The sequence below is a fragment of the Paenibacillus lacisediminis genome (assembly GCF_046567315.2).
Map to the genome: position 1 here is coordinate 1 of NZ_JBKIAX020000027.1, position 55,535 is coordinate 55,535.

71 protein-coding genes and 1 other annotated feature (1 of these 72 running past the window's edge) are annotated in these 55,535 nt (G+C 51.8%); of the genes, 2 read left to right on the forward strand and 69 right to left on the reverse strand.

The genetic code is table 11. The annotated features are described in order from the left end of the window. Nucleotides 1–290: 290 nt before the first annotated feature. Complete coding sequence (locus ACLD72_RS30255; protein WP_128630016.1) at nt 291–521, reverse strand: hypothetical protein; 231 nt, start codon at nt 519–521, stop codon at nt 291–293. A gap of 111 nt (nt 522–632) precedes the next feature. Further along, nucleotides 633–1,250 (reverse strand): stage II sporulation protein M, encoded by a 618-nt coding sequence (locus tag ACLD72_RS30260; RefSeq protein ID WP_411002991.1) that lies wholly within the window; start codon nt 1,248–1,250, stop codon nt 633–635. Between the two features lie 120 nt (nt 1,251–1,370). On the opposite strand from ACLD72_RS30260, the gene pdaB reads away from it, so the two are divergent. Beyond that, nucleotides 1,371–2,180: a polysaccharide deacetylase family sporulation protein PdaB gene (gene pdaB / locus ACLD72_RS30265; RefSeq protein ID WP_411003030.1), complete on the forward strand. Its 810-nt coding sequence runs from the start codon at nt 1,371–1,373 to the stop codon at nt 2,178–2,180. A 63-nt stretch (nt 2,181–2,243) separates the two neighbouring features. Here the strand turns inward: pdaB and ACLD72_RS30270 are convergent, their stop codons facing one another. After that, a complete protein-coding gene (locus ACLD72_RS30270) occupies nt 2,244–2,828 on the reverse strand; it encodes a KinB-signaling pathway activation protein (protein ID WP_411002992.1) in 585 nt (194 codons plus the stop codon). A 140-nt stretch (nt 2,829–2,968) separates the two neighbouring features. On the opposite strand from ACLD72_RS30270, the gene gerD reads away from it, so the two are divergent. Next, nucleotides 2,969–3,745, forward strand: a complete 777-nt coding sequence (gene gerD, locus ACLD72_RS30275; RefSeq protein ID WP_411002993.1) for a spore germination lipoprotein GerD — start codon at nt 2,969–2,971, stop codon at nt 3,743–3,745. A 36-nt stretch (nt 3,746–3,781) separates the two neighbouring features. Here gerD and ACLD72_RS30280 read toward each other — a convergent pair whose 3' ends face one another. The 66 genes from ACLD72_RS30280 to cysS all read right to left on the reverse strand — a co-directional run. Beyond that, nucleotides 3,782–4,897: a P-loop NTPase gene (locus ACLD72_RS30280; RefSeq protein WP_411002994.1), complete on the reverse strand. Its 1,116-nt coding sequence runs from the start codon at nt 4,895–4,897 to the stop codon at nt 3,782–3,784. Nucleotides 4,898–4,956: 59 nt separating this feature from the next. Further along, nucleotides 4,957–5,727, reverse strand: coding sequence for an N-acetylmuramoyl-L-alanine amidase CwlD (gene cwlD, locus ACLD72_RS30285; protein ID WP_411002996.1), 771 nt, complete (start codon nt 5,725–5,727; stop codon nt 4,957–4,959). Between the two features lie 72 nt (nt 5,728–5,799). Next, on the reverse strand, nt 5,800–6,969 hold the full coding sequence (gene sat / locus ACLD72_RS30290; protein WP_411002997.1) for a sulfate adenylyltransferase: 1,170 nt from the start codon (nt 6,967–6,969) through the stop codon (nt 5,800–5,802). A 47-nt stretch (nt 6,970–7,016) separates the two neighbouring features. Then, nucleotides 7,017–7,709 (reverse strand): phosphoadenylyl-sulfate reductase, encoded by a 693-nt coding sequence (locus ACLD72_RS30295; RefSeq protein WP_411002998.1) that lies wholly within the window; start codon nt 7,707–7,709, stop codon nt 7,017–7,019. Between the two features lie 205 nt (nt 7,710–7,914). Further along, complete coding sequence (gene rpsI / locus ACLD72_RS30300; protein WP_128630025.1) at nt 7,915–8,307, reverse strand: 30S ribosomal protein S9; 393 nt, start codon at nt 8,305–8,307, stop codon at nt 7,915–7,917. Between the two features lie 20 nt (nt 8,308–8,327). Next, nucleotides 8,328–8,765, reverse strand: coding sequence for a 50S ribosomal protein L13 (gene rplM, locus ACLD72_RS30305; protein WP_128630026.1), 438 nt, complete (start codon nt 8,763–8,765; stop codon nt 8,328–8,330). 258 nt (nt 8,766–9,023) lie between these two features. Then, nucleotides 9,024–9,359: a zf-TFIIB domain-containing protein gene (locus ACLD72_RS30310; protein ID WP_411002999.1), complete on the reverse strand. Its 336-nt coding sequence runs from the start codon at nt 9,357–9,359 to the stop codon at nt 9,024–9,026. Between the two features lie 72 nt (nt 9,360–9,431). Further along, the gene (gene truA, locus ACLD72_RS30315; protein WP_411003001.1) at nt 9,432–10,217 is read right to left on the reverse strand and encodes a tRNA pseudouridine(38-40) synthase TruA; all 786 of its coding nucleotides are present in this window, start codon (nt 10,215–10,217) and stop codon (nt 9,432–9,434) included. Between the two features lie 112 nt (nt 10,218–10,329). Then, nucleotides 10,330–10,695, reverse strand: coding sequence for a 50S ribosomal protein L17 (gene rplQ / locus ACLD72_RS30320; RefSeq protein ID WP_128630029.1), 366 nt, complete (start codon nt 10,693–10,695; stop codon nt 10,330–10,332). A gap of 38 nt (nt 10,696–10,733) precedes the next feature. Continuing rightward, the gene (locus tag ACLD72_RS30325; RefSeq protein ID WP_128630030.1) at nt 10,734–11,678 is read right to left on the reverse strand and encodes a DNA-directed RNA polymerase subunit alpha; all 945 of its coding nucleotides are present in this window, start codon (nt 11,676–11,678) and stop codon (nt 10,734–10,736) included. Nucleotides 11,679–11,807: 129 nt separating this feature from the next. Next, complete coding sequence (rpsK, locus tag ACLD72_RS30330) at nt 11,808–12,203, reverse strand: 30S ribosomal protein S11 (protein ID WP_036619547.1); 396 nt, start codon at nt 12,201–12,203, stop codon at nt 11,808–11,810. A gap of 19 nt (nt 12,204–12,222) precedes the next feature. Next, entirely contained in the window at nt 12,223–12,591 is a 369-nt protein-coding gene (gene rpsM, locus ACLD72_RS30335) for a 30S ribosomal protein S13 (RefSeq protein ID WP_016310723.1), read from the reverse strand. 21 nt (nt 12,592–12,612) lie between these two features. Further along, complete coding sequence (gene rpmJ / locus ACLD72_RS30340) at nt 12,613–12,726, reverse strand: 50S ribosomal protein L36 (RefSeq protein ID WP_003333770.1); 114 nt, start codon at nt 12,724–12,726, stop codon at nt 12,613–12,615. Between the two features lie 192 nt (nt 12,727–12,918). Next, nucleotides 12,919–13,134, reverse strand: a complete 216-nt coding sequence (infA, locus tag ACLD72_RS30345; RefSeq protein ID WP_006212898.1) for a translation initiation factor IF-1 — start codon at nt 13,132–13,134, stop codon at nt 12,919–12,921. Between the two features lie 2 nt (nt 13,135–13,136). After that, on the reverse strand, nt 13,137–13,451 hold the full coding sequence (locus ACLD72_RS30350; RefSeq protein WP_411003004.1) for a hypothetical protein: 315 nt from the start codon (nt 13,449–13,451) through the stop codon (nt 13,137–13,139). Nucleotides 13,452–13,454: 3 nt separating this feature from the next. Beyond that, nucleotides 13,455–14,207 carry a type I methionyl aminopeptidase gene (gene map / locus ACLD72_RS30355; protein WP_251596193.1) on the reverse strand — a complete coding sequence of 251 codons (753 nt, stop codon included), beginning with the start codon at nt 14,205–14,207 and terminating at the stop codon, nt 13,455–13,457. Between the two features lie 5 nt (nt 14,208–14,212). Beyond that, nucleotides 14,213–14,857 carry an adenylate kinase gene (locus ACLD72_RS30360; protein WP_411003031.1) on the reverse strand — a complete coding sequence of 215 codons (645 nt, stop codon included), beginning with the start codon at nt 14,855–14,857 and terminating at the stop codon, nt 14,213–14,215. Nucleotides 14,858–14,952: 95 nt separating this feature from the next. After that, the gene (gene secY / locus ACLD72_RS30365; RefSeq protein WP_411003005.1) at nt 14,953–16,251 is read right to left on the reverse strand and encodes a preprotein translocase subunit SecY; all 1,299 of its coding nucleotides are present in this window, start codon (nt 16,249–16,251) and stop codon (nt 14,953–14,955) included. Then, nucleotides 16,251–16,691 (reverse strand): 50S ribosomal protein L15, encoded by a 441-nt coding sequence (gene rplO / locus ACLD72_RS30370; RefSeq protein WP_036619537.1) that lies wholly within the window; start codon nt 16,689–16,691, stop codon nt 16,251–16,253. Before rplO ends, secY begins: the two co-directional genes overlap by 1 nt. A gap of 53 nt (nt 16,692–16,744) precedes the next feature. Further along, nucleotides 16,745–16,930 (reverse strand): 50S ribosomal protein L30, encoded by a 186-nt coding sequence (gene rpmD, locus ACLD72_RS30375; RefSeq protein ID WP_036619536.1) that lies wholly within the window; start codon nt 16,928–16,930, stop codon nt 16,745–16,747. Between the two features lie 12 nt (nt 16,931–16,942). Further along, nucleotides 16,943–17,440 (reverse strand): 30S ribosomal protein S5, encoded by a 498-nt coding sequence (rpsE, locus tag ACLD72_RS30380; RefSeq protein ID WP_128630035.1) that lies wholly within the window; start codon nt 17,438–17,440, stop codon nt 16,943–16,945. A 27-nt stretch (nt 17,441–17,467) separates the two neighbouring features. Then, nucleotides 17,468–17,836 carry a 50S ribosomal protein L18 gene (rplR, locus tag ACLD72_RS30385; RefSeq protein ID WP_251596187.1) on the reverse strand — a complete coding sequence of 123 codons (369 nt, stop codon included), beginning with the start codon at nt 17,834–17,836 and terminating at the stop codon, nt 17,468–17,470. Nucleotides 17,837–17,903: 67 nt separating this feature from the next. Further along, on the reverse strand, nt 17,904–18,446 hold the full coding sequence (rplF, locus tag ACLD72_RS30390; RefSeq protein WP_128630037.1) for a 50S ribosomal protein L6: 543 nt from the start codon (nt 18,444–18,446) through the stop codon (nt 17,904–17,906). Between the two features lie 31 nt (nt 18,447–18,477). Further along, a complete protein-coding gene (rpsH, locus tag ACLD72_RS30395; RefSeq protein WP_128630038.1) occupies nt 18,478–18,876 on the reverse strand; it encodes a 30S ribosomal protein S8 in 399 nt (132 codons plus the stop codon). Between the two features lie 31 nt (nt 18,877–18,907). After that, complete coding sequence (locus ACLD72_RS30400) at nt 18,908–19,093, reverse strand: type Z 30S ribosomal protein S14 (protein WP_010348808.1); 186 nt, start codon at nt 19,091–19,093, stop codon at nt 18,908–18,910. 45 nt (nt 19,094–19,138) lie between these two features. Next, nucleotides 19,139–19,681, reverse strand: a complete 543-nt coding sequence (gene rplE / locus ACLD72_RS30405; RefSeq protein ID WP_251596184.1) for a 50S ribosomal protein L5 — start codon at nt 19,679–19,681, stop codon at nt 19,139–19,141. Nucleotides 19,682–19,713: 32 nt separating this feature from the next. Then, complete coding sequence (gene rplX, locus ACLD72_RS30410) at nt 19,714–20,067, reverse strand: 50S ribosomal protein L24 (RefSeq protein WP_251596182.1); 354 nt, start codon at nt 20,065–20,067, stop codon at nt 19,714–19,716. A 38-nt stretch (nt 20,068–20,105) separates the two neighbouring features. Further along, entirely contained in the window at nt 20,106–20,474 is a 369-nt protein-coding gene (gene rplN, locus ACLD72_RS30415; protein WP_036619525.1) for a 50S ribosomal protein L14, read from the reverse strand. A 36-nt stretch (nt 20,475–20,510) separates the two neighbouring features. Next, entirely contained in the window at nt 20,511–20,774 is a 264-nt protein-coding gene (gene rpsQ / locus ACLD72_RS30420; RefSeq protein ID WP_036619522.1) for a 30S ribosomal protein S17, read from the reverse strand. A 50-nt stretch (nt 20,775–20,824) separates the two neighbouring features. Then, a complete protein-coding gene (rpmC, locus tag ACLD72_RS30425) occupies nt 20,825–21,025 on the reverse strand; it encodes a 50S ribosomal protein L29 (protein ID WP_018759704.1) in 201 nt (66 codons plus the stop codon). After that, on the reverse strand, nt 21,015–21,449 hold the full coding sequence (gene rplP / locus ACLD72_RS30430) for a 50S ribosomal protein L16 (protein WP_036619518.1): 435 nt from the start codon (nt 21,447–21,449) through the stop codon (nt 21,015–21,017). The genes rpmC and rplP overlap by 11 nt, the downstream gene beginning before the upstream one ends. 2 nt (nt 21,450–21,451) lie before the next feature. After that, complete coding sequence (rpsC, locus tag ACLD72_RS30435; RefSeq protein WP_036619517.1) at nt 21,452–22,120, reverse strand: 30S ribosomal protein S3; 669 nt, start codon at nt 22,118–22,120, stop codon at nt 21,452–21,454. A gap of 13 nt (nt 22,121–22,133) precedes the next feature. Then, complete coding sequence (gene rplV / locus ACLD72_RS30440; protein ID WP_251596180.1) at nt 22,134–22,466, reverse strand: 50S ribosomal protein L22; 333 nt, start codon at nt 22,464–22,466, stop codon at nt 22,134–22,136. A 38-nt stretch (nt 22,467–22,504) separates the two neighbouring features. Beyond that, the gene (rpsS, locus tag ACLD72_RS30445; RefSeq protein ID WP_128630040.1) at nt 22,505–22,783 is read right to left on the reverse strand and encodes a 30S ribosomal protein S19; all 279 of its coding nucleotides are present in this window, start codon (nt 22,781–22,783) and stop codon (nt 22,505–22,507) included. 77 nt (nt 22,784–22,860) lie between these two features. After that, the gene (gene rplB / locus ACLD72_RS30450; RefSeq protein WP_251596178.1) at nt 22,861–23,691 is read right to left on the reverse strand and encodes a 50S ribosomal protein L2; all 831 of its coding nucleotides are present in this window, start codon (nt 23,689–23,691) and stop codon (nt 22,861–22,863) included. Nucleotides 23,692–23,719: 28 nt separating this feature from the next. Continuing rightward, entirely contained in the window at nt 23,720–24,010 is a 291-nt protein-coding gene (gene rplW, locus ACLD72_RS30455; protein ID WP_251596176.1) for a 50S ribosomal protein L23, read from the reverse strand. After that, nucleotides 24,010–24,633 carry a 50S ribosomal protein L4 gene (gene rplD, locus ACLD72_RS30460; protein WP_411003009.1) on the reverse strand — a complete coding sequence of 208 codons (624 nt, stop codon included), beginning with the start codon at nt 24,631–24,633 and terminating at the stop codon, nt 24,010–24,012. The genes rplW and rplD overlap by 1 nt, the downstream gene beginning before the upstream one ends. A 27-nt stretch (nt 24,634–24,660) precedes the next feature. Next, a complete protein-coding gene (rplC, locus tag ACLD72_RS30465) occupies nt 24,661–25,284 on the reverse strand; it encodes a 50S ribosomal protein L3 (protein WP_411003010.1) in 624 nt (207 codons plus the stop codon). Between the two features lie 47 nt (nt 25,285–25,331). Next, entirely contained in the window at nt 25,332–25,640 is a 309-nt protein-coding gene (rpsJ, locus tag ACLD72_RS30470) for a 30S ribosomal protein S10 (RefSeq protein WP_006676490.1), read from the reverse strand. A gap of 774 nt (nt 25,641–26,414) precedes the next feature. Continuing rightward, nucleotides 26,415–28,004, reverse strand: a complete 1,590-nt coding sequence (locus ACLD72_RS30475) for an FAD-dependent oxidoreductase (protein ID WP_411003011.1) — start codon at nt 28,002–28,004, stop codon at nt 26,415–26,417. Nucleotides 28,005–28,025: 21 nt separating this feature from the next. Further along, nucleotides 28,026–28,904: a MurR/RpiR family transcriptional regulator gene (locus tag ACLD72_RS30480; RefSeq protein WP_458476488.1), complete on the reverse strand. Its 879-nt coding sequence runs from the start codon at nt 28,902–28,904 to the stop codon at nt 28,026–28,028. A 37-nt stretch (nt 28,905–28,941) separates the two neighbouring features. Next, complete coding sequence (locus ACLD72_RS30485) at nt 28,942–30,462, reverse strand: DUF4127 family protein (protein ID WP_411003013.1); 1,521 nt, start codon at nt 30,460–30,462, stop codon at nt 28,942–28,944. Between the two features lie 45 nt (nt 30,463–30,507). Then, the gene (locus ACLD72_RS30490; protein WP_411003014.1) at nt 30,508–31,362 is read right to left on the reverse strand and encodes a carbohydrate ABC transporter permease; all 855 of its coding nucleotides are present in this window, start codon (nt 31,360–31,362) and stop codon (nt 30,508–30,510) included. Next, nucleotides 31,362–32,243, reverse strand: a complete 882-nt coding sequence (locus tag ACLD72_RS30495) for a carbohydrate ABC transporter permease (RefSeq protein WP_411003015.1) — start codon at nt 32,241–32,243, stop codon at nt 31,362–31,364. Before ACLD72_RS30495 ends, ACLD72_RS30490 begins: the two co-directional genes overlap by 1 nt. A 35-nt stretch (nt 32,244–32,278) precedes the next feature. After that, nucleotides 32,279–33,595, reverse strand: coding sequence for an ABC transporter substrate-binding protein (locus ACLD72_RS30500; protein WP_458476489.1), 1,317 nt, complete (start codon nt 33,593–33,595; stop codon nt 32,279–32,281). 729 nt (nt 33,596–34,324) lie between these two features. After that, entirely contained in the window at nt 34,325–35,515 is a 1,191-nt protein-coding gene (gene tuf, locus ACLD72_RS30505) for an elongation factor Tu (RefSeq protein ID WP_251596158.1), read from the reverse strand. An 83-nt stretch (nt 35,516–35,598) separates the two neighbouring features. Further along, nucleotides 35,599–37,677, reverse strand: coding sequence for an elongation factor G (fusA, locus tag ACLD72_RS30510; RefSeq protein WP_411003017.1), 2,079 nt, complete (start codon nt 37,675–37,677; stop codon nt 35,599–35,601). 47 nt (nt 37,678–37,724) lie between these two features. Continuing rightward, nucleotides 37,725–38,195, reverse strand: coding sequence for a 30S ribosomal protein S7 (rpsG, locus tag ACLD72_RS30515; RefSeq protein ID WP_128630049.1), 471 nt, complete (start codon nt 38,193–38,195; stop codon nt 37,725–37,727). Nucleotides 38,196–38,463: 268 nt separating this feature from the next. After that, nucleotides 38,464–38,886 (reverse strand): 30S ribosomal protein S12, encoded by a 423-nt coding sequence (gene rpsL, locus ACLD72_RS30520; RefSeq protein WP_036619497.1) that lies wholly within the window; start codon nt 38,884–38,886, stop codon nt 38,464–38,466. Nucleotides 38,887–39,027: 141 nt separating this feature from the next. After that, nucleotides 39,028–39,279 (reverse strand): ribosomal L7Ae/L30e/S12e/Gadd45 family protein, encoded by a 252-nt coding sequence (locus ACLD72_RS30525; RefSeq protein ID WP_411003032.1) that lies wholly within the window; start codon nt 39,277–39,279, stop codon nt 39,028–39,030. A gap of 184 nt (nt 39,280–39,463) precedes the next feature. Further along, nucleotides 39,464–43,078, reverse strand: a complete 3,615-nt coding sequence (rpoC, locus tag ACLD72_RS30530) for a DNA-directed RNA polymerase subunit beta' (RefSeq protein WP_411003018.1) — start codon at nt 43,076–43,078, stop codon at nt 39,464–39,466. Between the two features lie 45 nt (nt 43,079–43,123). Beyond that, nucleotides 43,124–46,669, reverse strand: coding sequence for a DNA-directed RNA polymerase subunit beta (rpoB, locus tag ACLD72_RS30535; RefSeq protein WP_411003019.1), 3,546 nt, complete (start codon nt 46,667–46,669; stop codon nt 43,124–43,126). 361 nt (nt 46,670–47,030) lie between these two features. Next, complete coding sequence (locus tag ACLD72_RS30540) at nt 47,031–47,630, reverse strand: class I SAM-dependent methyltransferase (RefSeq protein WP_411003020.1); 600 nt, start codon at nt 47,628–47,630, stop codon at nt 47,031–47,033. Between the two features lie 526 nt (nt 47,631–48,156). After that, complete coding sequence (rplL, locus tag ACLD72_RS30545) at nt 48,157–48,522, reverse strand: 50S ribosomal protein L7/L12 (RefSeq protein ID WP_251596148.1); 366 nt, start codon at nt 48,520–48,522, stop codon at nt 48,157–48,159. A 68-nt stretch (nt 48,523–48,590) separates the two neighbouring features. Continuing rightward, entirely contained in the window at nt 48,591–49,100 is a 510-nt protein-coding gene (gene rplJ / locus ACLD72_RS30550) for a 50S ribosomal protein L10 (RefSeq protein ID WP_036619489.1), read from the reverse strand. Between the two features lie 35 nt (nt 49,101–49,135). Beyond that, nucleotides 49,136–49,286, reverse strand: a sequence feature (ribosomal protein L10 leader region). Nucleotides 49,287–49,368: 82 nt separating this feature from the next. Then, complete coding sequence (gene rplA / locus ACLD72_RS30555) at nt 49,369–50,061, reverse strand: 50S ribosomal protein L1 (RefSeq protein ID WP_251596144.1); 693 nt, start codon at nt 50,059–50,061, stop codon at nt 49,369–49,371. Nucleotides 50,062–50,257: 196 nt separating this feature from the next. Further along, complete coding sequence (gene rplK / locus ACLD72_RS30560) at nt 50,258–50,683, reverse strand: 50S ribosomal protein L11 (RefSeq protein ID WP_016310704.1); 426 nt, start codon at nt 50,681–50,683, stop codon at nt 50,258–50,260. A gap of 110 nt (nt 50,684–50,793) precedes the next feature. After that, nucleotides 50,794–51,327: a transcription termination/antitermination protein NusG gene (nusG, locus tag ACLD72_RS30565; protein WP_251596142.1), complete on the reverse strand. Its 534-nt coding sequence runs from the start codon at nt 51,325–51,327 to the stop codon at nt 50,794–50,796. A gap of 23 nt (nt 51,328–51,350) precedes the next feature. After that, nucleotides 51,351–51,542, reverse strand: a complete 192-nt coding sequence (gene secE, locus ACLD72_RS30570) for a preprotein translocase subunit SecE (protein WP_036619486.1) — start codon at nt 51,540–51,542, stop codon at nt 51,351–51,353. Between the two features lie 21 nt (nt 51,543–51,563). Then, nucleotides 51,564–51,713: a 50S ribosomal protein L33 gene (gene rpmG, locus ACLD72_RS30575; protein ID WP_128630056.1), complete on the reverse strand. Its 150-nt coding sequence runs from the start codon at nt 51,711–51,713 to the stop codon at nt 51,564–51,566. 388 nt (nt 51,714–52,101) lie between these two features. Continuing rightward, nucleotides 52,102–52,755, reverse strand: a complete 654-nt coding sequence (gene sigH / locus ACLD72_RS30580; protein ID WP_397334190.1) for an RNA polymerase sporulation sigma factor SigH — start codon at nt 52,753–52,755, stop codon at nt 52,102–52,104. A 158-nt stretch (nt 52,756–52,913) separates the two neighbouring features. Continuing rightward, the gene (locus ACLD72_RS30585) at nt 52,914–53,435 is read right to left on the reverse strand and encodes an NYN domain-containing protein (protein ID WP_128630058.1); all 522 of its coding nucleotides are present in this window, start codon (nt 53,433–53,435) and stop codon (nt 52,914–52,916) included. Nucleotides 53,436–53,440: 5 nt separating this feature from the next. Beyond that, entirely contained in the window at nt 53,441–54,193 is a 753-nt protein-coding gene (rlmB, locus tag ACLD72_RS30590; RefSeq protein ID WP_411003021.1) for a 23S rRNA (guanosine(2251)-2'-O)-methyltransferase RlmB, read from the reverse strand. Between the two features lie 57 nt (nt 54,194–54,250). After that, entirely contained in the window at nt 54,251–54,664 is a 414-nt protein-coding gene (locus tag ACLD72_RS30595; RefSeq protein ID WP_251596225.1) for a Mini-ribonuclease 3, read from the reverse strand. After that, entirely contained in the window at nt 54,559–54,798 is a 240-nt protein-coding gene (locus ACLD72_RS30600; RefSeq protein WP_458476491.1) for a hypothetical protein, read from the reverse strand. Before ACLD72_RS30600 ends, ACLD72_RS30595 begins: the two co-directional genes overlap by 106 nt. Before the next feature lie 63 nt (nt 54,799–54,861). Next, a protein-coding gene (gene cysS / locus ACLD72_RS30605) for a cysteine--tRNA ligase (RefSeq protein WP_411003022.1) crosses the window boundary here: on the reverse strand, nt 54,862–55,535 show its end. It continues 736 nt past the right edge of the window; only the last 674 of its 1,410 coding nucleotides appear in the window; the start codon falls outside the window, past its right edge — the gene reads right to left on this strand; its stop codon occupies nt 54,862–54,864.

The window sequence follows — 55,535 nt, forward strand, 5'->3', positions numbered from 1 at the left end:
AAAGAGCGATTAGCTCAATCAGTTACTGACGAGAATTTTAATTCTCATTTAATACTCACTCGTTGTTCAGTTTTCAAAGATCAACTTCGCTTTCGTTCATCGCCGTTGTTTCAGCGGCGACTTTTATAATATATCACAGTGCGTTGGGTTTTTGCAAGAGGTTTTGTAGTTTTTTTTGTTTCCACTTTAACCCAGTCATTCAAACCCGAGTCGCTGCAACACATCCCTTAATAACGGGACGAATGATAATTTAACATAATTCGCCCCCTATCGTCAACTCCAACTTTCTCTTATTGTTTCACTTGCGGAAAACGGGCCCGGCGGGCGTATTTGGACAGTTCCTTGGAAGGCGCAAAGCGGGCGTACATTCTAAATATCGTTTTATACCGATTGGCGATCGCGTGCCGGATATCCTGATCAAGCCGATGGTCACTCATATCCAGCAGCATTTCATCCAGCTCTTTTCGCAGTACATAATCAAGTTCCTTGCATTCTTTTTCACTGAATAACATTCCCAGCATGACAGAACAACTCCTCTTTCGTCATAGATATTCAAAGGCTGAATTAGGGGATGCACCGTTCACGTAAGCTCGCCAACGGCGCTTTAATGTTATGCACAATTTTTGGGAAAATTATGATCCAACCAAATAAAAAGTCAACGTGCTTTCGATAACGGCCGCAATGACCAAAAGCAGGACAACCCAGCACGCTCCACGGCATAAAGCCTTAAAAAATCCCCGCCAATCGACCGTTCTTTCCCCCGGATCCCTCGCGCCCAGCTCGCCCAGGCTTTTGATCACCAAATAGCCGAACTGCAGGCCAAATCCCGAGGCGATCAGAATCGCCGGGATTTCAATAATGCCGTGGGGAAGCAGCCCGCGAACGATCAAATCCAGCACATGTTCCCCCCGGCTGCCGGCCGCCGCCACCACATACCCTAGCGCGACTCCATTCATCAGCAGAAATATACCTGGCAGCAGCCCCAGCAGCCCGCCTAAAACCATGATCGCTACACTTTTTAAAGCATTATTCAAGAAAATAAATATGAAAAAATGCAGCTCCGGCGTCTCGGTTTGCGATAACTGCCGGCTGTATTCTCCCAATTTCTCAAGGTCCGACAGAATCAACCGCGTCAGCGCATCGGCGTTAGCGGCCCCAAGCGCAACTCCCGCAGCAAAAATCAAAAAGGAAATCAGCATCGCCTTGCGGTAATGCATCAAATCCATCACAAATCTTTTAAAGGAAAACATAGGTAACCTCCTTAAATTTCAGGGACAAGGGCGTCATAAAGCAGCGGGAAAAGCATACATTGGTACAAGCGGATCAGTTCTGATCATTTCATTCTGATGACGAGAGGGGCTAAATTGCTCATGAACAATTTCTTCTATGTCCTGAACGGGAAGAAAATCAAACGTTTTTTCTTTGTTTTCGCTGCGGCCCTGTTTGCCGCCGGCGTCATTTACGTGGAACGGGGCCAAGTTACCGTGTTTTCCGAAGAAAGCACGCCTTCGGCCATATATAGTGTCTCCACGAGCAAAAAAGTCATCGCCCTGACCTTCGATATCAGTTGGGGAGATAAACGCACCGAACCGATCCTCAAAGTGCTGAAGGATAAAAACGTGCAAAAAGCGACTTTTTTCCTTTCCGCCCCCTGGAGCAAAACCCATCCGGAGCTCGTAAAGGCGATTCAGCAGCAGGGCTACGAAATCGGCAGCCACGGGTATAAACATGTCAACTACAGCGGCCTTACCGATGAAGAGATATCACAGCAAATTACGACTGCCCATACCATTCTTACCGAGGTAACCGGACAACCGCCAAAACTGCTCAGACTGCCTAACGGCGATTTCGATAAAAGGGTGTTGAAAATCGCTGCCAGCCAAGGCTATCAAGTCATCCAATGGGATACGGACTCTCAGGATTGGATGAACAAGGGCGTACAGACGATCGTCGATCGCGTTGTCAACAAAGCCCACCCCGGAGATATCGTCCTTCTTCATGCCAGCGATTCGGTCAAGCAAACGCATGAAGCGCTGCCGGCCATCATCGATGAGCTGCGTAAAAAAGGCTACGAATTCGTTACGGTCACTGATCTGCTCCAGGAAGCAAATGTGAAGGGCAATGAGGTGCGTGATCAAGCCTGGTTGCAAGAGCAGTTGGACTTCGCTGCCGGCTTTTGAAGCCATATACGATATAAAAAAAAGCCCAGTGCATTGCTGGGCCTTTTTTTGTATATCCTCCCCTTAACGCTCCGACTTCAGAACTTTGTGCAAAATCAGGATCTGATATGCATTGCAGGCGATGAGCGGAGCAACGATCCAGGCCGTCGCCTCGGCCACTCCAATTTTCAGCACTCCTACGGTTTCCACGATCGTTACCGCCACCATAAAAAACAAGGTCGGAATCCAGGCCGTTCCATTCGTGAACTTGGCCTTAAAATAGGCGGTTACGATGGCCACTGCGAGTATAATGACGCCGAGAACGATGTCGGAAACCCCGCTTTTGTCCCCGCCCACGAATATCCGGAAGAACATCAGCTCCAGCAACGCCAATGCCGTAAGCACCAGCTGTACATACTGCCACGATCTTCTGGAAAATACGCCGGTCCCCATGTAATTGATCATCAGGTATGCAAAAAAACCCATTTGCGAGTAAACGCTAACCATAATGCCAACGCCGAGCAAAATGCCAATATTCACGAAAATATCGGCAATGCCGTTATATTTTACCGTATCGGTCCACTGCAGCAGCAAGCCGACGACCAGCGATACGGCCGCGCCTACGCCCAAAGAAGTCGAGAACAGATAAAGCCACTTTTTCAGGTTCAAGCCCCTACACCCCCACTATCGAAATATTTTACCAACGTTCCCGGCAAAAAACCATTCTTTTCAGCCTTTTCATTGGGATAATTCCGTTTTGAAGCTGCATACTAAAACCAGCAATAATGATGATAAGGAGGAAGGGAACCATGAAATTGCGGGGTACCCGTTGGTTTTTATGTTTATTATGCTCATTTGCTCTTCCGCTGGCGGCCTGCGGTTCTGAACAAAGCTCCTCCTCTTCCCAGGGTGGTGGAGGTTATAAAGAAACGAAATCGATGGTGATCGATATCCTGAAAACGGACGAAGGCAAAAAGGCAATATATGAAGCGCTGAGTTCCCCAAGCAGCGGCGCCGGAGGCGACGGATCGAGCTCCGATTCCGAATCGGGCTCCGGTTCAGGCGGAGGAAGCGGCGCCGGAGGCGGGAGCGGAACGTTTGGCGTCAAAATGATCCTCCCGTCACAAACCTCCAACGATGTGCGGATGGCTGTTAAAGAAACGATCACTTCTCCGGAATATAAAAAGGAAATCGAGAAGATCATGACCGATCCTCAATTTGCCGGGGATTTTGCCAAAGCCATCAGTTCGCAAAACAAAGAGCTCCATATGAAGTTAATCAAAGATCCGACGTATCAGAAATCGATGACCGACATGCTGAAATCGCCGGAAGTCACGAAGATGTTTTTCGATCTGACGAAAACTCCGGATTACCGCAAGCAAACGATGACCATTATGCAGGAATCGATGCAAAGTCCGCTGTTCCGCATGGAAGTCCGGGAACTGCTGAAAACGGTCGTTCAGGAAGAACTGCAGCCGAAGGTTGAAAAAGCGACGCAGAAGAAAGGTGAAGGCGGTCAAGATCAAGGGGGCGGCGAAGGCGGACAAAGCAACGAAGGCGGCGGCGGTGGCGGCGGTACGTCATAAACTCCGCGCATAATACGAAAAAAGACTGGCCAGAGGTCAGTCTTTTTCGCATTTATCGGCGATTCGGCCAGCCAGCTCATCATACAATTTGCCGACCGGAGTGTCCGTTTTATATACGGAAGGGGAGAAGTCAGGCTCGGACGGGTGATTGTCCGGCGCGCCCAGCGGAATTTGCGCCAAAAGCTCGGTATGAAGCGATTCGGCCAGCCGGGCGCCGCCGCCTTTGCCGAAGATGTATTCCTTTTCCCCGCATTTTGAGCATTCGTAATACGCCATGTTCTCGACGACACCCAGCACCTCGTGTTCGGTTCTTAACGCCATTGACCCCGCTCTGGCCGCGACGAAGGCCGCCGTGGCATGCGGTGTCGTTACGATGATCTCCCGGCTCTGCGGGATCATTTGGTGCACGTCGAGCGCAATATCGCCCGTCCCCGGCGGAAAATCAAGGAGCAGATAATCCAGTTCGCCCCAATGAACATCGTTAAAAAATTGGCGCAGCATCTTGCCGAGCATCGGCCCCCGCCAAATCACGGGATTGTTGTCTTGAATGAAAAAGCCCATCGACATGACTTTTACACCAAACCGTTCAACCGGGACGATCACCCCGTCTTCCACGCTAGGCGCCTCTTCAATACCCATCATATCGGGTACGCTGAACCCGTAAATGTCCGCGTCGATCAAGCCGACCCGTTTGCCTTGGCGCGCAAGCGCGACCGCCAGATTGACCGTGACGGTCGATTTGCCGACTCCGCCCTTCCCGCTGGCCACGGCAATAAAATGCACACCGGACGCGGGATCAAGAATCGGCAGGCGCTCCAATCCGGCGCCGTGGCCCTTCAGTTCCCTGCCGCCCTCCGCCGGCTCGGATGCACCGCCGCCGGAGCCGCCGCGGGCTTCTTCCCGCTCCCGCTCGGACGCTTCGCGGAAACGAATATGTACGTCGGGCACGCCCGCCTCGGCCAGACGGTAGCGGATTTCCCGCTCCACTTCCGCCTGCGCCTCGCTCTCCTTGTCCATGCATACTACGGTTAAAGCGACCCGATCCTCTTTAATCATCATATCGCGAATCCATTGCATCTCCACCAGACTTCGCTTTGTCGCCGGTTCGGCAACGGGACGCAATGCAGCCTGGAGTTCATCCTTCGTTAACAATGAAAGCACCTCGACTTCATCAGATAGTTGGCTGGTTCATTATGATGTTTATTATAGCATTACCTGACGCCGTCTGCCGGGCTTTTGAGTTTTTCGCCGGAATAATAGCGCAATATACCTTGATAAACCGACGCGGCCACTTTACGTTGATAAGCTTCACTGCCGAGCAGGGAGGCTTCCTCGGGATTGGACAAAAAACCAACCTCCACGAGCACCGAAGGAATCCGCACCGTCTCCAGCAAATAGACGGTTTTATCCGACGGCTTGGCGACCCGGTCCGTATTTTCCAGGTTGCGTTTCAGCTCTTCCTGAACAAGTGCCGCCAAATTAGCGCTGTCCGCATGATTGGGGTAGTAAAACGACTGCGCCCCGCGCCAGCGCGGCGACGGAATGCTGTTCATATGAATGCTCACCAGCAGATCTGCCTGATTTTCCTCGACAAATCGTACGCGGCGCTTCAAATCCTCCGTTTTGCGTTTACTGAACCCACGCGTCCCTTCATTCGCGAGATCCTTATCCTCTTCCCGCGTCATAACGACAACCGCCCCGGCCTGCTGCAAATAATCGCGCAAATACAGCGATACGGCCAGATTAATGTCCTTTTCGATCTGCCCTTGCCGGCTCACCGCCCCCCCATCCGGACCACCATGCCCCGCATCAAGCGCAATCACCCGTCCCGCAAGCGGAAGGCTCCAGTATTTCCACACCTTTTGCGCAGGGGCTTGATATAACGCTATGCCGATGAGCAGAGCAACAAGGCAGACGCCGATCAGCGCCTTTTTAATATGGTTCAAGGATATCCATAGCGTTACCTTATCTTTTTCGCCCATAAAAAAGCCACCTTTCTCCCCTTCATGACATTAACCATGATATGGGACAAGGTGGACAAATATGACTGGCTGTTAACTTGTCACTTGCGATTTCATCCCTTCGATCAGCACCTGGGCCACCTCGGGGCGGGTAAATTCCGGCGGCGGGCAGACGCCCTCGCGCAGCAGCCCCCTAACTTTAGTGCCGGACAAAGTTAAATGATCCTCCTTCGGATGCGGGCAGGTTTTGCTGGAAGCCATGTTGCCGCACTTCGTGCAAAAGAAGCTGTGCTCAAAAAACAGCGGCGATATGCCAAGCTCCTCGGCGGTAAAGTTCGCAAAAATCTCCTGCGCCTCGTACGTTCCGTAGTAATCGCCGACCCCGGCATGATCACGGCCGACGATGAAATGCGTACAGCCGTAGTTTTTCCGCACCATCGCATGGAAAATCGCTTCACGCGGCCCTGCATAGCGCATCGCCGCCGGGAATACGCCCAGGAATGTGCGGCTTTGGGGATAATAATTTTCGAGCAGCGTCAAATAGCTCTTCATCCGCACATCTGCCGGAACATCGTCGGACTTAGTCTCACCGACTAGCGGGTTCAGAAACAGGCCATCGACGATCTCCAGCGCGCTCTTTTGGATGTACTCATGCGCCCGGTGCACCGGGTTGCGGGTCTGAAAGCCAACGACCGTCCTCCAGCCTTTCTCGGCAAATATACGGCGCGTGTCCGCCGGATCGAAGTAAAACTCCGCGAAGCGGGCCGGCTGCGGCCGATTCAGCACCTGTACCGAACCGCCGACATAATACGGCGAACGCTCAAACAGTTTTCTTACGCCCGGATGCTCGATATCGTCGGTTTTGAAGACATTTGTGGCTTCGTTCGCATGGTCGACCTCGTAGATGCTGCCAATTTCGAGCAACCCGTAAATGACGCCGTCCTGTTCCCCGGTCAGTGCGACCTTTTCCCCGACAGCCAGTTGCTTCGCCTGTTCCTTGCTGACGGAAAGGGTAATCGGGATGCTCCATACAGTACCGTCAGCCAACCGCATTCGCTGCACCACGGAACGGTAATCCGCTTCATTCATAAAGCCGGTTAGCGGCGAAAAAGCGCCGACCCCAATCAGGTCCAAATCGGATATCGTCCAGGCATTGATGGAAATCGCCTGAAGTTCCCGCGCCAATCCCAACAATTCATTACGTTCCTCGCCAGTCACGAGCCTGTTTACCAGACTGCCTCCATGCGGTAAAATCGCCGTCATTTGATCTCCCCCAATTCCAATTCGGTTGTAGCTTTTGCCTTAGCGTTTTATTTGTGCAAACCGCATTCCGTCTTTTCCGTGCCGGCCCAACGTCCTGCCCGGGGATCTTCCCCAGGCATAACCTGCCGCGTGCAGTGCTCACAGCCGATGCTTGGGTAATTCCGATCATGCAGCGGGTTGTAAATGAGATGATTGTCCCGGATGTAATTCCATACGTCGTCCGACGTCCAATCTGCCAACGGATTGAATTTGACCAAGCCGAATTTAACGTCGTACTCGACCTTCTTGGCATTGGCCCGGGTTGGCGCCTGATCGCGGCGTATGCCCGTAATCCAAGCCTCGTAACCGCCAAGCACGCGGGTTAAGGGCTCCACTTTGCGAATATTGCAGCAGGCGTTCGGATCGGATTTCCACAATTCATCTCCGTGCTTCTCCGCTTGCTCCTCGGGGGCTAGCAGCGGAGAGACACGTACGAACTCCAAATTATATTGGGCCGCAATCGCATCGCGCGTCTCATACGTTTCTTTAAAGTGAAAATCAGTGTCTAAATAAAAAATGTCAGTGGATGGACTGATTTTCTGCAGCATGTCAACGATCACGACATCTTCCGCACCGAAGCTGCAGGCGAAAGTGATGTTCGGAAACGCCTCAACCGCCCAGGCAATGATCTCCTGCGGGGTGGAAGTTTCAAACTCCTCCGCCTTCGTGTGAATCAGCTGTTCTTTTTCCAATAAATTCAATGATTTCAACCTCCCAATTAGGAATGCCTATGGATGGAATAAAACCGACTAATCAGATTAGAATTATATTTTTAAGTATAAAACATAAATATGATAAGTCAACATAAAAAATCCATTTTGAAAAAAAGCTTTGGCCTTATAAGTTATGTACGAAAAAGCAAAAAGCCCTTCTCCGGAGGCCGGAAAAGGGCTTAGCTTGCAAATATTAACGTTTCGAGAACTGAGGCGCGCGACGAGCGGCTTTGAGACCGTATTTCTTACGTTCTTTCATCCGTGGGTCACGAGTCAGGAAGCCTGCTTTTTTCAGCGCAGGACGGAATTCCGGATCTGCTTTGAGCAGAGCGCGGGAGATCCCGTGGCGGATTGCGCCGGCCTGACCGGAAATACCGCCGCCATGAGCGATGACGATCACGTCGTAGTTACCGATCGTTTCCGTCAAAGCCAGAGGTTGTTTTACGATCAGTTTCAGCGTTTCCAGACCGAAATAATCGTTGATATCGCGTTTATTGATGACAATGCGTCCTTCACCCGGTACAAGGCGAACACGAGCTACCGAATGTTTACGACGACCTGTCCCATAGTATTGTACTTGTGCCATGAAACTGTCCTCCCTTTTAATTATCCGCGAAGTTCGTAAACTTCAGGTTTTTGTGCCGCATGTGGATGCTCAGTGCCAGCGTAAGCTTTCAATCTCAGCTTCATTTTCTCGCCTTGGCGAGTTTTTGGCAGCATGCCATGAACGGCGGACTCGATTACACGTTCAGGTTTCGTTCTCAGCAAATCCTTGGCTGTAGTCACTTTCAAACCGCCCGGATGCAGGGAATGACGATAGTACTTTTTGTTATCCATTTTTTTGCCGGTCAGGGCGATTTTCTCCGCATTGATGACGACAACAAAGTCACCGCAGTCAACGTGTGGAGTGAATTGTGGTTTATGTTTACCGCGGATGAGAGCGGCAGCTTCGCTTGCCAGACGGCCCAGCGTTTTGCCTTCGGCATCGATGATATGCCATTTGCGCTCAACTTCGCCCGGCTTCGCCATATAAGTGGTACGCATGTAATGATCCTCCTTCAAATTCGTCCGTTTCAATCCTGCTGAAAACGATCCTGCTCTTCAGGTCGCCTGACCTTTTCCAGCACATTTATCTTCGATCGTTTCATTCATAGTTAGTAAATCTCAAATGCTTGTTTGGTCGGCTTTCTTGACTGGGGGCTGTGGGAGAGCCATCAAGAAAACACAACTTTTATTTTACAGGAAGGGCAAATAATACGCAAGCTTTTTTTAAAGCTTTCTCGCTAAAATACCGCTTCCCGGTTAATCAAACAGATCGCCAAACACATCAAGCACTGATTTCTTCTTTTTATGCTTATAGTGTTTGTCATAACCATGCTGCGAGTAGCGCGGATCGTGATCGTACTCCTTCCGGGGATAGCTGTCATGCCCTTCGTTTTTGGACTTCGGCTTTGGCCGGTCATAATCCCGCTCGTACCACTCGTTAAAAGCAGGCCGGATTTCCCGCACTTCGCTCATCAGCTTCTCCAGCTCTCCGCGGTCCAGCCAAACCCCTTTGCAATCCGGACAAACATCGATCAAGACGCCATCCTTCTCCACTTCTCTCATACGCACATCATTGCATACCGGACATTTCATACGAAAAACCTCCTTGGGCTCATGTTATTAATCACATTTTTAAATATGTTACGTATGAGTCCAAACGGGGTTTCACAACAACAAATTATTTTCTTCGTATTCGACGCTCCACAGTATCAACCCTTTGCTTTCGGCCGTAGGGCCAGCCGCTGCGCGGTTACGTGCTTCGAGAATAAGCGGAATCTCCTCCGGCTTGCGTTTGCCCTCGCCGATCTCCAGGACCGTGCCCACAATGATGCGAACCATATGCTGCAAAAAGCCGTTGCCGGTAAAATAGAAGTGAATGATTCCCTGCCCTTCGCTGCCGGAAGCATCCGGCGATGTATCCACTTCCAAGCGGGCATCATAAATCGTGCGAACATGACTCGGTTTAGTGGAATAGCGCGAGGCAAAGGAAGTATAATCATGCGTACCGACCAAAAAGGCCAGCCCCAAACGCATCGCCTCAATATCGAGCCGGCCGTAATGGTGCAGCTGGTAGTTCCGCTGGAACACATCGGGAAAACGGTTCCCGTTGATCGTATAACGATATGTTTTGCGCTTGGCCGACCGTCTGGAATGGAAGGTTAGCGGAACCTCTCTGGCCGATGTCACCCGGATATCGGAAGGAAGACGGCTGTTCAGCGCCAGGCACCAGCGTTCCAGCGGTATTTTTGCCGCCGTCGGGAAATTAAACGGCTGCTGACGGGCATGTACGCCGGCGTCCGTACGCCCGGAACCGCAGATTTTCACTTGTTCTCCGGTAAGCCTGTAAATCGCCGTTTCCAGATGGTCCTGTACGGTGTTGCCGCCTGGCTGGGATTGAAAACCGTAATAGTTTGTGCCGTCGTAACTGACGGTCATCAACAAGTTGCGCATCGCCGCTTTCCCACCTTCCTCATTCTACACATAAAAAAACTCTCCGAAAGCTTAGCCATAAGGCGAGCCGACAGAGAGTTTTACACGCTTTGTTTGGGGAGATCCCCGTAAATTACGCCCGGTCTACCAGTTCCAGATAAACCATAGGAGCGGAGTCGCCGCGGCGAGGTCCCAATTTCAAGATACGGGTATATCCGCCTGGACGCGCGGAATAACGAGTTGCCAGTTCATTGAACAGCTTTTGGATTGCATCCTGCTCACCGTCGATCGATTCGCGGCGAACGTAAGCTGCCACTTGACGACGGGCGTGCAAATCTCCGCGTTTTGCCTTGGTGATCAGCTTTTCAGCGATCGAACGAACTTCTTTCGCTTTCGCCTCCGTCGTTTGGATGCGCTCGTATAAGAACAGGTCCGTTACCAGGTCACGGAACAAAGCTTTACGTGCGCTGGAATCGCGGCCCAACTTTTGGTATGCCATGAGTTTTCCCTCCTTCGCTAAAACGATTCAAGTGTTCTTTATTCTTCAGTGCGTAATCCCAAACCAAGCTCCTCGAGCTTCTCTTGAACTTCCTCCAAAGATTTGCGTCCAAGGTTGCGCACCTTCATCATATCTTCTTCGGTTTTCGTCGTCAGCTCTTGTACCGTGTTGATGCCGGCACGCTTGAGGCAGTTATAGGAACGAACGGAGAGATCAAGCTCTTCAATCGTCATTTCAAGCACTTTTTCCTTCTTGTCTTCTTCCTTCTCAACCATGATTTCAGCGTCCTTCGCTTCGTCCGTCAGCCCGACGAACAGAAAGAGATGCTCGGTCAAAATTTTTGCACCGAGGCTAACCGCTTCTTCAGGTTTGATGCTGCCATCGGTCCAAACTTCAAGCGTCAGCTTGTCATAGTTGGTCACTTGGCCAACACGGGTGTTCTCCACCACATAATTGACGCGAGTAATCGGGGTATAGATCGAATCGACGGGAATGACACCAATCGGCTGATCATCTCGTTTATTCCGATCTGCCTGAACATAACCACGACCACGGCCCGCATAAATGCGCATGTGGAGTCTCGAACCCGGTTCCATTGTTGCGATATGCAGATCCGGATTCAAAATTTCCACGTCGCTGTCCGCACGGATATCCCCTGCCGTAATCAAGCCTTCGCCTTCCGCATCGATTTCGAGAATTTTCTCTTCATCGGAGTGGATTTTCAGCGAGAGAGCTTTCAGGTTCAGGATGATTTCCGTAACGTCTTCCATGACGCCCGGAATGGTCGAGAATTCATGCAGAACTCCATCGATTTGGACCGAGGTTACCGCAGCACCCGGCAAAGAAGATAGCAAAATCCGGCGAAGCGAGTTGCCCAGTGTGGTGCCATATCCACGCTCAAGTGGTTCTACTACAAATTTCCCATAGGTGCCTTCTTCGTTAACTTCCACGGTCTCAATTTTTGGCTTTTCGATTTCTATCACGAAGTACCCCTCCTTCAAAACGTCATTCCTTTGAAACTGCCTTGTTTGCTGAAGTCGATCATGTAGTATGCCTAAACAACCATTGTTACCAAGTGGCGCTGTTGTTATACCACATTCAGTACGGCTTCATTAAACACGGCGGCGTTTTGGAGGACGGCAGCCGTTGTGAGGAATCGGAGTCACGTCTTTAATCATGTTAACTTCAAGACCTGCCGCTTGCAACGAGCGGATAGCGGCTTCACGGCCGGCGCCAGGACCTTTGACCATAACTTCAACAGTCTTCATGCCATGCTCCATAGCCGCTTTCGCAGCCGATTCCGCAGCCATTTGCGCGGCAAACGGCGTCGATTTACGGGAGCCTTTGAAGCCGAGATTACCGGAGCTTGCCCAAGAGATCGCGTTTCCGTGCGGATCCGTAATGGTAACGATCGTATTGTTGAAGGTGGAGCGGATATGTGCCACACCAGATTCAATATTTTTCCGGTCACGACGTTTCGTGCGTACGACTTTTTTTGGTTTAGCCATTGTCTGTTATCCCCCCTTCTTATTTCTTCTTGTTCGCTACCGTACGACGAGGACCCTTGCGAGTACGGGCATTCGTTTTCGTACGTTGTCCGCGAACCGGCAAGCCGCGACGGTGACGCACACCGCGGTAGCAGCCGATTTCGATCAAACGTTTAATATTTAAGGAAATTTCACGACGCAGGTCGCCTTCCACCTTGACCGTTTTGTCGATCGTTTCGCGTAGTTTGCTAACCTCATCTTCCGTCAAATCACGAACACGAGTGTCCGGATTGATGCCTGTTTCTTTCAGGATTTTCTGGGAAGTCGTTTTACCGATTCCGAAAATGTAAGTTAAGGCGATCTCAACGCGTTTATCACGTGGCAAATCCACACCAGCAATACGTGCCATTTTACGCTACACCCCCTTCTATTAACCTTGTTTTTGTTTGTGTTTCGGATTTTCGCAAATCACCATGACATTGCCTTTGCGACGAATGACTTTGCATTTTTCGCAAATCGGCTTTACAGAAGGTCTTACCTTCATGTTGATTACCTCCTAAAAGTTTTACTTTAAAGTAAAACTAACTTCGAAAGTACGAGCTTAGTTTTGCGAAGCAAAACTCTCTTCGTAAGGATAAACTAAGTTTTACGGATGTAAAACTTTCGCGTCAGCATTGGTTTGAAACAACTCAACCTGCATATTGTACCACAAAACAGCGGCACATGCCAGAGCTAACTATTTACGGTAAGTGATCCGGCCTTTTGTCAAATCATAAGGCGACAATTGGACAACCACTTTGTCCCCGGTCAAAATACGGATGAAGTGCATCCGCAGCTTTCCGGAAACATGAGCGAGAATTTGATGGCCATTTTCCAGCTCAACCTTGAATGTTGCATTCGGCAGCGGTTCAATAACCGTGCCTTCGACTTCAATGACATCTTCTTTAGCCACAGTCAGTCTCCTTTCTCTTCAGCCTCGGAACTTTCGGATTTCAAATAGACAAGCACGGCGTGACGCAGCTTCGCATTTGTAACCCGGCCGCTCTCCTGCAAACTATGAACAACCTCGCTGCTGACCATGGGCAGTAGCTCAAGATGCTGGACGTTTTTTCGCTTCGGCTGGTCAAACTTGCGTTTGTCCCCGTCGGCGATCAGAACGAACCTGTCGTCTACGATCTGAACGATCACGTTCACCGTTCCGGCATCCCGGCCTTTAAGAACTTTCACCAATTGACCCGGCTGGGCATCCGAACGTTGTTTCACATTCATCACCTACGCGTCCAGCTTCGTGAAAATTTCCATACCGTCAGGCGTTACGGCCACCGTATGCTCAAAATGAGCGCACAACGAGCCGTCCACCGTAACGACCGTCCAATTGTCGTCCAGCGTTTTGACATACCTTTTCCCCATGTTAACCATCGGTTCGATCGCCAGGACCATCCCGGGTTTGAGCCGCGGCCCCCGGTCAGGCATGCCGTAGTTCGGAATTTGCGGTTCTTCATGCAGCTTGGATCCAATGCCGTGTCCGACATATTCCCGAACGACGGAAAAACCCGCAGCTTCAATATGCTGCTGAATCGCATGCGAAATTGTGAACAAGCGAACATCCGGCTTCACGAGCGCAAGGCCCGCATACAGCGATCCTTCGGTGACTTCAAGCAATCGCTTGGCTTCCGCCGAAATTTCGCCCACCGGATAGGTCCACGCCGAGTCGCCGTGGTAACCGCGATACTCCGCGCCGATATCCAGACTGATGATATCGCCTTCGTTCAATTTGCGTTTGCCGGGAAATCCGTGTACCAATTCTTCGTTGACCGAAGCGCAAATGCTGTAAGGAAAACCGTTGTAGTCCTTAAAGGACGGCACGGCGCCCTGACTGCGAATAAATTTGTCGGCGATCTGATCGAGTTCCCCCGTCGTAATTCCAGGCTCAATCGATTGTGCCATGAGCCTGTGCGTTTCCGCTACGATTCGCCCAGCTTCTCGCATAAAGCCCAGTTCCGTTTCGGATTTACAGATGATCATTACACCTAACCTCGCAGTAAAGACACGATTTCTTTCGAGACCGCATCGATTTCCTGTTCGCCATCTACTTGGCGCAACAGGCCTTTTTCTTCGTAAAACTTCAGAAGCGGCGCCGTTTTGTTGATATATTCGTCCAGCCGTGTACCTACGTGCTCTTCCGTATCGTCGGAGCGCTGGTACAACTCGCCGCCGCATTTATCGCAGACACCTTCCTGCTTAGGAGGATTAAAGATCACATGATAAGTGGCGCCGCAAGATTTGCAAATCCGGCGTCCGGTCAGCCGCGCCAGCAGCTTGTTCCGGTCCACTTTCAAGTTGATGACGTGGTCCAGTTTGCGCCCCATTTCCTGAAGCAGCTCCTCCAGCGATTCCGCTTGCGAAAGGGTTCTTGGAAAACCGTCCAATAAAAAACCTTTTTCGCAATCGGACTGCTGCAGGCGTTCGCGGACAATGCCCACCGTAACGTCATCAGGCACCAGAAGGCCCTTATCGATATACTCCTTCGCTTTCACCCCTACGGGCGTTCCCTGTTTAATAGCCAGGCGGAACGCATCGCCGGTGGAGATGTGAGGAATACCGAATTCATTGACGATGGCCTCGGCTTGTGTTCCTTTTCCCGCTCCGGGAGGACCCATGAAAAGCAGGTTCATGTCTCTCACTCCCTCCAAAAAATCACACCATGACAATAAACAGCACAATAGGTGCCAGGCGAGCCCAGCAGCAGCCCGATCCTGGTACCTATCGCCTATTTATTGATAAAGCCTTTATAGTGACGTTTGATCAGTTGACCTTCGATCGTCTTCATCGTATCCAGCGCAACGCCGATAACGATCAGGACCGAAGTGCCGCCAATAAGAACCGTACGCGGCAGATTTGCCAATGCGCCAAGGCCCATAGGCAGGATGGAGATGGCCGCGAGGAATATGGAGCCGGTCATCGTCAAGCGGGTCAGAACCCGTGTGAGATAAGTTTCGGTTGCCTTCCCCGGGCGAATTCCCGGAATATATCCGCCGTTTTTCTTCATATTTTCGGCCATTTGCTGCGGGTTCATCTGAACGAACGTATAGAAGAACGTAAAGCCGATGATCATGACCACATAAAGCACGATCCCGAGCGGCGCGTTCGTGGACAGATTATGGGTAACCCATTGGGCCCAGGTGTGTGTCGACCAGAAGCTGGCGAGCACAACCGGGAACTGCAGCAAAGAAATCGCGAAAATGACCGGAATAACGCCCGCGGCGTTGATTTTCAGCGGAATATGCGTATTCTGTCCGCCGTACATCTTGTTGCCGACGACGCGTTTAGCGTACTGCACCGGAATCTTCCGTACAGCCTGCTGGATGTAAATGACACCGATGACGATCAGCACGCACACGAGGAGAATCGCGATGGATTTCACCACGTTCATGAAAGCTTGCCCTTCAACGATAAATTCCGATTGGGCGATCGTTGTGATATGCGAAGGAAACGACGCAACGATCCCGGCAAAGATGATCAGCGAGATCCCGTTGCCGATGCCTTTATCGGTAATTTGTTCGCCGAGCCACATCAGGAACGAAGTACCTGCGGTCAACACGATCGCAATAACCAAATAATCCGCAAAGGTCGCATTCGGCACCATCTGCGTGCCATACAACCGATTGAATCCAATCGATGTGGCAAACGCCTGGATGATTGCCAGAATAACCGTACCGTAACGGGTTACCTGGGCCATCTTCTTTTTCCCGTGCTCCCCTTGTTTAGCCCATTCCGCAAACTTCGGAACAACGTCCATGGACAAGAGCTGCACAATGATGGAAGCCGTGATATAAGGCATAATCCCGAGGGCAAAAATCGAGAAGTTCTTAAGTGCGCCTCCCGAGAAGGTGTTCAAGAGCCCGAGCAGATTATTTCCCGATTCGTTTACCGACTGAAATACCGACGCATTAACGCCCGGAACCGGAACGAAAGATCCGATCCGGTAAATGAGAAAGATAAACAGCGTAAAAAGAATACGGCTGCGCAGGTCCTGAACATGCCATATGTTCTTAATGGTCTTAAACATTAGATCACCTCGGTTTTACCGCCGGCAGCCTCGATTTTCTCTACCGCAGATTGGGAGAACTTGTTCGCTTTCACTGTCAATTTGACAGTAACTTCGCCGTTGCCGAGAATCTTGATGCCGCTCTTCGCGTCTTTCACGATCCCTTGTTCAAACAACAGTTCAGGAGTTACTTCCGTATCCGCCGCAAATTTGTTCAAATCTTGGATGTTGACAATCGCATACTCTTTCCGCGTCGGATTAATAAATCCGCGTTTCGGCAAGCGACGATACAACGGGTTTTGACCGCCTTCAAATCCCGGACGGACACCACCGCCGGAACGAGCGTTTTGACCTTTGTGACCACGGGTAGACGTTTTACCCATACCGCTACCTGTACCACGGCCGACGCGTTTGCGCTCGTGCCGGGATCCAGGAGCTGGAGAAAGCTCATGTAACTTCATCTTCGTTGCACCTCCTTATTTATTGTTGGCACATATAAAATACTCAAAACCTGTTAGGCTTCGATTTCTTTAACCGAAACCAGGTGGCTTACTTGATTCACCATGCCGCGGATGGCCGGATTATCGTTGTGAACCACGGTTTGATTGATTTTGCGAAGACCCAAGGTTTTCACGGTAGTACGTTGGTTCTCCGGACGACCGATCAAACTACGCACGAGGGTAATTTGCAGTTTAGCCATGAGATTCCCTCCTTAACCGAGAAGTTCTTCGACGGTTTTACCGCGTAATTTCGCAACATCCTCAGCGCGTTTCAGACGGGACAAGCCCTCCAAAGTCGCATTGACCATGTTGATGGAATTCGAAGAACCTAAAGATTTTGTCAAAATGTCGCCCACGCCAGCCAGCTCAAGCACGGCGCGAACCGGACCGCCGGCGATAACCCCGGTACCTTCGGACGCCGGTTTCAGGAGCACACGGCCAGCACCGAAATGTCCGGTAACCAGGTGAGGAATCGTCGTGCCTACGAGCGGAACGTGAATCAGGTTTTTCTTCGCATCGTCAATCCCTTTGCGAATGGCATCAGGGACTTCGCCCGCTTTACCGATGCCGGCACCAACCCAACCTTTGCCGTCGCCGACAACCACAAGCGCACTGAAGCTAAAACGACGTCCGCCTTTAACTACTTTAGCTACGCGGTTAATATTTACAACTCTTTCAGTCAGTTCTAAAGTGTTCGGATCTACACGCAAGTCGTTAACCTCCTTTTAGTGAATATTTTAGAATTCCAGGCCTACTTCGCGGGCTGCGTCAGCCAGCGCCTGAATCCGTCCATGGTACAGGTATCCCCCACGGTCAAACACAATGCTCTTGTAGCCTTTATCTACAGCGCGTTTCGCGATCAGTTCGCCAACTTTACGGGCGGATTCCACGTTGCCGCCGTTGCCGATCGATCCGCTCAGCTCTTTGTCCACAGTCGAAGCGCTGGCCAGCGTTACGCCTGCCACATCGTCGATCAGTTGGGCATAGATATGTTTGGAAGAACGGTATACGTTCAGTCTTGGACGTTCAGCCGTACCTTGCACTTTCGTCCGCACGCGCAGATGTCTTTTCAGACGAGCTTTGTTCTTATCGCCTTTTGTAATCATGACTTTCCTTTCACTCCCTTCGCTTTACCTTCAAGACGCCAGAAGGACAGGGCCGCTAAGCAGAAACTTATTTCTTCTTACCGGCTTTACCTTCCTTACGAATGATGCGTTCACCTTCATACTTGATCCCTTTGCCTTTGTAAGGCTCAGGCTCGCGGACGGAGCGGATTTTAGCGGCGTATTCGCCTACGCGCTCCTTATTGATCCCTTTAACGATGATCTTCGTATTCGAAGGTACTTCAAATTCGATGCCCTCTTCCGGAGTGATTTCAACCGGGTGGGAGTAACCAACGTTCAGAACGAGTTTTTTGCCGGACAAGCTTGCGCGGTATCCGACGCCGACCAGTTCAAGCGACTTCGAGAAGCCTTCCGTTACCCCGCTGACCATGTTGTTCACTACCGAACGGGTCGTGCCGTGCAGAGAACGATGTAATTTATTATCAGAAGGACGTTCAATGGTAATCACGTTGTCTTGAACCGTTACCTTGATGTCCTTATGCAGCTCACGAGATAAAGAACCTTTTGGTCCTTTTACCGTAATCACGGTGTTGTCGAGTGTGACGTTCACACCACTTGGTACTGTAATTGGTTTGCGACCAATACGAGACATGTATTTGCACCTCCTTGTGATAAGACGTTAATTACCAAACGTAGCAAACAACTTCGCCGCCGGCTTTGGACTGACGAGCTTCCTTGTCGGTCATGACTCCTTTGGATGTGGAGATGATCGCGATACCCAAACCGCCGAGGACACGAGGAACTTCATTGCTTTTCGTGTACACGCGAAGGCCTGGCTTACTGATTCTCTTCAAACCGGAGATAACGCGTTCGTTGTTAGGGCCGTATTTCAGGAAAATACGGATGATCCCTTGCTTGTTATCATCGATATATTCTGCATCGCGGATGAAACCTTCACGCTTCAGGATTTCAGCGATTTGTTTCTTGATCGTCGAAGCAGGCAGTTCTACCGTTTCGTGACGCACTGTGTTCGCGTTGCGAATACGTGTAAGCATATCTGCAATTGGATCTGACATAGTCATACGTGTAAACCTCCTTCCCGTTGTTGATAAATTACCAGCTTGCTTTTTTCACGCCAGGAATCTGGCCTTTATAAGCTAATTCACGGAAACAAATTCTGCAAATTTTGAATTTTTGCAATACCGAGTGTGGACGACCACAACGTTCACAGCGGGTGTACGCCCGCACTTTGAATTTCGGTGCACGTTGTTGTTTAACTTTCATCGAAGTTTTTGCCACTTTAGCCTGACACCTCCCAGATAGTTTCGGAGAATAACGACTTGGTTACTTTGCAAAAGGCATGCCCATTTGCGTCAACAGCTCACGGGCCTCTTCGTCGGTTTTTGCCGTCGTCACGATAACGATATCCATACCGCGCACTTTGTCGACTTGGTCGTATACGATCTCAGGGAAGATCAATTGTTCCTTGAGGCCAAGCGTATAGTTGCCGCGTCCGTCGAAAGCTTTCGTCGATACGCCGTGGAAGTCGCGCACGCGAGGAAGCGCAATGTTAAACAGTTTGTCGAGGAAGTAGTACATGCGGTCGCCGCGAAGCGTTACTTTCACACCGATCGGCATGTTCTCACGAAGTTTGAAACCGGCGATTGATTTCTTCGCACGCGTGATAACCGGCTTTTGACCAGCGATCAGCTGCATGTCGTTCACTGCGGAATCGAGCACCTTCGAGTTGGCCACGGCTTCGCCGACACCCATATTGATAACGACTTTCTCGATTTTAGGCACTTGCATTACGGTTGTATAGTTGAATTTTTGAACCAAAGCAGGCGTCACTTCGCTCAAAAAACGTTCTTTTAATCTTGCTGCCATGAATCATGGACCTCCTTTCTTACATTCCTGGATTAGTCGATTACTTCTCCGGATCTCTTAGCTACGCGAACTTTTTTGCCGTTGTCCAATACTTTGTAACCGATACGGGTTACTTTTCCGCTCTTCGGATCAACATGCATAACGTTCGAAACGTGAATCGGAGCTTCTTTCTCGATGATGCCGCCTTGCGGATTCAGCTGGTTAGGCTTTTGGTGTTTTTTGATCATGTTCACACCTTCCACAAGCACGCGGTTCTCACGAGGATAAGCGGCGATGACGCGGCCTTTCTTCCCTTTGTCTTTACCGGAGATGACGATGACCGTGTCGTCTTTCTTAACGTGAAGCTTATTGTTATGAGATTCAAGGATCTTTTTCAGTTTAGGCACTTGGTTTACACCTCCTGTTAAATCGGGTAGGGGTTTATTTAGATAACTTCCGGAGCCAAGGAAACGATCTTCATGAAGTCCTTGTCGCGAAGTTCACGAGCAACCGGTCCGAAGATACGCGTTCCGCGCGGGCTCTTGTCTTCTTTGACAACAACCGCCGCGTTTTCGTCGAATGCGATGTAGGAACCGTCTTTACGGCGAACCGCACGTTTCGTACGAACGACAACCGCTCTGACTACGTCCCCTTTTTTGACAACGCCGCCTGGTGTTGCTTGTTTGACGGAACAAACGATCAAATCTCCGATTTGTGCCGTACGACGACCGGTACCGCCCAGAACGCGAATGCACATCAATTCCTTCGCGCCGGAGTTGTCGGCAACCTGCAAACGTGTAAATGGTTGAATCATCGATATTTCCTCCTTTCAGCCTGTAGCCTTTCGCTATCAGATAATAACCGCTTCTTCTACGACTTCAACGAGTCTCCAGCGTTTGTCTTTGGACAGCGGGCGAGTTTCGGCGATTTTTACGGTATCTCCGATTTTCGCGGTATTGTTCTCATCATGCGCTTTAAATTTTTTCGTGTATTTAATGCGCTTGTGGTACAGATCATGCTTTTTGTAGGTTTCTACAGCAACAACGATCGTTTTGTCCATCTTGTCGCTGACGACTTTACCAATTTGCACTTTACGGCTATTACGTTCGCTCATGGTTAGCCTCCTTCCTGGACTTGGCGTTTCACTTAACGTTTAGGCGCTTCTTAACTGATGATCCCGAGTTCTCTTTCACGTAATACGGTTTTAGCACGAGCTATTTCCTTGCGCACGTCACGGATCCGAGTCGGGTTATCGAGTTGGCCGGTAGCCAACTGGAAACGGAGGTTAAAGAGTTCTTCTTTAAACCCGGCGATTTTTTGTTCGATTTCTGCAGTGGTTAAGTTGCGAAGTTCATTAGCTTTCATTTGCTTCACCACCCAATTCTTCACGTTTCACAAACTTCGTTTTGATCGGCAGTTTGTGGGCGGCAAGACGCATAGCTTCGCGTGCGATTTCCTCCGACACACCAGCAAGCTCAAACAGAATCTTGCCAGGCTTCACAACTGCGACCCATTTTTCCACGTTACCTTTACCGCTACCCATCCGGACTTCAAGAGGCTTTTGAGTAATCGGCTTGTCAGGGAAAATTTTAATCCATACTTTACCGCCCCGCTTGATGTAACGCGTCATTGCAATACGCGCTGCTTCGATTTGGCGGTTGGTGATCCAAGTCGGCTCAAGAGCCTGCAGGCCGAATTCGCCGAAGTTCAGTTCGGTGCCGCCTTTAGCTTGGCCTCTCATATTACCGCGTTGCTGCTTGCGGTGTTTTACACGTTTTGGTACCAACATGATTAGTTGCCTCCTTCCTGAGCAGCTTGTTGTTTCTTAGCCGTAGGAAGAACCTCTCCACGATAGATCCATACTTTTACGCCGATGCGGCCATAAGTCGTATGCGCTTCTGCCGTACCGTAATCGATGTCGGCGCGGAGCGTATGAAGTGGAACAGTTCCTTCACTGTAGCCTTCCGTACGGGCAATTTCAGCACCGCCGAGACGACCGCTGACTGCCGTTTTAATCCCTTTCGCTCCCGAACGCATCGTTCTTTGAATCGCTTGTTTCAGCGCACGACGGAAAGAAACGCGACGTTCCAATTGTTGTGCGATGCTTTCTGCGACCAGAATCGCGTCAAGATCAGGGTGTTTGATTTCCGAAATGTTAATGTGAACTTTTTTGCCGCCTGCGATTTTCGTAATTTCGCCCCGCAGGATTTCCACTTCCGAACCGCCTTTACCGATAACCATACCCGGCTTGGCTGTGTGGATTGTTACGTTCACACGATTTGCCGCTCTCTCGATTTCAATCCGAGATACCGCGGAGTCTTTCAGTTTGTTTTTCAGGTGTTCACGAATTTTAACGTCTTCCAGCAAAAGATCACCAAAATCTTTGCCGGCGTACCATTTGGATTCCCAATCACGGATAATCCCTACTCGTAGTCCGACCGGATTTACCTTTTGGCCCACACGTTTTCCCTCCTTATTTTTCGGATACCACCAATGTAATGTGGCTGGTGCGTTTGTTGATCCGGCTAGCGCGACCCATAGCCCGCGGACGGAAACGTTTCATCGTCGGGCCTTGGTTGACGTACGCTTGCGTAATCACCAATTTATTAACGTCCATAGAATAGTTGTGTTCAGCATTGGCAATCGCCGAATTCAAAAGCTTCTCCACGACCGGGGAAGCCGCCTTTGGCGTATGGCGCAGAATCGCGATCGCATCGCCGACTTGCTTGCCGCGGATCAGATCAACTACGAGCTGAGCCTTGCGCGGAGCAATACGGATAGATCTTGCATGTGCTTTAGCTTCCATGTGTAATGACCTCCTCTCAAACGAAGAACTTATCGATATTAACGTCTCGTTTTCTTATCGTCATCCGTATGACCTTTGTAGGTACGGGTTGGCGCAAATTCGCCCAGTTTGTGTCCGACCATATCCTCGGTAACGTATACTGGAACGTGCTTGCGTCCGTCGTATACACCAAACGTATGACCAATGAATTGCGGGAAGATCGTGGAGCGGCGGGACCAAGTTTTGATCACGACTTTTTTGCTCGACGCGTCCACTTCCTCCACTTTCTTCAACAGGTAACCATCAACAAAAGGCCCCTTTTTCAGACTGCGACCCATTCATTTATCCTCCCTTCGTCTGACTGCAAAATCCGCCGGTTTATCCACAAGCCGCGAAGTGATCCGCGTGATGCGGATTACTTCGTACGGCGGCGAACGATATATTTATCAGAAGCTTTGCCTTTTTTGCGCGTTTTGTAACCCAGGGTCGGTTTGCCCCAAGGCGACAACGGAGATTTACGGCCGATCGGAGCGCGACCTTCACCACCACCGTGAGGGTGATCGTTCGGGTTCATTACGACACCGCGCACTTCCGGACGTTGGCCGAGCCAGCGGTTACGTCCCGCTTTACCGATTTTAACGAGCTCATGGTCGCCGTTGCCAACGGAACCGATCGTCGCGCGGCAAACTTTCAGAACTTTACGAACTTCGCCGGAAGAAAGGCGGATCGTTACGTATTTGTCTTCTTTACCGAGCAATTGGGCTTCCGTGCCGGCTGCGCGAACCAATTGTCCGCCTTTGCCAGGTTTCAGCTCAATGTTGTGAATTACGGTACCCACCGGGATGTTCTCAAGCGGCAGAGCGTTCCCGACTTTGATGTCGGAACCTGCGCCGGATTCGATCACGTCGCCTACTTTCAGGCCCTTAGGAGCGATGATATAACGCTTCTCGCCATCGGCGTAGTGGATCAAAGCGATATTCGAGGTGCGGTTCGGATCGTATTCGATCGTAGCAACGCGGCCTGGAATTCCATCTTTGTTCCGTTTGAAGTCGATGATGCGGTATTTGCGCTTATGTCCGCCGCCATGGTGACGAACGGTAATTTTACCTTGGTTGTTGCGGCCGGCCGTTTTGCTCAGCGGCGCAAGCAAAGATTTCTCCGGCTGATCCGTCGTGATTTCTTCGAATGTCGACACGCTCATCGCGCGTCTTGCCGGGGATGTCGGTTTGTACTTTTTGATAGGCACGAGATTTCCCTCCTTACTTTAAACGATTTTATACCGATTCAAAAAATTGGAGCGGCTTGCTGTCAGCGGTCAGTGTAACAAACGCTTTTTTCCATTCAGGAGTATATCCGGAGTAGCGTCCGTAACGTTTCAGCTTCCCTGGTACACGCAAGGTGTTTACGTTCTTAACCTTCACACCGAAGATCGACTCTACAGCTTGCTTGATTTCGGTTTTGTTGGCGCGAATATCAACCTCAAAAACGTATTTCAGGTCATTCATATATTCGGACGAACGTTCCGTAATCACCGGACGTTTGATAATATCGCGAGGATCTTTCATTACGCGAGCACCTCCTCTACCTTCTGAACTGCTTCTTTCGTAATGATCAGTTTGTCGTGCGTCAGCACGTCAAGAACATTAATGCCATCTGCCGCCACGAATTTGACGCCCGGGATGTTGCGTGCGGAAAGCGCCACATTGTCGTCGTAGCTAGGGGCTACAACCAAAGCTTTGCGATCCACTTTCAGGTTGTTCAAAATCGCTGCGAACTCTTTCGTCTTCGGAGCATTCAAGCTCAGCGCGTCAAGCACGATGATGTCTTGATCGATCACTTTCGAAGACAAGGCCGATTTGATCGCCAAGCGGCGAACCTTCTTCGGCAGTTTGTAAGCATAGCTGCGCGGAGTCGGACCAAACACGGTACCGCCGCCTACCCATTGAGGAGCGCGGATGGAACCTTGGCGCGCACGTCCCGTACCTTTTTGTTTCCAAGGTTTACGGCCGCCGCCGCGAACTTCGGAGCGTCCTTTGACTTTGTGGGTGCCGGAACGCAGGGAAGCGCGCTGCATGACTACAGCTTCATGAAGAACGTGCGTGTTCGGTTCGATCCCGAATACCGCGTCATTCAATTCCACTTCGCCTACTTGGCTACCGCTAATATTGAAAAGTGCTACTTTTGGCATTTGTTGTTCCTCCTTTCTTGAGGGCTATTATTTCTTAATGGTTTGTTTGATTTTGACGAAGCTGTTCTTCGGACCCGGAATGGAGCCTTTTACGAGCAGTACGTTGCGCTCTGCATCGACGCGGACAACTTCGAGATTTTGAATCGTTACGGTTTCATGCCCCATGTGCCCCGGAAGACGTTTGCCTTTCGGAACGCGGTTCGCCTGGATAGAACCCATGGAACCCGGTCTGCGATGGTAACGGGAGCCGTGCGCCATCGGACCGCGGCTTTGTCCCCAGCGTTTGATTACGCCTTGGAATCCTTTACCTTTCGAAATACCTGTTACGTCAACAAATTCGCCTTCAGCAAAAATATCAACCTTGACCTCTTGGCCAACTTCGTATCCTGCCAAATCAACACCGCGAATTTCGCGAACGTAGCGCTTAGGCGTTGCACCTGCTTTTTTCGCATGCCCAACTTCCGGCTTGTTGGCTCTGGCTTCCTTCTTGTCGGAGTAGCCGATCTGAATGGCTTCATAACCGTCGTTCTCCACGTCTTTCTTTTGCAGAACCACATTGGAGCCCGCCTCGATTACCGTTACGGGAATGACATTCCCTTCAGCGGTAAATACTTGAGTCATTCCGAGTTTTTTTCCTAAGATACCTTTCATGTTGACACCTCTTTTCCTTTCCTGATTACCTTACGAAATGCAAGGTATTACAATTTAATTTCGATATCTACACCGGACGGCAGGTCCAAGCGCATCAAGGCATCCACGGTTTGTGGAGTCGGGTTCACAATGTCGATCAGACGTTTGTGCGTCCGCATTTCGAATTGTTCCCGGGAATCCTTGTACTTGTGCACCGCACGGAGAATGGTAATGACTTGCTTTTCCGTAGGAAGCGGAATCGGCCCGGATACGCCAGCACCCGAACGTTTTGCCGTTTCAACGATTTTCTCTGCGGATTGATCAAGAATTCTGTGGTCGTAAGCTTTCAAACGAATACGAATTTTTTGCTTTGCCATTTTAGTCCCTCCTTCTATCGCCCAATTTAGTATCGGACATACTCCGTGAAAATTTTCTGACGCCCTCCCATGGCAAAGGGGCCGGGTGTGTCAGTAACCTCTCACATCATCGCAACGTCACAGAACAACATTCACTATTATATAGAAAAGGTAGGCGGAATGCAAGAAATTATTTTAAAGATGTTTTTCAAAAAGTTCTCTTGAAGATATAAGGAAGAGTGGACTACAAAACATCGGCTTCCTTATATCGCAAGAAAAACGCCCGTCGGCGTCCTTTAGTGGCTCTGACTTCTACTTTGGGCGTTGCTACTCTAAGGGACACCAGCGACCTTATCCGCCCATTTCCCGGGTATTTCCCAGCCTAACGGACACAGGCGACCCTATTTCGTTCCAAAACCCGTTCATCCAGGCCATTTGAGGTAAATAACGTCATCTGTGTCCGTTACATTTTGCAAACCTCCGTTTTTTCGAAAATAACGGCTCCGGTGTCCCTTAGCTCCCAGACTCTTCCCCTCCCATCTTTACCGGCGCATCGCCCTCTACCATGACCGGAATTTTATAAATTCCGTAGGGTCAAGAAAAACAACCGCTAAACGCGGTCTGTCTCCCTAGAATATACATCGATAGATGTTTTTCTTATCACGAAGTGAATCAGGAAGTAACTCGGCATCGAATCTTGAATTCAGCCGGGCCAAGCATATGAACACGCGCTTAAAACATAAAACCACTAATCCCCGTGAGGACAAGTGGTTTCGACGTTAGTATCGCGCCAAGTCAGATTAATACTTCATCATTGATCTCCGGGGGCCAGTGAAGCTGAATTCCCTGGGTTTCGATCCATGCCTGAAAGTTTTTCAAATGGTGTCTCCGCTCCCGGATCTCCCGGGGCCTGATGCAATGTTTCAGGGCATACGCCGCGATATACCCGGCTGCCTCGCCGATGTTCCATTCAATCGGATGCAGCCGGTAGCAGCCGTTCGTAATTTGCGTTGTTCCGATGTTTTTGCAGGCGGGCAGCAAATTGTGGACCCGTACTGGCAAGAGCGCACCCAACGGAATCTCGAACGGGTAGTTCGGAATATAAAAGCTGCGGCGCGACTGGGTCGTCGCATGCAAATCGAGCGGGTAACTGCCTACTCCAACACTGTCTTCGTACCGCTTGATGCCGAGCTCCCCGCGCAGCTCCTTGCTGACGTCATGCTCCGTAATCGTATAGAGGGCTTTAATGCGCCGGGATTCCCGGATGTAGGGGTACTTGGCCAAGCCGTCTTCCGTTCCGAGCACGTCCCCGCGCAGCCGCAAGCCCGGGTATCCCCTCCCGCCGCCTCGCCGGGGCGACTCCGTCTGCAGCCAGTAAAGCAAGGACAAGCTCAGCTGCCGCGCTCCTTCCAAATGCCGCCGGCGCTCCGCTTCGGACACTTCATAGATCATGCCCAAGCCGTAATCGTTTTGCGCCCAGTTGATCAGCGATATATCGCTTGGATAGAGCCCGCCGCAGAACAGGCTTTGGTCGATAATGCGGCGGTACGTCCAAAGAGACGGCAGCCCAGTGTCGTCCGGAAACAGCGTAAATTCCCGGTCGTTATCCGGGTCCACCCCGTCGTTTACGATCCAGCCCAGCTTCGGCAAATGTGAATTCGGCGGCACATAACATCGCCAAAAATCATAGCTTTCTGGTTTCGGTATCGTATAGTTCCCGCCGGGAACATAATCAAGCGCAAACACATGCGTAAACGATTGAACGTCCAGCGGCCTCGCTTCGTTTAACGCATGCGGTTCCCCGGTGTCCGCCTTGGATTCCGCTCCAGTTACATACTCGGCTCCAGTCAGGGGCAAAATGTCCCCGCATTCGGTAGCGTCGAGAAAATACGCTCCCCGGAGCGTCCATTCCTTATCCTGGTGCAGCCTTCTGACGGTAACGGATTTTACCGTATCCCCATGCGTCTCCGCCCGGACGGCGCGGACATGATACATCACCGATATTCTGCCGCTATTCATATAGGAAGCCAGCATATCCTCAAGTACCCGCAGCGCCACTTTCGGCTCGTGACACAGCCGGCTGACCCAGCCGTTGCCCGGGTTTAACAGCGGATCGATCATCGCCTGTTCGGTCAGCGGATAATTTTGCCGGTAGTACTCCCTTACCCGGTTTCGGAATTCGCGGTACGTTCCGGTACAGCCAAAGCTTTCGATCCATTTATGTTCATCGGGCGGAACCGCCTGACTCGTCAACTGACCGCCCAGCCAGTCCGTTTCTTCAGTCAGGATGACGGAATAACCCGCCTTGGCGACGGCCAAAGCGGCCATACAGCCGCCAAGCCCTCCGCCCAGCACGACAACGTCCGCTGATCTTTCCTTCTCCATGCCCCTGCATCCCTCCGCCTGTCAGTAGATTTTATCGATGACGGCGCGGGCCGTCTTTTCTTTCATTTGTTTCGCTCGTTCAAGATCCTTTAAGGATAAGCCTTCACATAGCAGGTCGATGACAAGCAGCTGCGATATTTTCGCGCTCATGGAGCCCCCCTCAAGCGGCGATTCTTTCCCCGCCGTCAGCAACACGAGGTCCGCAATGCTTGTAATCGGCGATTTGGCGTAGTTCGTCACGGCGATGACCTTGGCTCCGCCGCTTTTGGCTTTCGCCAGGATATCGTTCGTATCTTTGCTGCTCCCGGAAACGCTGAAACCGACGGCCACGTCGCCTTCCTCCAGCAGCACGGCGCTCATCGCCTGCATATGGCTGTCGAAGGCCGCTTCGGAACGTCTGCCAAGCCGCAATAAACGGTTTTTGGCATCCAGCGCCGTAATGCCGGAGGAGCCGACGCCGATGAACTGAATGTGCCTGGCTTGATCGATCATATCAACGGCGGCTTCCAGCGTACCCCGGTCAAGCAGGCTTAAGCTGACCTGAAGCACCTTCACGGCGTTGCCGCATACCCGTTCAATATAGTGAACCTCGCGGTCTTCGAGTTGGTTTTCCTCGATTTTGCGCAGTGTTTGACTCTGAGCCAGCGCCAGCCGGAACTCCTGATAGCCTTTGAATTTGATTTTGCGGCAAAAGCGGATCACCGTCGTCTCGCCAACGCCCGAAGCTTCCGCGAACTCGGTAATGGAGGAATAAAGCACTTCATCCGCATGATTCAGCGCCCGTCTGGCGACTTTCTGCTCCGATTTCGTCAGCGAAGGGTAATAGCTGCCGATTTCCGCGATTAAATCCATGGGGTTTCTGGTTTTGGCAAACTGCGCGTTTTTATTCGTTTCCGTCATGATCATTCTCCTATTTAACAGGTAGCCCCCGGGATCTTTATGACGATAGCAAATGCGTTTTCAGCCCCACTTCAAACATCCGGCTCCATGGTAAAAAAACATCATCAATGCTGACGCGATAAGTTTCATCATTAATATACCGCTCCACGAAACGCTCCAACTCCTCCCGGACAAGGCTGGCGGCCAGGCCGCGCGGCCGGTCGACCGAAAAATAATCCATCCCGAGCCCGGGCAGCTTATTCTCCTTGACGGACTGCCGTACGAAGGCGCAGTAGCCGGCATCCTCGGTATACCGCAGGGACAAGAAATCAAGATGAGCCTGGCTTAAACCGTAATGATGGTAAGTCATGCCCTGGGCGATGCAGGTGCCCAGCGTATTGGAGCTGGTGTTCCAGCCTGCATAGCCCGCCAATCGAAACAGCAGCTTCTTCTCCCGCAGCGACCGGATCAGTTCAAGGTCTGCCCCGTTGGCAAAAGCCACGTCCGCGATCACGCACGGTTTTCTTAATCGGCCGATGAGATAATCTGCGGTTTCGATCAGTTCGGCGGTGTTTCGCATCACGTTATATCCCACGTTAGGATGATGCTGTGACGCGCTTTCCATCATCGTTTCCCCCGGGGCGTTAATCAGCAGGACGATATCCGCCTCGCTTATGCTGGAACACAGCAAACCGCCGGCCGCCAACACATGGTACTTTACACTTTCGAACAACATGCGATCCTCGTACAACGGAATCACAAACGGCCCGTGGACACTGGAAAACCGCGGATACACGCGGGGGACGGAGTTTTTGAATTGGTTGATCATGCGGGCAAGCAGCGTACAGCCCGCCTCGTCGGCGCCCGGATACATGTATACCTTCAGGGAAGCGCCGAGCTCCTTAACGGTATCCCGGACCTTTTGCTGATCCAAGGCGGTCCATCCAAACGGGGAGGCGTCGTCCTGCGGAATGACGAGGAAATCGATGACGCCCTCCTTCGCCAACTCTACAGCGCGACGGTTGACCTCGGCGTTAACGGCCCGCCGCTGCAAATAATCGTTCAGCACGCCGGCGGGCAGCTGCGCGTCGATATGCTTTTTCTCCAACAACTCGGCCTCAGCGGCGATGCCGAGCTGCAAACGGTGGCGAATGTATCCCTGGCGAAAGATTTCCCGGCCCCATTCCCCGTAATAGTCCGGTTCTTCGTCACTGCTGGAATACTGCGGACAGCGCATGATCAGATTCAAGGCGTAAACCTGCAGCCCGGAAACGTCTTCCTTCAATTTTCTTAATTGGCCGAGCCGGTGTTTGCACTCCTCAAACGGCAGCCGGTGCAGCCGGGAAGGCACGATTCCCCCATACACCAAAGTGTCCAATGACAAAATGGCACCATCCGCCCCTCGCGCCTCCCGCAGCAGCCATTCCCATAAACCCTCAGTATCGGCCGGCCGCTTCTTGTTTCCCAGGAGTTCTACGGGAGGCGCCACCACCTCGAACTCCGTCCCGGCCGCCAGCGCCGGGGGAAAAAGCAGATTGCACGGCCGTTCGTCCAAAGGCACATAAACGATTTTGATCATGATCAGGCATCTCCTTCAGCTATGGATTGAAGACAAGGATTCTTTTTATCCTTTGAGCGCTCCCGATATACCTTCAATGAAATAACGTTGGGTGAGCAGAAAAACGGCGATGATGGGGAGCACGGAAATCATCGTGCCGGCGGCAATCCAGCCGAAGTTGTAGGCGAATTGCCCGTTGAGATAGGTTAAAGCCGCCGCCAGCGGATATTTGGACGGATCGTTCAGAATGACGATCGGCCACAGGAAGTTGTTCCAGAACGCCATCATCTCCAGCAAAGCGATCACCGCAAGGCCGGGCTTCACCAGGGGCAGCATCAGCTGCCAAAAAATCCGGAACTCGGAGGCGCCGTCCATTTTCCCGGAATCTCGCATATCCGCCGGGACGGACATAAAGGTTTGCCGCATCAGAAAAATGTTGAACACCGACACCGCTGCGGGTAATACGACGCCAACATAAGTATCCCCCAGGCGGAAAGTCTGAATCGTCAAATAATGCACGATCATCGCCGTCGAGGAAGGGATGATCATCGTCGAAATCAGCAAGCCGAACACCAGGTTTCGCCCTTTAAAGCGGAAGGCGGCGAGCGGATAGGCGGTCATGCTGGACAAGATGACATTGGCGGCAATCCCCAGTGCGGTAATGACGACTGTATTCAATATATATTTGGGGAAGTCCATAAATCTCCAAACACCCGCGTAATTGGCAAAGTCGATAAAGCTCGGAAAAATAGCCGGCGGCACCGAAAACACGTTTTTCCCGGGCATCAGCGACACGCTGAGCAGCCAGAGAAACGGTCCCATCATAAATAACGCCAGCGCCGCCAGCAGAACATAGATGATGACGTACCGGATGAGCACTCCCGGCCGAAATGCTCTTTTGGGATTAGCAGGTTTGATCATCAGTAAGGATTGACGCCTCCTTTCCGGTTGACATAAAAGATCAGGACGCTGAGAGCCCCAATGATGACGCTAACGATCAGCCCAAGCGCCGAAGCATAACCGAAGTTAAACTGCTCTAGCCCTTTTTGAAAAATATACACGCTCGAGGTCAAGGTCGCCGTTCCGGGTCCGCCTTTGGTCAGAATATACACCTCATCGAACACGCGGATCGCGGCCATTAGGGAAATCAAGCTGCAAAACAGAATATGCGGCCGGAGCAGCGGCAGCGTAATGCGGTAAATGGCCCGGAACACCCCGGCTCCGTCGACTTTGGCCGCCTCGTATAGTTCTGCGGGAATCCCCTGCAGCCCGGCAAGGTACAGCACCATGTAGTACCCCAAGCCTTTCCACAGCGTAATGAACATGAGCACGTATAGGGCCGTGCTGCTGTCCGCCAGCCAGGTAATCTGTTCGCTGATGATCCCAACCCGGATCAGAATGTAATTGACGACTCCGTTGTTGCTGAGCAGCCAGCTCCAAATCAGCGCCACGGCCACCATCGAGGTGACGACCGGGATATAATACGCGGTCCGAAAAGCCTTCACCCCGGGAAGGCGGCTGTTCACCAGCACGGCCATCAGAATCGACGCGATCTGGATGAACGGAACGATCAACACGTATTTCAGCGAATTCCACAGCGAGATCAGAAAATTCCGGTCGTGAAAAGCGGCCGTATAATTGTCCATACCCACGTATTTCGTTTCGGCAATGACGGAATAATCGGTAAAGGACAGCGGGATCCCGTAGAGGATTGGCCAAAACACGAATATTCCGATCAGGAGCAGGCCGGGCATCATAAACACCCAGGCGGCCCAGGTTTCCGAATGGCTCCATTTCTTCAAGGCGTTCACCTCCTATCCCGCAATACCGTTAGGCGCTACTTTTTTAAGATTCCGTTGACTTCCTTTTCTACGCTATCCAGCGTTTTCTTGATATCCTTGCCGTTCAGGAGCACTTCCTGCAGCCCCCGCCCTAATGCGGCATTGATGTCTGTCGCGCTGGGCACACCAACCATAAAGTCCGTTGCTTTATCCAGGCTTTGCGCGGAAGCGATTTTCGCCTGCGCCTCTAATGTGTTGTCCGATTCGGTGAAAAAGGGATCTTTGATCGATGCTTTGGTGGAGGGGAGCGTATTGGCCAACTTGGCAAAAGAGGTTTGATTTTCGGCATTCGTTACGAAAACCGCGAACTTGACGGCTTCTTCCGCATGTTTGGAAGCCTCCGGCACCACAACGTTCATCGAGTTGGACAGCCGCAGGTTTGCTTTGCCCGTGGGCAGAGGGACGGCTACCGTATTTTTGTACACATCCGGGGCCGATGTTTTCAGGAAGTTGATAAAGGTAGGACCGGCCAGTTCAAAAGCCACCTGCTCGGCGGAATAATACTGAATCTGCTTGTCAAACTTCGCATCATCCTTGATGATCACACCTTCCTCCATCAACTGCCGTAAATTCTGCAGCATCGCTTCCGCCTCCGGTGTATTAAAGGCGGCGGCCGTCTTGTCTTCGTTGACGAACGGAATGCCATCGATCGCATACAGTTTGGAAATCAGCTGGATTGCGTAGCCGTTTTTGCCGGTTTTCGCTTTGATTTGCCGCGCCCAATCGGCCAACTCCTCGCGGCTTTGCGGCGGCTTGCTCGGATCTAAGCCGGCTTCCTTCAGCAGCTTCGTGTTCATAAACAGCACTTCGGTCCCGGTATACCACGGCAGGGCATAAGCGTGCCCGTCAAGAATGGTGGAACTAAAGATCCCCTCAAAAAAAGCGGCTTTTTCCTCTGGGGTAAGGTACTGCTCCAAATCGACAAGCGCCCCTTTGCTGCCGACTTGGCTGGCGAATTCGGTATTCAGGTTCACCACGTCCGGGCTTTTGTTGCTGGCGATGCTGGTCAGCAGTTTTTGCGAGACGGTGTCAAACGGGTAGTCCTGCCAATCGATGCTTACGTGAGGGTTTTCTTTCTCATAGCGTGCGATCAATTCGTTGAAGTAATCATTAAACGTGGGCTGCAAAGCAATGGTCCAAAACTGAAGCGTAACGGGTTCTTTGGCTTGGTCCCCATCGGAACCGGCAGCAGGTTGAGGCGTGTTCCCAGTCGATCCTTGACTGGGCGCGGGCCCGCCGCATCCGGCGAGCAGACCGGCGATCCATGCCGTAAGCAGCAGGAGAAGCGGAGCTTTCAGCATTGTTTTTGTCATGGACAACATCCTTTCAAGCTTTTGAACCATATATATTCAGCAGCTCGAAAACTATTTCCGCAATGCTTGGATATTCCGGTGGATAATTTCTGCTTCCTTACAAGCGATGGCATAAGAAAAACGCCTGCCGGCGTATTTTTACGACTCTAACTTCTACGTTAGCGCGATTGGAGGGATGGGTATGGGGTTCCACTCCATGCCCATTCCCTCTTCTGTTCTACTCCGAATACCCTGCCCCTTCTATTATCATCAGAAGCACCGAGTACTTCGGCCCTTTCTAAAGCTAGGAACGCTGCTCTAACGGACTCCAGCGACGTTATCTGCCCATTTCCCGGGTATTTCCCAGCCTAATGGACCCTATCGACCTTATTTGGTCTTTCCAGACACATTTTGGGCTGTTTTCGGACGAATAAGGTCTTTCCTGTCCGTTAAAAAATAAAACACCGGCTCTTTCGGCAAATAAGGGCGCTTCGGTCCCTTAGCAAGCCCTGGGATGAAGACTCCCGTTCCCATTGTCAGCCATCAAGAACCGATCTTTAGGTTGAGCCGTAAAAAAACGCCTATCGACGTACTTTCAAAGAAGCCAGACTGCGTTCAACGGTAGTATATCTTGCGATAAAAGGAAGCCGAGGCTCAGAAACTTATACTTACTTAAATCTTAAAAAAGGGCCCCTCCCCGGTAAACCGGGAAGAAGCCCTTTTCGGTTAAGGCCGCTTAAAAGCGCCTTATTATTTGCTAATGGATACTACAGCGCCGGATCCAACTGTACGGCCGCCTTCGCGAATGGAGAAGCGAGTTCCTTCTTCAATAGCGATCGGGGAGATCAGTTGAACCGTAACTTCGATGTTGTCACCAGGCATAACCATTTCAGTACCTTCCGGCAGGTTGATAACACCTGTTACGTCCGTTGTACGGAAATAGAATTGCGGACGGTAGCCAGTGAAGAAAGGCTTATGACGTCCACCTTCTTCTTTCGTCAATACGTATACTTGAGCGGTAAACTCAGTATGCGGGTTAACGGAAGCCGGTTTAGCCAATACTTGACCGCGTTCGATTTCTTTACGGTCAACACCGCGAAGCAATGCGCCGATGTTGTCGCCCGCTTCAGCGGAATCCAGCAATTTACGGAACATTTCAACGCCGGTAACGACGGATTTTTTCGTTTCTTCGTGGATACCCACGATTTCGATTTCGTCGCCGACTTTAACCGTACCGCGTTCTACACGGCCAGTAGCAACGGTACCGCGGCCAGTGATCGAAAATACGTCCTCGACAGGCATCAAGAACGGTTTGTCGATCGGACGTTCCGGAAGCGGAATGTACTCGTCGATAACTTCGAACATTTCAACGATTTTTTGAGCCCAGTCTCCATCAGGATTTTGCAGGGCTTCACGAGCGGAACCGCGGACGATCGGAGTGTCGTCGCCTGGGAACTCGTATTCGTTCAACAGGTCGCGAACTTCCATTTCAACCAGTTCAAGCAACTCTTCGTCTTCAACCATGTCGCATTTGTTCAGGAATACGACGATGTAAGGTACGCCTACGTTACGGGACAACAGGATGTGTTCGCGAGTTTGCGGCATTGGGCCGTCAGCTGCGGATACAACCAGGATTGCGCCGTCCATTTGAGCTGCGCCGGTGATCATGTTTTTAACATAGTCGGCGTGCCCTGGGCAGTCAACGTGTGCATAGTGGCGGTTCGGAGTTTCATACTCAACGTGTGCCGTCGAGATTGTGATACCGCGTTCGCGTTCTTCCGGAGCTTTGTCGATTTGGTCGAATGCTACGGCAGCACCGCCGTATTTTTTGGACAATACAGTCGTGATGGCTGCAGTCAGAGTTGTTTTACCATGGTCGACGTGACCAATCGTACCGATATTAACGTGCGGTTTTGTACGTTCGTATTTAGCCTTTGCCATTTTAAACAGTTCCTCCTTAAAATATGGATTGTTATGTTTGACCGACCGGAAGAATGATTCTTCCGATCAGCAAGTACAACTAATTATTCTCCGCCTTTGTTCTTGGACACGATTTCTTCGGCGATATTTCTAGGAACTTCTTCGTAGTGAGAAAGTTCCATCGAGAATACGCCGCGTCCTTGCGTACCGGAGCGAAGCGTGGTCGAGTAACCGAACATTTCAGAGAGAGGCACTTTCGCACGGATAATTTGCGCGCCGCCACGGGAATCCATACCTTCGATCCGTCCGCGACGAGAGTTCAGCATACCCATAACGTCACCCATGTACTCTTCCGGTACCGTTACTTCGACTTTCATAATCGGCTCAAGCAGAACCGGCTGACATTTTTCCTTAGCCGCTTTAAGGGCCATGGAACCGGCGATTTTAAACGCCATTTCACTGGAGTCGACATCGTGGTAGGAACCGTCGACGATCGTCGCCTTCACGTCCACTACCGGGAAGCCGGCAAGAACACCGTTCTGCATAGCTTCTTCGATACCTTGTTGTGCAGGACCGATATATTCTCTCGGCACGGCACCACCGACGATTTTGCTGTCGAACTGGTTGCCTGTACCTGGCTCCAGCGGTTCGAATTCAACCCAGACGTGACCGTATTGACCACGGCCGCCGGACTGACGTACGAATTTACCTTCAACGCGCGCAGGCGCTTTGAACGTTTCGCGGTAAGCAACTTGCGGTTTACCTACGTTCGTCTCAACTTTGAATTCACGGCGCATCCGGTCGATAATGATATCGAGGTGAAGTTCACCCATACCTTTAAGGATCGTTTGGCCAGTTTCTTCATCTGTATAAGCGCGAAGCGTCGGGTCTTCTTCCGTCAGCTTGCCGAGAGCTACGCCCAATTTGTCTTGGTCGGCTTTGGTCTTAGGTTCAACGGCGATTTCGATAACTGGATCCGGGAAGTTCATCGATTCGAGAATAACCGGATTCTTCTCATCACACAGTGTATCACCCGTGCCCGTATCTTTCAAACCTACAGCCGCCGCAATGTCACCAGCGTATACTTCGTTGATCTCTTGACGGCTGTTGGCATGCATTTGCAGGATACGGCCGATCCGTTCGCGTTTGGCTTTGGTCGCGTTCAGCACGTAAGAACCAGATTGCAAAATACCGGAGTATACGCGGAAGAACGTCAGTTTACCCACATATGGGTCAGTCATGATTTTAAATGCCAGTGCCGAGAACGGCTCTTCGTCGGAAGAGTGGCGTTCAACTTCCGTACCGTCTTCCAAGTGACCTTGGATATTCGGTACATCAACCGGTGCAGGCAGGTAATCGATGACGGCATCCAGCATCAGCTGAATCCCTTTATTGCGGTAGGAAGACCCGCAAACGACCGGAAAAACTTTCACTTCGCAAACGCCTTTGCGCAGTGCAGCTTTCAATTCTTCAACGGTGATTTCCTCGCCTTCGAGGTATTTCATCGTCAAGTCTTCATCCAGCTCGGCAACTTTCTCAACCAGTTCCGCACGGAGTTCATCTACCTTATCGGCAAGATCCGCAGGGATCTCGCCCTCTTCGATGTTTTGACCCAAATCGTCTTTATAGAAGTAGGCTTTCTTGGTGATGATGTCGATGATTCCGACAAAATCACTTTCCGCACCGATCGGCAGTTGAATAGCAACTGCGTTCGCTTGCAGACGATCGCGCATATCATTTACAACGTTCAGGTAGTCCGCACCGATAATATCCATTTTGTTGACGTAGGCGATTCGCGGAACGCCGTAACGGTCAGCCTGTCTCCAGACGGTTTCGGACTGAGGCTCAACGCCTTCTTTTGCACTGAATACCCCTACAGCCCCGTCCAATACACGAAGGGAACGTTCGACTTCAACGGTGAAGTCGACGTGTCCCGGAGTATCAATGATATTTACGCGGTGACCTTTCCATTGAGCGGTGGTCGCAGCGGACGTAATCGTGATTCCGCGCTCCTGCTCCTGCTCCATCCAGTCCATCGTCGCAGCACCCTCGTGAACTTCCCCGATTTTGTGCGTACGGCCTGTGTAGAACAAGATCCGTTCCGTCGTGGTTGTCTTACCGGCGTCAATATGCGCCATGATCCCGATATTACGTGTATTTTTCAAGGAGAACTCTCTTGCCATGAATCTGTCTCCCTTCAAAATAGAAGTTTTGAATTACGGACGAAATCCTACCAGCGGTAGTGTGCGAACGCTTTGTTCGCTTCCGCCATTTTGTGCGTGTCTTCGCGTTTCTTCACGGAAGCGCCTGTGTTGTTGGATGCGTCGATAATCTCGGCAGCCAAACGCTCTTCCATCGTTTTCTCACCGCGGTTGCGGGAGTAGTTTACGAGCCAACGTAATCCCAAGGATGTACGTCTTTCCGGCTTAACTTCGATCGGAACCTGGTAGTTCGCACCGCCGACACGGCGAGCTTTAACTTCCAGAACAGGCATGATGTTCTTAAGTGCTGCTTCAAATACTTCCATCGGGTCGTTCCCCGTACGTTCTTGAATGAGGTTGAACGCGTTGTAAAGAATACTTTGAGCAACACCGCGTTTACCGTCGATCATGATGCGGTTGATCAAGCGAGTAACCAGCTTGCTGTTATACACCGGATCCGGCAACACGTCTCTTTTGGCAACTGGACCTTTGCGTGGCATATAGTTATCCCCCTTTCTGCAATAATTCAAACCTAGTAGCGGTAGTTCAAAAAGTCATCTTCGGATCACGAAAATATACATAGAAGGTTATTCGGCATCGAATCTTGAATTCAGCCGGGCCTTCCGTTTCTCACGTAGATCTGTCTACGCTCCGCTACTCAGTCCCTAGCTTCATCCAACCTTCTCGGTACTCCAAACCTAACTTTTTGAACCTCCATTGAAACGGTAGTTCAAAAAGTCATCTTCGGATCACGAAACAGGTCGCGCCTTAGGATTTTTTCGCTTTCGGACGTTTTGCGCCGTATTTGGAACGGGCTTGCATCCGGTTGTTAACGCCGGCGGTATCCAAAGCTCCGCGTACGATATGGTAACGTACACCTGGGAGGTCTTTGACCCGGCCGCCGCGGATCAGCACAACGCTGTGCTCTTGCAGGTTATGTCCGATACCCGGAATGTAAGCCGTCACCTCTACACGGTTCGTCAAGCGAACACGGGCATATTTACGAAGCGCGGAGTTCGGTTTTTTCGGAGTCATCGTGCCTACACGAGTGCAGACGCCGCGTTTTTGCGGAGAGCTCAAATCCGTAGCTTCGCGTTTCAGAGCGTTAAACCCTCTTTGCAGCGCTGGCGATTTGGATTTGTACACCTTCTCCTGGCGTCCTTTGCGTACTAATTGGTTAATTGTTGGCATGTTGTTGCCACCCCCTTCCTCAGAATTCATGTTTTTTACAAACCGTTTACCTAAGCCCACAGACCCAGGCGGTTCATAAAAGAACAAAGGAAAAGTTTTTGCCTGCGAGCTTCCACCCGAGTGCAAAAACATTTCGATCAACTATGGTTTTACAATCGCAGCCATCGCCGCTCCCACGTCAATTCCGCAGGCTTTGCCGAGAGCCGCCATCGTGTCCACCAGTGTGACCTTGACGCCGCGCTCATTGCATAAGGCGATGATTTTCGATGTAAGACGTGGATCAGCATTTTCAGCCACGTAAACTTCCACGGCACGTCCGAGTTCAACCATTCGCATGGTTTGCTTGGTGCCGATTTTCACAGGTGCGTCCCGCAGTCCTTTATCATTAGACATCCTAAACGTCCTCCAAAGCACAGGGTATCCGTACTCACGCACTATGATATAGTAGCACTCCACAATAGGCGATGTCAAGCATATTATTTCTCGTTTCGTAGTTTCAAAAGACAAACGCCGATGCACCCGGCAGGTTAATCTACCATAACCATAGGGACCGCATCGGCGCTGCACTTCATATCACCTATTCAACGGAAACAGGCTCAAGGTTTTCCTCGCTCGTCTCGTCCAGTTCAGACTCCTCGAACTGGAGGCTGCGGTAACGGTTCATGCCGGTACCGGCCGGAATCAGCTTCCCGATAATGACGTTTTCCTTCAGGCCGAGCAGCTTATCCACTTTGCCTTTGATGGCAGCGTCGGTAAGCACGCGCGTCGTTTCCTGGAAGGAAGCGGCCGACAGGAAGGAATCCGTTTCGAGCGATGCTTTCGTAATCCCGAGCAGAACCGGTTTGGCCACGGCGGGCTCTTGACCGGACAAAATGGCTTCCTTGTTCGCCACTTCATACTCATGCAGATCGACGAACGAGCCCGGCAGCAGCGGCGTATCGCCGGAATCGACAATCCGAATTTTGCGCAGCATCTGGCGGATCATAACCTCGACATGCTTATCGTTGATTTCTACGCCCTGGTTGCGGTATACGCGCTGAACTTCCTGCAAAATGTAGTTCTGCACGCCGCGAATCCCTTTGATGCGCAAAATTTCTTTCGGGTCGATCGAACCATCAGTCAGCTCGTCGCCGGCTTCGATCTGATCGCCTTCGCTTACGCGCAGGCGGGAACCATAGGTTACGGAATATACCTTCGTTTCCGCTTCCCCTTGCACCTCGATTTCGCGGCGGTCCTTCGCTTCGCGGATTTCCTTGATCACGCCGTCTATTTCACTGATGGTGGCCTGACCTTTCGGATTCCGGGCTTCAAACAGCTCCTGAATCCGCGGCAAACCTTGGGTAATGTCGTCGCCCGCAACGCCCCCGGTATGGAACGTACGCATGGTGAGCTGGGTTCCCGGTTCGCCGATCGACTGCGCGGCGATAATGCCGACAGCCTCGCCGATCTCCACGTGTTTGCCTGTGGCCAGGTTGCGGCCATAGCACTTCTTGCAGACGCCATGACGGGCGCGGCAGCTGAGTACGGAGCGAATTTGCAGCTTCGCAATTCCCGCGTCCACGATTTCATGCGCTTTGTCGGAATCGATCAGCTCGTTGCGGTGAATGATGATCTCGCCGGTTTCCGGATGCCGGATTGTTTCGAACGAGTAACGCCCTTCAATCCGGTCGTACAGATTTTCGATAACCTCTTTGCCGTCCTGAATGACGCTGACGGTAAAGCCTTTATCCGTACCGCAATCTTCCTCGCGCACGATAACGTCTTGAGCCACGTCGACGAGACGGCGGGTCAAGTAACCGGAGTCCGCCGTCCGCAGCGCGGTATCGGCCAGACCTTTCCGCGCGCCGTGCGTCGAAATAAAGTATTCCAAGACCGTGAGGCCCTCGCGGAAGTTCGATTTGATCGGAAGTTCGATGATGCGGCCGGCCGGGTTGGCCATGAGGCCCCGCATGCCGCCGAGCTGGGTGATCTGCGACTTGTTGCCCCGCGCCTTGGAATCGACCATCATCATGATGGAATTATAGCGATCCATCGACTTCATCAAAACATCGGTAATTTGATCCTTACACTTGGACCAGATATCGATAACGCGGTCGTAGCGTTCTTCGTTCGTGATCAGACCGCGGCGGTATTGATTGGTGACTACCCGTACCTTTTCCTCGGATTCACTCAAGATGTCTTGTTTTTCCTTCGGAACGATAACGTCCGCCACCGCAATACTTACGCCCGCACGCGTGGAGTAAGTAAAGCCGGTTTGCTTGATTCTGTCCAAAATAACGGAGGTTTCCGTCGTTTGGTAAATCTCGAAGCAACGTCCGATAATTTCCCCGAGGTATTCTTTGCCGACCCCGCCCGCCTGCGGTGCAGTCATGATCCGATCCGCGACATCCGCGCCTTTTTCATGAATAAAGTATTTATCGGGCGTTCCTTGGAACAGGTTCACACGGGTCGGTTCATTAATGTACGGGAAGCTGGCCGGGAAAATTTCGTTGAAAATGATTTTACCGACCGTAGTGATCAGCAAAGCGTTTTGCTGCGCTTCCGTAAAGCTCGTTTTGCCCAAAGCTTTCGCCGGGATAGCCACCCGCGCATGCAAGGAAGCCGTCCCCCGTTGATATGCGGACACCGCTTCGTTGACCGAGGACAAAATCATACCTGCGCCTGCGGCTTCATTGTTGTCCATCGTCAGATAGTAGGAGCCGAGGACCATATCCTGCGAAGGCGTAACGACTGGTTTGCCGTCTTTCGGGTTCAGAATGTTGCCGGAAGCCAGCATCAAAATGCGCGCTTCCGCTTGGGCTTCCGCCGACAGCGGCACGTGAACGGCCATCTGGTCGCCGTCGAAGTCGGCGTTGTAAGCCGTACATACGAGCGGGTGAAGACGGATGGCGCGGCCTTCGACGAGGATCGGTTCAAACGCCTGGATGCCAAGACGGTGAAGCGTAGGAGCACGGTTTAGCAGAACCGGATGTTCCTTAATAACCTCTTCGAGCACATCCCAAACTTCGGGACTTACGCGTTCGACTTTGCGCTTCGCGCTTTTGATGTTATGCGCCAGGCCTTTGTTGACCAGCTCTTTCATCACGAAAGGCTTAAACAACTCCAGCGCCATTTCCTTCGGCAGGCCGCACTGATACATTTTCAGGTACGGGCCTACGACGATAACGGAACGGCCGGAGTAGTCAACGCGTTTCCCGAGCAGGTTTTGCCGGAAACGGCCTTGTTTCCCTTTCAGCATATGGCTCAAGGATTTGAGCGGACGGTTGCCCGGGCCCGTTACCGGGCGGCCGCGGCGGCCGTTGTCGATCAAGGCGTCCACCGCTTCCTGCAGCATCCGTTTTTCGTTTTGCACAATGATATCGGGCGCGCCCAGATCAAGCAGCCGTTTCAAACGGTTGTTCCGGTTGATGACGCGGCGATACAGATCGTTCAGGTCCGACGTGGCGAAACGTCCGCCGTCGAGTTGAACCATCGGACGGAGTTCCGGCGGAATAACCGGAAGCACGTCAAGGATCATCCAGTCCGGCTGATTGCCGGAGCTCTTGAACGCTTCGATGACTTCAAGGCGTTTGATCGCCCGGTTGCGGCGTTGGCCTTGAGCCGTGCGCAGCTCTTCTTTCAGGAAATCGAGCTCTTTGTCGACATCGAGATCCTGGAGCAGTTTTTTCACCGCTTCCGCACCCATGCCGGCTTGGAAACCGTAGCCGTATTTCTCGCGATAGCTGCGGTATTCTTTCTCGGACAAAAGCTGCTTTTTCTCCAGCGGCGTTTCACCAGGGTCTGTCACGACATAAGATGCAAAATAAATGATCTCTTCCAGGGAGCGCGGCGACATGTCAAGCGCAAGGCCCATGCGGCTCGGAATCCCTTTGAAGTACCAAATGTGGGACACCGGCGCGGCCAGCTCTATATGCCCCATCCGCTCGCGGCGCACTTTCGCTCTTGTGACTTCGACGCCGCAGCGGTCGCAGACTACGCCTTTGTAGCGAACTCTCTTATATTTGCCGCAGTGACATTCCCAGTCTTTGGTCGGGCCAAAAATCTTCTCGCAGAACAGCCCTTCCTTTTCCGGTTTCAACGTGCGGTAGTTGATCGTTTCTGGTTTCTTCACTTCTCCGCGGGACCAAGAACGAATTTTGTCTGGGGAAGCAAGCCCAATTTTCATAAACTCGAAGTTGTTGACGTCCAACAAGGAGCATCCCTCCTTAACCAAGTCCTGATATTGACTTTCTACGCTCTATTCTACTCCGACTTCGGAACCTTCCAGGTTGAGGCTGAGTTTATCGCCGGAGGCATCTTCCTCGTCGTCGATTTCCTTCATCTCGATCTCTTCTTCGTTTTCGGTCAGGATCTTGACGTCCATCCCCAAGCTTTGCAGCTCTTTGATCAAAACCTTAAACGATTCCGGGACGCCCGGTTCAGGCACGTTTTCGCCCTTGACGATGGATTCGTACGTCTTCACGCGGCCGACCACATCGTCCGACTTGACGGTGAGAATTTCCTGCAGCGTATAAGCGGCGCCGTAAGCTTCCAACGCCCACACTTCCATCTCCCCGAAGCGCTGTCCGCCGAACTGCGCTTTACCGCCGAGCGGCTGCTGCGTAACGAGCGAGTATGGTCCGGTGGAGCGGGCATGGATTTTATCGTCAACCATGTGCGCCAGCTTGATCATGTGCATGACACCGACGGTAACTTCCCGTTCGAACGGTTCGCCCGTGCGGCCGTCGTACAGCATCGTCTTACCGTTGCGCTGCATGCCGGCTTCTTCCATCGTGTCGAATACGTCTTCTTCGTTCGCGCCGTCGAATACCGGCGTAGCGACGTGGATGCCCATTTGCAGGGCAGCCATCCCAAGGTGGATTTCCAACACCTGCCCGATGTTCATCCGCGAAGGCACGCCGAGCGGGTTGAGCACGACCTGTACCGGCGTTCCGTCCGGCATGAACGGCATATCCTCTTCCGGCAGAATCCGGGCTACGACCCCTTTGTTGCCGTGGCGTCCGGCCATTTTGTCGCCTTCGGAAATTTTCCGTTTTTGGGCGATATAGACGCGGACAAGCTGATTCACGCCTGGCGGCAGCTCGTCACCGTTATCGCGAGTGAACACCTTGACGTCAACGACGATGCCGTCCGTACCGTGTGGTACGCGCAGCGACGTATCACGGACTTCGCGCGCCTTCTCGCCGAAGATCGCATGCAACAGGCGCTCCTCCGCCGTCAACTCGGTTACGCCCTTCGGCGTAACTTTGCCGACGAGGATGTCGCCGGCGGCGATCTCCGCACCGACGCGGATAATGCCGCGTTCGTCGAGATTGCGCAGCGCCTCTTCCCCTACGTTCGGAATATCGCGGGTAATTTCTTCCGGTCCGAGCTTCGTATCGCGGGCTTCGGATTCATATTCCTCGATATGGATGGAGGTGTATACGTCTTCCTTAACCAGCTTCTCGCTCAGCAGGATCGCATCCTCATAGTTGTAACCTTCCCAAGTCATGAAGGCCACGACCACGTTGCGTCCAAGCGCCAATTCGCCCATTTCCGTCGACGGACCGTCGGCGAGGATGTCGCCTTTCTTGATGATATCGCCACGTTTGACGATCGGACGCTGATTGATGCAGGTTCCTTGGTTGGAACGCATGAATTTGTGAAGCTTATATTTGACAATGTCGCCTTTGACTTCCTTGCCGTCCACCACTTCCACGCGGCGCAGCCAAATTTCGTTGGCGGCCGAGCGTTCAATGATGCCGTCGTATTTCGAGACGATGCAGACGCCGGAGTCCTTGGCGGATTTGTGCTCCATGCCGGTTCCGACGAGCGGAGCCTTCGGAATGAGCAATGGTACCGCCTGACGCTGCATGTTCGATCCCATGAGCGCGCGGTTGGAGTCATCGTTCTCCAGGAACGGAATGAGCGCCGTCGCCACGGACACGACCTGCTTCGGCGAAATGTCCATGTAATCCACCCGATTGCTCGGCATCGTTAAAATGTTATCGGATTGCTTGTTGTACCGGACGATAACGAACTCATCCTCAAACTTGTTGTCTTCGGTCAACTTCGCGTTCGCCTGGGCGATGACATAGTTGTCTTCTTCGTCCGCCGTCAGGTAAGCTACCTGCTCCGTAACTGTGCCGGTCTTCGGATCAACCCAACGGTAAGGCGCTTCGATAAAGCCGTATTCGTTGATCCGCGCAAACGTGGACAACGAGTTGATCAAACCGATGTTCGGACCTTCCGGCGTTTCGATCGGACACATCCGGCCGTAGTGGGACGGGTGAACGTCACGCACTTCCATGCCGGCGCGTTCCCGGGTCAAACCGCCCGGACCGAGCGCGGACAAACGGCGTTTATGCGTAAGCTCCGCAAGCGGGTTCGTCTGGTCCATAAACTGGGACAACTGCGAGCTGCCGAAGAACTCTTTGATCGAAGCGATCACAGGACGAATGTTGATCAGCGCCTGCGGCGTAATCACGTTGGCGTCCTGAATCGACATTCTTTCACGCACGACGCGTTCCATCCGGGACAAGCCGATCCGGAATTGGTTTTGCAGCAGTTCGCCTACCGAACGCAGACGGCGGTTGCCGAGATGGTCAATGTCGTCCGTGCTGCCGATGCCGTGCAGCAAATTAATAAAATAGCTGATTGAAGAAATAATATCAGCAGGGGTGATATGCTTCACCGATTTATCAATGTTGCGGTTGGCGATGACCTTCACCACTTTGCCGTCTTCGATCGGCGAGAACACATCGATCGTTTGCAGAGGGATATCCTCCGAATCCAGCACGCCGCCCGTCACATGGCAATCTCGGAAGCCAACGCTATCTTCCAGATGAGGAAGAATCTCATCCAGCAAACGGCGATCCACCATCTGGCCGGCTTCGGCGATGATTTCGCCCGTGGCCGTATCGATCAGCGTTTCGGCAAGACGCTGGTTGAACAAACGGTTTTTGATGTGCAGCTTTTTATTGATTTTGTAACGGCCGACATTGGCCAGATCGTAACGTTTAGGATCAAAGAAGCGCGCCACGAGCAAGCTTTTCGCGTTTTCAAGCGTTGGCGGCTCGCCTGGACGAAGTCGTTCGTAGATTTCTATCAGCGCTTTTTCCGTCGAGTCCGTATTGTCTTTGTCAAGGGTGTTGCGGATGTATTCGTCGTTGCCCAGCAAATCCAGGATTTCGGCATCCGTGCCGAATCCGAGCGCACGAAGCAGCACGGTGACAGGGATTTTGCGGGTACGGTCGATCCGCACGTAAATAATATCCTTCGCATCCGTCTCCAGCTCGAGCCAGGCTCCGCGGTTAGGAATAACGGTTGCGGTATACATCTTCTTGCCGTTCTTATCCACTTTTGTGCTGAAATAGACGCTAGGAGAGCGAACCAACTGGCTGACAATAACCCGTTCCGCACCATTGATAATGAATGTGCCGGTTTCGGTCATCAGCGGAAAATCTCCCATGAATACTTCCTGCTCTTTGACTTCCCCGGTTTCCTTGTTAATGAGCCGGACTTTAACCCGCAGCGGCGCCGCATACGTTACGTCGCGTTCTTTCGCGTCATCCACCGTGTACTTCGGTTCGCCCAGGCTGTAATCGATGAACTCCAACACCAGATTCCCGGTGAAATCCTGGATTGGCGAGATATCCTGGAACATTTCCCGCAGGCCTTCATCCAAGAACCACTCGTAGGATTTCTGTTGGATTTCGATCAGGTTCGGAACTTCGAGTATCTCGTTAATTCGCGCATAACTGCGCCGAGTGCGTCGACCATATTGAACAAGATGTCCTGCCAACTTAAACTCACCCCTCATGTCTACTCACTTAAAAATTCATTGCGAACCCGTGTTTGTGCCCTTATAATAGGACCATACGGATTCATCCACAAATAAAGAAAAGCCCTTATCGAATGCTTTCGAAAAAAGAGCATCATTTATCCGTGTCTATCTGCCCTGATGACCCCGTATTCAATAGTTTACCCAAAATGTGCATATTATACGTAAAACAGCCGACTTTTATGCGTTGTTTACGCATAACTATTGACATTTTCGGCAACTAAAGCCACGGAGGGCATCCTAATGCTGACATTTTATAATAATAACATAGCGAATTTGTCAAGTCAACTATCCGTTTTTTTTACAAGCCTCAATCTGAGATTCATGCTTTGACCGCTTTATAGATTCGATACCCCTTATCCTTGGTAACTTCCTCTACCCGCGCAAAAAGCGACTCCAACTTCACCTTCGCCGATGGGGCGCCCTGTTTCTTTTGAATCACGATCCACAATGTTCCGCCCGCCTTCAAGCGTTCATGAGCCCCTTCAAAAATTGCGTGCACGATGTCTTTGCCGGCGCGAATCGGCGGATTGGTCAACACCGCATCAAACTTTTGGTCCTCCAAAGACGCAAACAAATCACTTTCCAGAATCGTTACATTGCGGACCCGGTTTAGCTCCGCGTTTTCCTTGGCCAATTCCACGGCTCTGGCGTTAACGTCGATCATTGTCACATGCCCCCCGCTGGCCAGTTTCGCCGCCGCAAGTCCGATCGGTCCATAGCCGCAGCCCACATCAAGGACTCTGGCATCCTGCGGAATTTCCATCGCTTCAATCAGGGTGCGGCTGCCGAAGTCGACGCCGCCTTTAGCGAACACTCCCGCGTCGCTCACGAAGCGGAAAGCCTGCCCCCGCAGCATCGTATCCCACACTTTGCGGTCATGCTGGGCCGTTGGGTTGCTGGAATAATAGTGATCCGACATAGATACCGTTCCTCCGATACATCGATGAATTCGTTGCGCGGTTAACGCCTACCCCACTATTTTAGCCGATCCGCTTGCCTTTAAGCCAGCGCGGTCCATCCCGGGAAACATATGGGCTCAAAACCAAAAACGGCGCTTGACAAACAATCTAAAACCAGGCTGTCTGAGAAACTCTAGCCCCCTCAAAAAATAAGGGTAAAAAATGCCGTTATTCTGGCGATATCCGTTCATTTGAAAAAATAGGGGAAATTTATGTCGCTATTTCCTCCTGTCGACAGGAAATACCCGTGTTTTGGGCCATACATAGGAAAATAAGGACAAATTATGTCGCTAATGGGGATGAACACGCTAGGCTCTGGAAAATAAGTACATAAAGTTCCGCTATTTCGAAGGCCAACGGTTTGCCATCCGGCACTCCCGGCTGCCAAACACCGTTTTCTATTTTGGGCCTCAAAAATGCAGGTCTTCGTAGCAAAGCAAACCCCTTGAATCAGGTTCAAGGGGTTTGCCAGAGGAGAAGGAGCAATTATTTTACTTCTACAGTTGCGCCTGCTTCTTCCAATTTTGCTTTTACAGCGTCGGCTTCTTCTTTGCCCACTTTTTCTTTCAGCGGTTTTGGTGCGTTGTCTACCAGGTCTTTAGCTTCTTTCAAGCCGAGGCCCGTGATTTCGCGAACCACTTTGATAACGTTGATTTTGGATGCGCCGGCGTTAGTCAGGATCACGTCGAATTCAGTTTGTTCAGCAGCTTCAGCACCGCCGCCGCCGCCACCTGCTACAACTACTGGAGCTGCTGCAGTCACGCCAAATTCTTCTTCGATCGCTTTTACAAGATCGTTCAGTTCAAGAACGGTCATACCTTTAATCTCTTCCAAGATGGACTCTTTACTCATGGTTGAACCTCCATTATTTTAATAATTTGTTGTTTGTGGTACTTCAAATCACGAATTGCCGAAGAGGCTTACGCGGTTGCGCCGCCCTCTTCTTTCTCGGCAACGGCTTTGACCGCGAGCGCGAAGTTGCGCATCGGAGCTTGCAGCACGCTGAGGAGCATGGAAAGGAGACCTTCGCGGGACGGAAGATCCGCCAGCGCTTTGATTTGGTCGACGCCAACGACACGGCCTTCAACCACGCCACCTTTCACTTTCAATGCATCGTTCTTTTTGGCGAAATCGCTCAAAATTTTTGCCGGAGCTACTGCGTCTTCCGTACTGAATGCGATGGCCGTCGGACCGGTCAACACTTCGTCCAGTTCAGAAAGTTCCGCAGCAGCGGTTGCACGGCGAACGAGCGTATTCTTAAGCACTTGGAATTCCACGCCAGCTTCGCGAAGCTGTTTGCGGAGTTCGGTAACTTGCGCAACATTCAACCCGCGATAGTCCGCCACGACGGTCGTCGCGCTTTCGCGCAGCTTCGCAGTCAAAGCGTCAACCGCTTCTTGTTTCGCTTGAATGACTTTTGCGTTTGCCAAACTGTACACCTCCTATTAGAATTGCATGAGCCTTTAACACCACTAAAAAAGCCTCCGTAGAATCACGAAGGCTTGAATGAAGCATTTCACGTGGGAATCCGCATGAAATCACGTTCTATCAGAACACCTCGGTAGGAAATTAAGCCTTGCGGCACCTACTGTCTACGGTAAGCATATTCACATGTCAGTCTCACATCAAAACAACCATTACAGTATACCAGCGGATTCACTTTCTTGTCAATCCTTAGCGCCCGTCAGAGCGCAGGTATTATCTGTAAGTTGCCGTATTAACGCGAGCGCTTGGGCCCATGGTCGAAGAAATCGCGATATTTTTCAAGTAAACACCCTTGGCCGCAGCCGGTTTAGCCCGGTTCAACGCGTCAATGAGAGCTTTCAGGTTTTCATTCAGTTGTTCAGCACCGAAAGAAACCTTCCCGATTGGCGCATGGATTTGACCTGCTTTATCCAGGCGGTACTCGATTTTACCAGCTTTGATTTCTTGAACGGCTTTCGCTACGTCAAACGTAACGGTACCTGCTTTCGGGTTAGGCATAAGGCCTTTACCGCCGAGCAGACGGCCGAGTTTACCAACTTCGCTCATCATGTCCGGTGTAGCTACGCAGACATCGAACTCGAACCAGCCTTGTTGGATTTTGTTGATCATGTCTTGATCGCCAACGAAATCAGCTCCGGCAGCTTCCGCTTCCTTCGCTTTGTCGCCTTTGGCGAATACCAGTACGCGTTGGGTTTTGCCTGTGCCGTGAGGCAGGACAACCACACCGCGGACGGCTTGGTCTTGTTTACGCGGGTCAACGCCCAAACGAACTGCTGCTTCAACCGTTTCGTCGAATTTGGCAGTCGCCGCCTTTTTCACCAGTTCAACGGCTTCCAAAGGCTCGTAAGTCGCTTCGCTGTCGATCAGCTTAGCGGCTTCCAGGTATTTCTTACCGTGTTTAGCCATAAATTCGTCCTCCTTTGTGGTATTAGCGGAATATCCTCCCACTTAGGATGAAATTTGATAATATGCAACAAGCATTATTAAATTTCATCCAGGGATGGATTTTATAAATATGCTTCGATCATTTATAAAACTCCATCCGGAGATGAATTGCTATGTTAAAGCATTTCGCAACATAGTAATTCATCCATTCCAAGCCTTAGTCTTGGATCGTGATGCCCATGCTGCGGGCGGTACCTTCAACCATGCGCATAGCCGCTTCAACGGATGCTGCGTTCAGGTCAGGCATTTTTTGCTCCGCGATTTGACGAACGGTGTCGCGCTTCACGGTAGCCACTTTTTTCTTGTTCGGTTCGCCGGAACCCTTCTCGATCTTCGCTGCAACGCGAAGCAGAACGGCTGCCGGAGGAGTTTTGGTGATGAAAGTAAAAGAACGGTCTTCAAACACCGAAATTTCAACCGGAATGATCAAACCTGCTTGATCGGCAGTACGTGCGTTAAATTCCTTACAGAATGCCATGATGTTGACACCCGCTTGACCCAACGCCGGACCTACCGGAGGTGCAGGGTTCGCTTTACCCGCAGGAATTTGCAGTTTTACCACTTTGATAACTTTTTTCGCCATGTAAAACACCTCCTTGCCCTAATAGTGGTAGACGGAACTTAGTTCCTCCCACTTTGAAACCATAAGAAACCTTTAGAAGTAGTTCAAAAAAACATCTTTTGAACACCTAATTATATCTTCTCCACCTGAGTATAATCCAGCTCAAGCGGGGTTTCTCTGCCAAACATGTTGACGTGAACCTTTACCTTGCTCTTGTCTGTCAAAATCTCTTCAATCGAGCCGACAAAATTAGCAAACGGGCCAACTTTGATGCGTACGGATTCCTTGAGTTCGAACTCGATCACCGGCTTCGGCTCTTCCATGCCCATATGATGCAGGATCTGCTCCACTTCTTCAGGAAGCAGCGGAGTAGGTTTGGAACCGGAACCCGTGGAGCCGACAAAACCCGTGACTCCCGGCGTATTGCGGACAACGTACCAGGAATCGTCGGTTTGGATCATTTCCACCAAGACATATCCCGGGTAAACTTTGCGCATGACGGTTTTCTTCTTGCCGTCTTTGTTTACCACTTCTTCTTCCATCGGAACAAGTACGCGGAATATCTTGTCTTCCATGCCCATGGACTCAACGCGCTTCTCCAAATTGGCTTTGACTTTGTTCTCATACCCGGAATAGGTATGAACGACATACCATCTTTTTTCCATATCAAGCCACCTAGGGACCCTTCTTAAATTATCGCTTCGATCACAGCAGAAATGCCGATATCCAGAACCCAAAAATAAATCGCCACAACGACAATTGTACCGAGCACAATCAGCGTATAATTAGTCAGCTCTTTACGATTAGGCCAGCGAACCTTTTTAAGCTCAGCCCAGCTCTCCGAGAAAAAAGAAAAAAACGACTTGAAACTGCGTTTCATGCGCGACTACACCTCCAAAGGCTATCTGGTTTCGCGATGAAGAACTTGCTCGTTGCAAAACTTACAATATTTCTTCATCTCCATGCGGTCGGGGTGGTTACGCTTGTTTTTCGTTGTCGTGTAGTTTCTTTGTTTACAGTTCGTACAAGCCATCGTAATTATTACCCGCATGATGTGCACCTCCCGAAGACATTCTTATGAGCGTCTCTTTATTGACCTAAAATTCGGCATTCAAAAAAACGCAAGCACAAATTTAGGCCTACCTAAAACACTTTATCACATGGCTATAGTCGTGTCAACGAGACAACAAGCCAACCCCTACGAATATTTATAGTATTGGTCACGATTTTGGAAGATAAACCCTGTACGGTTAAATCGGTCTTTCTCTTCCAGGCGCAACGCCAATAGAGTAGAACCGCTTAATTACGGTATTTCGATCCGCTCCCGGCAAAGGGCAGGATCTGCGAACGGACGGGCTTTTCCAAAAAAAGGGCTCCCGCTGCTACAGACAGGCGCCCTTCTCTATTCTTTCCTATATGAAAATAATTAGTTCCCGTTTTCAAATAGTTCCGTCGCGAACTTCCAAATATCGTTCCAGCTTACGCTTGACGCGCTGCAATGCGTTGTCGATCGATTTGACGTGACGGTTCAGATCCACGGCGATCTCCTGGTAAGAACGTCCGTCTAGGTACAGCATCAGCACCTTCCGCTCCAAGTCGCTGAGAATTTCGGACATTTTGTCCTCCAGTCCGCTGAACTCTTCCTGGTTAATGATCAGCTCCTCCGGATCGCTCACCTGAGAACCGCAAATCACGTCAAGCAAAGTGCGGTCGGATTCCTCGTCATAGATCGGCTTGTCCAAGGAGACATAGGAATTTAGCGGGATATGCTTCTGCCGGGTCGCCGTCTTGATCGCCGTAATAATCTGCCTCGTAATGCACAGTTCGGCGAACGCTTTGAACGAAGCCAGCTTATCGCCCCGAAAGTCCCGGATCGATTTGTAAAGTCCGATCATGCCTTCCTGAATGATGTCCTCGCGATCGGCCCCGATCAGAAAATAAGACCTGGCTTTGGCGCGCACGAAACTCCGGTACTTGTTGATCAAGTACTCGAGCGCGTCGCTGTCGCCTTCGCGGACCGCCTCGACAATGTCTTCGTCATTTTGGATCTCATAGTCAAACCTAACCCATGATTCGAGTTTGACACTCACCACAAATCCCTCCGGCTGCAACGCACGGTACTCCGTCACTCAGTCAAGTAATACGAACAGTATATATGAAGGTCCATAAAAGCGTCAACAGCAAAAGTACCAAAAGATGTAAAGTCGAACTTTGTCAAGGGTATTTGGGAGGAGAATAAAAGAATGCCCTTTTATTCCCTGCGCCATTTTTCAAACAGCTGGCGCATTTCCGGACTCAGCTTGGCATCCAGCGTATTCCGGCTTAAGCTCTCGCTTCGTTCGGCGATTTTGCGCTGGATTTCCTTTTCGCTTTGCTCCACCTGAGTCAACAATTCCCGGGCCGAAATGCGCAGTGCGCCCTGACCGAAAATCACATGCTGCTCCACCATGTCGCTTGTCGCGACATAAATTTGCCGCCGCCGGTGACTGAATTCGCCGACCAGCCGCTCGATGCATTCATCGGCCGTTTCCTTCTCCTTCGTAAAGTACATGTCCACTTTATTTTGGGCATAGGATTTGCCGAGTCCGGGCACGCGGTAAGCATCGAATACGACGATCACTTTCCTTCCGGAAAATGCCTGGTAATCGGCGAGCCGCTCAAGCAGCCTGTCGCGGGCTTCCTGCAGATCCCGCTTGGACAGCTCGGAGAGCTCGGGCCACCCGCCGATCATGTTGTAACCGTCAACCAGCAGCACATCGCGCAGATCGCGCATAGCAGCTAACCTTCGGCGCGTCGTCTGCGCAGCACTTCGTACATCATGACTCCCGCGGCCACCGAAGCGTTCAGGGAGTTCAGCCTCCCGTTCATCGGCAGCTTCAGCAGCACGTCGCAGGTTTCGCGAACGAGGCGCCCCATCCCTTTGTTCTCATTACCGATGACGACCGCCACCGGTCCGTTCAGCACGCCGCCGCCTTGATACATATCTTCCCTGGCGTTCACGTCGGTGCCGACGATCCAAATCCCCGCTTGCTTCAGTTGCTCCATCGTTTGCACCAGGTTCGTCACCCGCGCGACGGGAACGTATTCCACCGCCCCGGCCGAGGTTTTCGATACCGTAGCCGTCACGGCGGCCGAACGGCGCTTGGGGATAATGACGCCATGCACGCCTGTGCATTCGGCAGTCCGCAATATGGAACCCAGGTTATGCGGGTCTTCGATTTCGTCGAGAATCAGCAAAAAAGGCGCTTCTCCCCGCTCCCCGGCAGCGGTCAGCAAATCGTCGACCTCCGCGTAGGCATAAGGGGCAACCTGCGCGACCACGCCCTGATGCTGCAGCCCCGGCACCATTTGGTCCAGCTTTCTTTTGTCCACAAACTGGACGACGATACCGCGATTTTTGGCCTCGGCCAAAATCGGCTGGGTGAGGTGTTTTTGGGCTCCCTCGGCCACCCAGATTTTGTTGATCGTGCGGCCGGCATTCAGGGCCTCAAGCAGCGAATGTTTACCGCCGATCCATTCTTGATCCTCCATCGTAATCCTCCCAGGGAGCGCATAAGTCTCCCGTTGTTATGAAAATAAACCTTGTTGTTAAGCGCGCCGTTCGCTTTCCAGATGCGCAAAGCCTTGAGCCACCAGTTGACGAAGCCGGTCGTGGGCGCCTGTATAGTACAGGTAACCGACCAGGCTTTCGAAGGCGGTGGCATGCCGGTATTCCAGCACGTCGGCGTTTTTCGGAGTCGTCCCCGACTTGGCGTTGCGGCCCTGGCGAACGATTGTCTTTTCGTCCTCGGTCAGCTGCGGCTCCAGCAAGGCGAGCAGCTGCGCCTGCGCTTTGGCCGAGACGTACTTCGTCGACTCCCGGTGCAGATGATGCGGCCGCAGGTTGGCGCGGGACATCACATGCTGGCGGACGGCGACCTCGAAGACGGCGTCCCCGATGTAGGCAAGCGCCAGCGGCGGCAGCAGGCGCGCCGGTTTGGACGGCGCGTCGGGGAACCACAAGGGCGCCGCGGGGGAAGCGCCACTGGCGGCTGAAACAGCTGCGGCTGGAGCTCCGGCGGAGGTACCCGCTGCGGTGCCGGCTGGAGCTCCGGCGGAGGCGGTGCCTGCGCGGCCGGAAGCCTCCGTGCCGGCACCCGCACTGCCAGCCGCAGCCGCCTCGCCGGCCGGGCGGTCCTTGTCCGTTTGGCCCGGCCCCGTCATTTGCGGCGCCATCTCATGCCCTGCGGCGTATCTTCGAGCAAGATGCCCTGCGCAACCAAGAGGTCGCGGATTTCGTCCGCACGCGCCCAGTTTTTAGCCTTCCGCGCTTCCGCCCGCTCCGCGATGAGGGCCTCGATGTCGGCATCCAGCAGCTCAGCTTCCGCCGGCGCCGGCGCGATCCGCAGCACGCCGTTCATCTCGTCGAACAGCCGCACCGCCGCTTCCAGATCGGCCCGCCCGACTTCCGGCTGCTGCAGCAAGGCATTGACTTCGCTGACCCACTCGAACACAGCCGTGATCGCATCCGGCGTATTGAAGTCATCCTGCATTTTCGCATGGAAGGCGCCTCGGATCTGCTCCAGCTTGCTTTCCCAATCCGGCGTCACCGCATCGCCGCCGCCTTCCGCCGCCGCTTGCAGGCGATGGCGGAGATTGTTCGCCGCGTTGCTGATCCGTTCCACGCTGCGCTCCGCCTGAACCATCGTCTCTTCGGTAAAGTTCAGCGGGTTGCGGTAATGAGCCGACAGCATAAAATAACGGAACGCCTCAGGCTTGTATTTCTCGCGCAAATCTTTGACGAGAACCCCGTTGCCGAGCGATTTCGACATTTTTTCGCCGCCGATATTAATATAACCGTTATGCATCCAATAATTTGCCAGCGGTTCGCCGG

Excerpts from the sequence above, each read along its gene's own strand:
- ACLD72_RS30255 (WP_128630016.1), bottom strand. The coding sequence starts at position 521 with ATGCTGGGAATGTTATTCAGTGAAAAAGAATGCAAGGAACTTGATTAT.
- ACLD72_RS30260 (WP_411002991.1), bottom strand. The coding sequence starts at position 1,250 with ATGTTTTCCTTTAAAAGATTTGTGATGGATTTGATGCATTACCGCAAG.
- pdaB (WP_411003030.1), top strand. The coding sequence starts at position 1,371 with ATGAACAATTTCTTCTATGTCCTGAACGGGAAGAAAATCAAACGTTTT.
- gerD (WP_411002993.1), top strand. The coding sequence starts at position 2,969 with ATGAAATTGCGGGGTACCCGTTGGTTTTTATGTTTATTATGCTCATTT.
- cwlD (WP_411002996.1), bottom strand. The coding sequence starts at position 5,727 with ATGGGCGAAAAAGATAAGGTAACGCTATGGATATCCTTGAACCATATT.
- sat (WP_411002997.1), bottom strand. The coding sequence starts at position 6,969 with ATGACGGCGATTTTACCGCATGGAGGCAGTCTGGTAAACAGGCTCGTG.
- rpsI (WP_128630025.1), bottom strand. The coding sequence starts at position 8,307 with ATGGCACAAGTACAATACTATGGGACAGGTCGTCGTAAACATTCGGTA.
- rplM (WP_128630026.1), bottom strand. The coding sequence starts at position 8,765 with ATGCGTACCACTTATATGGCGAAGCCGGGCGAAGTTGAGCGCAAATGG.
- ACLD72_RS30310 (WP_411002999.1), bottom strand. The coding sequence starts at position 9,359 with ATGAAATGTCCGGTATGCAATGATGTGCGTATGAGAGAAGTGGAGAAG.
- truA (WP_411003001.1), bottom strand. The coding sequence starts at position 10,217 with ATGCGCAACTTGTTGATGACCGTCAGTTACGACGGCACAAACTATTAC.
- rplQ (WP_128630029.1), bottom strand. The coding sequence starts at position 10,695 with ATGGCATACCAAAAGTTGGGCCGCGATTCCAGCGCACGTAAAGCTTTG.
- rpsK (WP_036619547.1), bottom strand. The coding sequence starts at position 12,203 with ATGGCTAAACCAAAAAAAGTCGTACGCACGAAACGTCGTGACCGGAAA.
- rpsM (WP_016310723.1), bottom strand. The coding sequence starts at position 12,591 with ATGGCACGTATTGCTGGTGTGGATTTGCCACGTGATAAACGCGTTGAG.
- rpmJ (WP_003333770.1), bottom strand. The coding sequence starts at position 12,726 with ATGAAGGTAAGACCTTCTGTAAAGCCGATTTGCGAAAAATGCAAAGTC.
- ACLD72_RS30350 (WP_411003004.1), bottom strand. The coding sequence starts at position 13,451 with ATGAATGTGAAACAACGTTCGGATGCCCAGCCGGGTCAATTGGTGAAA.
- map (WP_251596193.1), bottom strand. The coding sequence starts at position 14,207 with ATGATCATCTGTAAATCCGAAACGGAACTGGGCTTTATGCGAGAAGCT.
- ACLD72_RS30360 (WP_411003031.1), bottom strand. The coding sequence starts at position 14,857 with ATGAACCTGCTTTTCATGGGTCCTCCCGGAGCGGGAAAAGGAACACAA.
- secY (WP_411003005.1), bottom strand. The coding sequence starts at position 16,251 with ATGTTTAAGACCATTAAGAACATATGGCATGTTCAGGACCTGCGCAGC.
- rplO (WP_036619537.1), bottom strand. The coding sequence starts at position 16,691 with ATGAAGTTACATGAGCTTTCTCCAGCTCCTGGATCCCGGCACGAGCGC.
- rpmD (WP_036619536.1), bottom strand. The coding sequence starts at position 16,930 with ATGGCTAAACTGCAAATTACCCTCGTGCGTAGTTTGATCGGTCGTCCG.
- rplR (WP_251596187.1), bottom strand. The coding sequence starts at position 17,836 with ATGATTACAAAAGGCGATAAGAACAAAGCTCGTCTGAAAAGACATCTG.
- rplF (WP_128630037.1), bottom strand. The coding sequence starts at position 18,446 with ATGTCTCGTATTGGTCGCAAACCAATTACAGTACCAAGTGGTGTGAAC.
- rpsH (WP_128630038.1), bottom strand. The coding sequence starts at position 18,876 with ATGACTATGTCAGATCCAATTGCAGATATGCTTACACGTATTCGCAAC.
- rplE (WP_251596184.1), bottom strand. The coding sequence starts at position 19,681 with ATGGCAGCAAGATTAAAAGAACGTTTTTTGAGCGAAGTGACGCCTGCT.
- rplN (WP_036619525.1), bottom strand. The coding sequence starts at position 20,474 with ATGATTCAACCATTTACACGTTTGCAGGTTGCCGACAACTCCGGCGCG.
- rpsQ (WP_036619522.1), bottom strand. The coding sequence starts at position 20,774 with ATGAGCGAACGTAATAGCCGTAAAGTGCAAATTGGTAAAGTCGTCAGC.
- rpmC (WP_018759704.1), bottom strand. The coding sequence starts at position 21,025 with ATGAAAGCTAATGAACTTCGCAACTTAACCACTGCAGAAATCGAACAA.
- rplP (WP_036619518.1), bottom strand. The coding sequence starts at position 21,449 with ATGTTGGTACCAAAACGTGTAAAACACCGCAAGCAGCAACGCGGTAAT.
- rplV (WP_251596180.1), bottom strand. The coding sequence starts at position 22,466 with ATGGAAGCTAAAGCACATGCAAGATCTATCCGTATTGCTCCGCGCAAG.
- rpsS (WP_128630040.1), bottom strand. The coding sequence starts at position 22,783 with ATGGGTCGCAGTCTGAAAAAGGGGCCTTTTGTTGATGGTTACCTGTTG.
- rplW (WP_251596176.1), bottom strand. The coding sequence starts at position 24,010 with ATGAAAGATCCTCGCGATATTATCAAACGTCCGGTGATTACGGAACGT.
- rplD (WP_411003009.1), bottom strand. The coding sequence starts at position 24,633 with ATGCCAAAAGTAGCACTTTTCAATATTAGCGGTAGCCAAGTAGGCGAA.
- rplC (WP_411003010.1), bottom strand. The coding sequence starts at position 25,284 with ATGAAAGGTATCTTAGGAAAAAAACTCGGAATGACTCAAGTATTTACC.
- rpsJ (WP_006676490.1), bottom strand. The coding sequence starts at position 25,640 with ATGGCAAAGCAAAAAATTCGTATTCGTTTGAAAGCTTACGACCACAGA.
- ACLD72_RS30475 (WP_411003011.1), bottom strand. The coding sequence starts at position 28,004 with ATGGAGAAGGAAAGATCAGCGGACGTTGTCGTGCTGGGCGGAGGGCTT.
- ACLD72_RS30480 (WP_458476488.1), bottom strand. The coding sequence starts at position 28,904 with ATGACGGAAACGAATAAAAACGCGCAGTTTGCCAAAACCAGAAACCCC.
- ACLD72_RS30485 (WP_411003013.1), bottom strand. The coding sequence starts at position 30,462 with ATGATCAAAATCGTTTATGTGCCTTTGGACGAACGGCCGTGCAATCTG.
- ACLD72_RS30490 (WP_411003014.1), bottom strand. The coding sequence starts at position 31,362 with ATGATCAAACCTGCTAATCCCAAAAGAGCATTTCGGCCGGGAGTGCTC.
- ACLD72_RS30500 (WP_458476489.1), bottom strand. The coding sequence starts at position 33,595 with ATGACAAAAACAATGCTGAAAGCTCCGCTTCTCCTGCTGCTTACGGCA.
- tuf (WP_251596158.1), bottom strand. The coding sequence starts at position 35,515 with ATGGCAAAGGCTAAATACGAACGTACAAAACCGCACGTTAATATCGGT.
- fusA (WP_411003017.1), bottom strand. The coding sequence starts at position 37,677 with ATGGCAAGAGAGTTCTCCTTGAAAAATACACGTAATATCGGGATCATG.
- rpsG (WP_128630049.1), bottom strand. The coding sequence starts at position 38,195 with ATGCCACGCAAAGGTCCAGTTGCCAAAAGAGACGTGTTGCCGGATCCG.
- rpsL (WP_036619497.1), bottom strand. The coding sequence starts at position 38,886 with ATGCCAACAATTAACCAATTAGTACGCAAAGGACGCCAGGAGAAGGTG.
- ACLD72_RS30525 (WP_411003032.1), bottom strand. The coding sequence starts at position 39,279 with ATGTCTAATGATAAAGGACTGCGGGACGCACCTGTGAAAATCGGCACC.
- ACLD72_RS30540 (WP_411003020.1), bottom strand. The coding sequence starts at position 47,630 with ATGTCGGATCACTATTATTCCAGCAACCCAACGGCCCAGCATGACCGC.
- rplL (WP_251596148.1), bottom strand. The coding sequence starts at position 48,522 with ATGAGTAAAGAGTCCATCTTGGAAGAGATTAAAGGTATGACCGTTCTT.
- rplA (WP_251596144.1), bottom strand. The coding sequence starts at position 50,061 with ATGGCTAAACACGGTAAGAAATACCTGGAAGCCGCTAAGCTGATCGAC.
- rplK (WP_016310704.1), bottom strand. The coding sequence starts at position 50,683 with ATGGCGAAAAAAGTTATCAAAGTGGTAAAACTGCAAATTCCTGCGGGT.
- nusG (WP_251596142.1), bottom strand. The coding sequence starts at position 51,327 with ATGGAAAAAAGATGGTATGTCGTTCATACCTATTCCGGGTATGAGAAC.
- secE (WP_036619486.1), bottom strand. The coding sequence starts at position 51,542 with ATGAAACGCAGTTTCAAGTCGTTTTTTTCTTTTTTCTCGGAGAGCTGG.
- rpmG (WP_128630056.1), bottom strand. The coding sequence starts at position 51,713 with ATGCGGGTAATAATTACGATGGCTTGTACGAACTGTAAACAAAGAAAC.
- ACLD72_RS30585 (WP_128630058.1), bottom strand. The coding sequence starts at position 53,435 with ATGCGCGATCTGCGCGATGTGCTGCTGGTTGACGGTTACAACATGATC.
- rlmB (WP_411003021.1), bottom strand. The coding sequence starts at position 54,193 with ATGGAGGATCAAGAATGGATCGGCGGTAAACATTCGCTGCTTGAGGCC.